This is a genomic window from Sphingomonas sp. PP-CC-3A-396 (genome assembly GCF_004343105.1).
In the GTDB taxonomy this organism is placed as follows: Bacteria; Pseudomonadota; Alphaproteobacteria; order Sphingomonadales; family Sphingomonadaceae; genus Sphingomonas.
In genome coordinates this window covers 284,939-338,846 of record NZ_SLYF01000006.1, presented here as the reverse complement: position 1 = coordinate 338,846, position 53,908 = coordinate 284,939, and the positions used below count along the sequence as shown (strand labels likewise).

Annotated in this window: 62 protein-coding genes (2 of these 62 cut by a window edge); 39 read left to right on the top strand and 23 right to left on the bottom strand. The window is 66.5% G+C overall.

The genetic code is table 11. The annotated features are described in order from the left end of the window. The 8 genes from gyrB to C8J40_RS14025 all read right to left on the bottom strand — a co-directional run. Positions 1-315, bottom strand: the beginning of a protein-coding gene (gene gyrB, locus C8J40_RS14060; protein ID WP_132897522.1) for a DNA topoisomerase (ATP-hydrolyzing) subunit B. It extends 2,217 nt beyond the left edge of the window; the window shows 315 of its 2,532 coding nt (coding positions 1-315); its start codon is at positions 313-315; the stop codon falls past the left edge of the window. A 516-nt stretch (positions 316-831) separates the two neighbouring features. Beyond that, positions 832-1,650: an OmpA family protein gene (locus C8J40_RS14055; RefSeq protein ID WP_243693390.1), complete on the bottom strand. Its 819-nt coding sequence runs from the start codon at positions 1,648-1,650 to the stop codon at positions 832-834. Between the two features lie 84 nt (positions 1,651-1,734). Beyond that, positions 1,735-2,904, bottom strand: coding sequence for a DNA replication/repair protein RecF (locus C8J40_RS14050; protein WP_132897521.1), 1,170 nt, complete (start codon positions 2,902-2,904; stop codon positions 1,735-1,737). 176 nt (positions 2,905-3,080) lie between these two features. Continuing rightward, positions 3,081-3,890 carry a Coq4 family protein gene (locus tag C8J40_RS14045; RefSeq protein WP_132897520.1) on the bottom strand — a complete coding sequence of 270 codons (810 nt, stop codon included), beginning with the start codon at positions 3,888-3,890 and terminating at the stop codon, positions 3,081-3,083. A gap of 52 nt (positions 3,891-3,942) precedes the next feature. Next, a complete protein-coding gene (locus C8J40_RS14040; RefSeq protein WP_165911459.1) occupies positions 3,943-4,371 on the bottom strand; it encodes a type II toxin-antitoxin system VapC family toxin in 429 nt (142 codons plus the stop codon). Next, a complete protein-coding gene (locus tag C8J40_RS14035) occupies positions 4,371-4,604 on the bottom strand; it encodes a type II toxin-antitoxin system prevent-host-death family antitoxin (RefSeq protein WP_132897518.1) in 234 nt (77 codons plus the stop codon). The genes C8J40_RS14040 and C8J40_RS14035 overlap by 1 nt, the downstream gene beginning before the upstream one ends. 61 nt (positions 4,605-4,665) lie before the next feature. Further along, complete coding sequence (gene dnaN, locus C8J40_RS14030) at positions 4,666-5,784, bottom strand: DNA polymerase III subunit beta (protein WP_056017955.1); 1,119 nt, start codon at positions 5,782-5,784, stop codon at positions 4,666-4,668. A gap of 144 nt (positions 5,785-5,928) precedes the next feature. Continuing rightward, positions 5,929-6,582, bottom strand: coding sequence for an outer membrane beta-barrel protein (locus C8J40_RS14025; RefSeq protein WP_132897517.1), 654 nt, complete (start codon positions 6,580-6,582; stop codon positions 5,929-5,931). A gap of 140 nt (positions 6,583-6,722) precedes the next feature. Between C8J40_RS14025 and C8J40_RS14020 the strand changes: the two genes are divergently transcribed. From C8J40_RS14020 to C8J40_RS14005, 4 genes are all read left to right on the top strand, one after another. After that, complete coding sequence (locus C8J40_RS14020) at positions 6,723-7,406, top strand: histidine phosphatase family protein (protein ID WP_132897516.1); 684 nt, start codon at positions 6,723-6,725, stop codon at positions 7,404-7,406. Continuing rightward, positions 7,403-7,876 carry an invasion associated locus B family protein gene (locus tag C8J40_RS14015; protein WP_132897515.1) on the top strand — a complete coding sequence of 158 codons (474 nt, stop codon included), beginning with the start codon at positions 7,403-7,405 and terminating at the stop codon, positions 7,874-7,876. The genes C8J40_RS14020 and C8J40_RS14015 overlap by 4 nt, the downstream gene beginning before the upstream one ends. A gap of 230 nt (positions 7,877-8,106) precedes the next feature. After that, positions 8,107-9,315, top strand: coding sequence for a 23S rRNA (adenine(2503)-C(2))-methyltransferase RlmN (gene rlmN / locus C8J40_RS14010; protein ID WP_165911458.1), 1,209 nt, complete (start codon positions 8,107-8,109; stop codon positions 9,313-9,315). Continuing rightward, entirely contained in the window at positions 9,308-10,066 is a 759-nt protein-coding gene (locus C8J40_RS14005) for a sulfite exporter TauE/SafE family protein (protein WP_333923808.1), read from the top strand. The genes rlmN and C8J40_RS14005 overlap by 8 nt, the downstream gene beginning before the upstream one ends. 206 nt (positions 10,067-10,272) lie before the next feature. On the opposite strand, the gene C8J40_RS14000 is transcribed toward C8J40_RS14005, so the two are convergent. Then, on the bottom strand, positions 10,273-10,890 hold the full coding sequence (locus C8J40_RS14000; protein ID WP_132897513.1) for a flavin reductase family protein: 618 nt from the start codon (positions 10,888-10,890) through the stop codon (positions 10,273-10,275). 51 nt (positions 10,891-10,941) lie between these two features. Between C8J40_RS14000 and C8J40_RS13995 the strand changes: the two genes are divergently transcribed. The 3 genes from C8J40_RS13995 to C8J40_RS13985 are packed head-to-tail and all read left to right on the top strand — an operon-like array spanning position 10,942 to position 13,731. Beyond that, entirely contained in the window at positions 10,942-11,700 is a 759-nt protein-coding gene (locus C8J40_RS13995) for a cytochrome b/b6 domain-containing protein (RefSeq protein WP_132897512.1), read from the top strand. Then, a complete protein-coding gene (locus C8J40_RS13990; protein WP_132897511.1) occupies positions 11,697-12,458 on the top strand; it encodes a molybdopterin-dependent oxidoreductase in 762 nt (253 codons plus the stop codon). Before C8J40_RS13995 ends, C8J40_RS13990 begins: the two co-directional genes overlap by 4 nt. A gap of 49 nt (positions 12,459-12,507) precedes the next feature. Next, a complete protein-coding gene (locus C8J40_RS13985; RefSeq protein WP_132897510.1) occupies positions 12,508-13,731 on the top strand; it encodes a cyclopropane-fatty-acyl-phospholipid synthase family protein in 1,224 nt (407 codons plus the stop codon). 144 nt (positions 13,732-13,875) lie between these two features. Here C8J40_RS13985 and C8J40_RS13980 read toward each other — a convergent pair whose 3' ends face one another. After that, positions 13,876-14,355, bottom strand: coding sequence for an EF-hand domain-containing protein (locus tag C8J40_RS13980; protein ID WP_165911457.1), 480 nt, complete (start codon positions 14,353-14,355; stop codon positions 13,876-13,878). Positions 14,356-14,412: 57 nt separating this feature from the next. Here C8J40_RS13980 and C8J40_RS13975 point away from each other — a divergent pair, with 57 nt between their 5' ends. Continuing rightward, on the top strand, positions 14,413-15,630 hold the full coding sequence (locus C8J40_RS13975) for an argininosuccinate synthase (protein WP_132897508.1): 1,218 nt from the start codon (positions 14,413-14,415) through the stop codon (positions 15,628-15,630). An 86-nt stretch (positions 15,631-15,716) separates the two neighbouring features. Then, a complete protein-coding gene (locus tag C8J40_RS13970) occupies positions 15,717-16,307 on the top strand; it encodes a class I SAM-dependent methyltransferase (RefSeq protein ID WP_132897507.1) in 591 nt (196 codons plus the stop codon). Between the two features lie 77 nt (positions 16,308-16,384). Here C8J40_RS13970 and C8J40_RS13965 read toward each other — a convergent pair whose 3' ends face one another. Then, on the bottom strand, positions 16,385-17,602 hold the full coding sequence (locus C8J40_RS13965; protein ID WP_132897506.1) for a glycosyltransferase family 2 protein: 1,218 nt from the start codon (positions 17,600-17,602) through the stop codon (positions 16,385-16,387). A gap of 98 nt (positions 17,603-17,700) precedes the next feature. Between C8J40_RS13965 and C8J40_RS13960 the strand changes: the two genes are divergently transcribed. After that, entirely contained in the window at positions 17,701-19,494 is a 1,794-nt protein-coding gene (locus C8J40_RS13960; RefSeq protein WP_132897505.1) for a glycosyltransferase family 39 protein, read from the top strand. Positions 19,495-19,593: 99 nt separating this feature from the next. Next, positions 19,594-21,108, top strand: coding sequence for a hypothetical protein (locus C8J40_RS13955; RefSeq protein WP_132897568.1), 1,515 nt, complete (start codon positions 19,594-19,596; stop codon positions 21,106-21,108). Here the strand turns inward: C8J40_RS13955 and C8J40_RS13950 are convergent. The 4 genes from C8J40_RS13950 to C8J40_RS13935 form a co-directional block, all read right to left on the bottom strand. Beyond that, positions 21,071-22,216 (bottom strand): GNAT family N-acetyltransferase, encoded by a 1,146-nt coding sequence (locus tag C8J40_RS13950; protein ID WP_132897504.1) that lies wholly within the window; start codon positions 22,214-22,216, stop codon positions 21,071-21,073. The two genes, C8J40_RS13955 and C8J40_RS13950, sit on opposite strands and share 38 nt — an antisense overlap. A gap of 42 nt (positions 22,217-22,258) precedes the next feature. Next, a complete protein-coding gene (locus tag C8J40_RS13945) occupies positions 22,259-22,723 on the bottom strand; it encodes a RidA family protein (protein ID WP_132897503.1) in 465 nt (154 codons plus the stop codon). Between the two features lie 192 nt (positions 22,724-22,915). Then, positions 22,916-23,542 (bottom strand): HAD family hydrolase, encoded by a 627-nt coding sequence (locus tag C8J40_RS13940; protein WP_132897502.1) that lies wholly within the window; start codon positions 23,540-23,542, stop codon positions 22,916-22,918. Further along, a complete protein-coding gene (locus tag C8J40_RS13935; protein WP_132897501.1) occupies positions 23,539-23,823 on the bottom strand; it encodes a DUF3572 domain-containing protein in 285 nt (94 codons plus the stop codon). The genes C8J40_RS13940 and C8J40_RS13935 overlap by 4 nt, the downstream gene beginning before the upstream one ends. A 36-nt stretch (positions 23,824-23,859) precedes the next feature. Here C8J40_RS13935 and C8J40_RS13930 point away from each other — a divergent pair, with 36 nt between their 5' ends. Further along, positions 23,860-24,222: a response regulator gene (locus C8J40_RS13930; protein ID WP_132897500.1), complete on the top strand. Its 363-nt coding sequence runs from the start codon at positions 23,860-23,862 to the stop codon at positions 24,220-24,222. A 198-nt stretch (positions 24,223-24,420) separates the two neighbouring features. On the opposite strand, the gene rpmG is transcribed toward C8J40_RS13930, so the two are convergent. Next, positions 24,421-24,588, bottom strand: a complete 168-nt coding sequence (gene rpmG / locus C8J40_RS13925; protein WP_055881863.1) for a 50S ribosomal protein L33 — start codon at positions 24,586-24,588, stop codon at positions 24,421-24,423. A 190-nt stretch (positions 24,589-24,778) separates the two neighbouring features. Between rpmG and C8J40_RS13920 the strand changes: the two genes are divergently transcribed. From C8J40_RS13920 to C8J40_RS13900, 5 genes are all read left to right on the top strand, one after another. Next, complete coding sequence (locus tag C8J40_RS13920) at positions 24,779-25,141, top strand: hypothetical protein (protein WP_243693389.1); 363 nt, start codon at positions 24,779-24,781, stop codon at positions 25,139-25,141. A 3-nt stretch (positions 25,142-25,144) separates the two neighbouring features. Then, positions 25,145-25,711, top strand: coding sequence for a TMEM165/GDT1 family protein (locus C8J40_RS13915; RefSeq protein WP_132897499.1), 567 nt, complete (start codon positions 25,145-25,147; stop codon positions 25,709-25,711). A 63-nt stretch (positions 25,712-25,774) separates the two neighbouring features. Then, positions 25,775-26,272: a DNA starvation/stationary phase protection protein gene (locus tag C8J40_RS13910; RefSeq protein ID WP_132742470.1), complete on the top strand. Its 498-nt coding sequence runs from the start codon at positions 25,775-25,777 to the stop codon at positions 26,270-26,272. Positions 26,273-26,543: 271 nt separating this feature from the next. After that, positions 26,544-28,136 carry a cisplatin damage response ATP-dependent DNA ligase gene (locus tag C8J40_RS13905; protein ID WP_132897498.1) on the top strand — a complete coding sequence of 531 codons (1,593 nt, stop codon included), beginning with the start codon at positions 26,544-26,546 and terminating at the stop codon, positions 28,134-28,136. Positions 28,137-28,214: 78 nt separating this feature from the next. Then, complete coding sequence (locus C8J40_RS13900) at positions 28,215-28,964, top strand: AcvB/VirJ family lysyl-phosphatidylglycerol hydrolase (RefSeq protein ID WP_132897497.1); 750 nt, start codon at positions 28,215-28,217, stop codon at positions 28,962-28,964. 24 nt (positions 28,965-28,988) lie between these two features. On the opposite strand, the gene C8J40_RS13895 is transcribed toward C8J40_RS13900, so the two are convergent. Together C8J40_RS13895 and C8J40_RS13890 are read right to left on the bottom strand one after the other, a co-directional pair. Beyond that, positions 28,989-29,780, bottom strand: coding sequence for a DUF72 domain-containing protein (locus C8J40_RS13895; protein ID WP_132897496.1), 792 nt, complete (start codon positions 29,778-29,780; stop codon positions 28,989-28,991). Between the two features lie 178 nt (positions 29,781-29,958). After that, positions 29,959-30,780, bottom strand: a complete 822-nt coding sequence (locus C8J40_RS13890) for a flagellin (protein ID WP_056054167.1) — start codon at positions 30,778-30,780, stop codon at positions 29,959-29,961. Positions 30,781-31,078: 298 nt separating this feature from the next. Between C8J40_RS13890 and C8J40_RS13885 the strand changes: the two genes are divergently transcribed. The 18 genes from C8J40_RS13885 (at position 31,079) to C8J40_RS13800 (ending at position 47,077) form a co-directional block, all read left to right on the top strand. Beyond that, positions 31,079-32,407, top strand: coding sequence for a sigma 54-interacting transcriptional regulator (locus C8J40_RS13885; RefSeq protein ID WP_132897495.1), 1,329 nt, complete (start codon positions 31,079-31,081; stop codon positions 32,405-32,407). Next, a complete protein-coding gene (fliE, locus tag C8J40_RS13880; RefSeq protein ID WP_132897494.1) occupies positions 32,404-32,766 on the top strand; it encodes a flagellar hook-basal body complex protein FliE in 363 nt (120 codons plus the stop codon). Before C8J40_RS13885 ends, fliE begins: the two co-directional genes overlap by 4 nt. 1 nt (position 32,767) lies before the next feature. After that, positions 32,768-34,453 carry a flagellar basal-body MS-ring/collar protein FliF gene (gene fliF, locus C8J40_RS13875; protein WP_132897493.1) on the top strand — a complete coding sequence of 562 codons (1,686 nt, stop codon included), beginning with the start codon at positions 32,768-32,770 and terminating at the stop codon, positions 34,451-34,453. Beyond that, complete coding sequence (fliG, locus tag C8J40_RS13870; RefSeq protein ID WP_132897492.1) at positions 34,450-35,460, top strand: flagellar motor switch protein FliG; 1,011 nt, start codon at positions 34,450-34,452, stop codon at positions 35,458-35,460. The genes fliF and fliG overlap by 4 nt, the downstream gene beginning before the upstream one ends. Further along, positions 35,453-36,190, top strand: a complete 738-nt coding sequence (locus tag C8J40_RS13865) for a FliH/SctL family protein (protein WP_132897491.1) — start codon at positions 35,453-35,455, stop codon at positions 36,188-36,190. Before fliG ends, C8J40_RS13865 begins: the two co-directional genes overlap by 8 nt. Beyond that, the gene (locus C8J40_RS13860) at positions 36,184-37,509 is read left to right on the top strand and encodes a FliI/YscN family ATPase (RefSeq protein WP_132897490.1); all 1,326 of its coding nucleotides are present in this window, start codon (positions 36,184-36,186) and stop codon (positions 37,507-37,509) included. Before C8J40_RS13865 ends, C8J40_RS13860 begins: the two co-directional genes overlap by 7 nt. Position 37,510: 1 nt before the next feature. Beyond that, entirely contained in the window at positions 37,511-37,933 is a 423-nt protein-coding gene (locus C8J40_RS13855) for a hypothetical protein (protein WP_132897489.1), read from the top strand. A gap of 46 nt (positions 37,934-37,979) precedes the next feature. Then, positions 37,980-39,785, top strand: a complete 1,806-nt coding sequence (locus C8J40_RS13850) for a flagellar hook-length control protein FliK (protein ID WP_132897488.1) — start codon at positions 37,980-37,982, stop codon at positions 39,783-39,785. A gap of 16 nt (positions 39,786-39,801) precedes the next feature. After that, positions 39,802-40,431, top strand: coding sequence for a flagellar basal body-associated FliL family protein (locus tag C8J40_RS13845; RefSeq protein WP_132897487.1), 630 nt, complete (start codon positions 39,802-39,804; stop codon positions 40,429-40,431). A 3-nt stretch (positions 40,432-40,434) separates the two neighbouring features. After that, complete coding sequence (locus tag C8J40_RS13840; protein WP_132897486.1) at positions 40,435-41,397, top strand: flagellar motor switch protein FliM; 963 nt, start codon at positions 40,435-40,437, stop codon at positions 41,395-41,397. Next, positions 41,394-41,684: a flagellar motor switch protein FliN gene (gene fliN, locus C8J40_RS13835; RefSeq protein WP_056054132.1), complete on the top strand. Its 291-nt coding sequence runs from the start codon at positions 41,394-41,396 to the stop codon at positions 41,682-41,684. The genes C8J40_RS13840 and fliN overlap by 4 nt, the downstream gene beginning before the upstream one ends. Before the next feature lie 6 nt (positions 41,685-41,690). Beyond that, positions 41,691-41,945 (top strand): flagellar biosynthetic protein FliO, encoded by a 255-nt coding sequence (locus tag C8J40_RS13830; RefSeq protein ID WP_056054129.1) that lies wholly within the window; start codon positions 41,691-41,693, stop codon positions 41,943-41,945. Next, complete coding sequence (fliP, locus tag C8J40_RS13825) at positions 41,942-42,856, top strand: flagellar type III secretion system pore protein FliP (RefSeq protein ID WP_132897485.1); 915 nt, start codon at positions 41,942-41,944, stop codon at positions 42,854-42,856. Before C8J40_RS13830 ends, fliP begins: the two co-directional genes overlap by 4 nt. Positions 42,857-42,860: 4 nt before the next feature. After that, on the top strand, positions 42,861-43,130 hold the full coding sequence (fliQ, locus tag C8J40_RS13820) for a flagellar biosynthesis protein FliQ (protein ID WP_055874447.1): 270 nt from the start codon (positions 42,861-42,863) through the stop codon (positions 43,128-43,130). Between the two features lie 127 nt (positions 43,131-43,257). Further along, entirely contained in the window at positions 43,258-44,031 is a 774-nt protein-coding gene (gene fliR / locus C8J40_RS13815) for a flagellar biosynthetic protein FliR (RefSeq protein WP_132897484.1), read from the top strand. Beyond that, complete coding sequence (locus C8J40_RS13810; protein WP_132897483.1) at positions 44,031-45,173, top strand: flagellar type III secretion system protein FlhB; 1,143 nt, start codon at positions 44,031-44,033, stop codon at positions 45,171-45,173. Before fliR ends, C8J40_RS13810 begins: the two co-directional genes overlap by 1 nt. 57 nt (positions 45,174-45,230) lie before the next feature. After that, a complete protein-coding gene (gene fliD / locus C8J40_RS13805; protein ID WP_132897482.1) occupies positions 45,231-46,682 on the top strand; it encodes a flagellar filament capping protein FliD in 1,452 nt (483 codons plus the stop codon). Continuing rightward, the gene (locus C8J40_RS13800) at positions 46,679-47,077 is read left to right on the top strand and encodes a flagellar protein FliS (RefSeq protein WP_132742489.1); all 399 of its coding nucleotides are present in this window, start codon (positions 46,679-46,681) and stop codon (positions 47,075-47,077) included. Before fliD ends, C8J40_RS13800 begins: the two co-directional genes overlap by 4 nt. 145 nt (positions 47,078-47,222) lie before the next feature. Here the strand turns inward: C8J40_RS13800 and C8J40_RS13795 are convergent, their stop codons facing one another. From C8J40_RS13795 to argH, 5 genes are read right to left on the bottom strand one after another with little or no spacing between them, the layout of a single operon-like run. Then, a complete protein-coding gene (locus C8J40_RS13795; RefSeq protein ID WP_132742490.1) occupies positions 47,223-48,176 on the bottom strand; it encodes a CorA family divalent cation transporter in 954 nt (317 codons plus the stop codon). Beyond that, positions 48,173-48,970 carry a bifunctional precorrin-2 dehydrogenase/sirohydrochlorin ferrochelatase gene (locus tag C8J40_RS13790; RefSeq protein WP_243693388.1) on the bottom strand — a complete coding sequence of 266 codons (798 nt, stop codon included), beginning with the start codon at positions 48,968-48,970 and terminating at the stop codon, positions 48,173-48,175. Before C8J40_RS13790 ends, C8J40_RS13795 begins: the two co-directional genes overlap by 4 nt. Continuing rightward, positions 48,967-50,229 carry a diaminopimelate decarboxylase gene (gene lysA, locus C8J40_RS13785; protein ID WP_132897480.1) on the bottom strand — a complete coding sequence of 421 codons (1,263 nt, stop codon included), beginning with the start codon at positions 50,227-50,229 and terminating at the stop codon, positions 48,967-48,969. Before lysA ends, C8J40_RS13790 begins: the two co-directional genes overlap by 4 nt. Positions 50,230-50,240: 11 nt before the next feature. Then, positions 50,241-50,483 carry a hypothetical protein gene (locus C8J40_RS13780; protein WP_132897479.1) on the bottom strand — a complete coding sequence of 81 codons (243 nt, stop codon included), beginning with the start codon at positions 50,481-50,483 and terminating at the stop codon, positions 50,241-50,243. Next, positions 50,480-51,865 (bottom strand): argininosuccinate lyase, encoded by a 1,386-nt coding sequence (gene argH, locus C8J40_RS13775; protein WP_243693387.1) that lies wholly within the window; start codon positions 51,863-51,865, stop codon positions 50,480-50,482. The genes C8J40_RS13780 and argH overlap by 4 nt, the downstream gene beginning before the upstream one ends. Positions 51,866-51,929: 64 nt before the next feature. Here argH and C8J40_RS13770 point away from each other — a divergent pair, with 64 nt between their 5' ends. The 4 genes from C8J40_RS13770 to C8J40_RS13755 all read left to right on the top strand — a co-directional run. Next, on the top strand, positions 51,930-52,508 hold the full coding sequence (locus C8J40_RS13770; protein WP_243693386.1) for a TlpA disulfide reductase family protein: 579 nt from the start codon (positions 51,930-51,932) through the stop codon (positions 52,506-52,508). A gap of 273 nt (positions 52,509-52,781) precedes the next feature. After that, positions 52,782-53,348 (top strand): helix-turn-helix transcriptional regulator, encoded by a 567-nt coding sequence (locus tag C8J40_RS13765; RefSeq protein WP_132897477.1) that lies wholly within the window; start codon positions 52,782-52,784, stop codon positions 53,346-53,348. Between the two features lie 34 nt (positions 53,349-53,382). Beyond that, the gene (locus C8J40_RS13760; protein WP_132897476.1) at positions 53,383-53,730 is read left to right on the top strand and encodes a hypothetical protein; all 348 of its coding nucleotides are present in this window, start codon (positions 53,383-53,385) and stop codon (positions 53,728-53,730) included. Positions 53,731-53,751: 21 nt separating this feature from the next. Continuing rightward, positions 53,752-53,908, top strand: the start of a protein-coding gene (locus C8J40_RS13755; RefSeq protein ID WP_132897475.1) for a hypothetical protein. It continues 299 nt past the right edge of the window; only the first 157 of its 456 coding nucleotides appear in the window; it begins with the start codon at positions 53,752-53,754; its stop codon lies off the right edge, out of view.

The window sequence follows — 53,908 nt, the reverse complement described above, 5'->3', positions numbered from 1 at the left end:
CTCGGCTGCGGACACGCCTTCCTCGGTGTGGATGCCGGTCGGGATACCGCGGCCATTGTCGGTGACGCTGACCGATCCGTCGGCGTTGAGGACGATGTCGATCCGGTCGCAATGCCCGGCGAGCGCCTCGTCGATCGCGTTGTCGCTGACCTCGAACACCATGTGGTGGAGGCCCGAGCCGTCGTCGGTGTCGCCGATGTACATGCCGGGGCGTTTCCGCACCGCGTCGAGGCCCTTGAGGACCTTGATCGAGTCGGCGCCGTAGTCGCCCATGTTCGGGAGGTTGGGATTATTGGATTCAGGGTTGGATGCCATGACAAGTATATAGGCATCCGAGGGCCGAAACGGAAGCGAAATGGCCTGAAGGGCTGAGGCGTCGGCGAGTGAAGTATAGGAAGTGCAGACGCTGGAAGCGTTTTGGCGCGGGTGTGCACTTCGGATGTCGGGCGTGCCGGTTTCGCGGAGGTTGGGAGCGCCATGCGGGGATGGTGACAGCGTCTGGCTGTGTAGGACAGCGCGCTCGCCCTAGCACCGCCCAGGCGAAGGTAGCACCGCCCCGGCGAAGGCCGGGGTCCAATTGGAAAGGTCGCAGTAACGACGAACTGCGCTTCGTCAGCAATGTCCCCCAATTGGGCCCCGGCCTTCGCCGGGGTGGTACAGGTTGGGTCGGGCGTGTCCCTCTCCCCTTGGGGAGAGGGAGGGAGGAGCCGTAGGCGACGGGAGGGTGAGGGGGAGTTGGGATCAGCGTCGCGAGCCTCACTCCCCTCTCCCTTCCCACGGCAAGGGCCGCGGGCCCCTTCCCTCTCCCCGGAGGGGCGAGGGAGACGGTCCTCAGAAGCGGTCGGCGCGCTGGCCTAGCAGGGTCACTTCGACGCGGCGGTTGAGGCGCATGCCGGCCGGCGTTGCATTCGTGGCGACAGGGTCGCGCTCGCCGTGGCCGACGACGCTGAACCGCGCGCGGACGACGTCCATGTCGTCGAACGCCTGGCGGACGCTCGCCGCGCGGCGCTCGGACAGGCCCTGGTTATGCGCATCCGTCCCGCGTGAGTCCGTGAACCCGTCGATCGCGACGCGGACGCCGGGGTTGCCGCGCAAATAGCGCGCGAGCGGCCGCAGCTTCTCGATCGCGCCGGGACGCAGCACGGCGCTGTCGGTGCGGAACAGCACGTCTTCCTGCAGCGTCAGCGTCGCGCCGCGCGGGGTCTGACGGAAGCCGTAGTTGCGCATAGCGCCACGATCCCACGTCGTGGTGGTCTCGACCACCGTGGTGCCGCCGCCGCGGTCGCCGCGATAGCCGCGCGGGTCACGGCCGTATGCATCCCAGTCGAAGCGGTCGCGGCGGGGGCCTGCAATGCGTGCGAATTCGCGGTTGGCGTCGTCGGCTTCGCGCGGGCTGATCCGGCCATCGCCGTTCGCGTCGAAGTTCGGCATCACGAATGCGATGCCGCGCCGCGTATTGCGCAGTTCGGGGAAGAGCACCGGCACGCCTGCGCCTTCCAGACGATAGCCGGGACGCGACCAGGGGGCGCGGCTCATGTCGTAGCGACCTTCTGGGCGTCCGCCGTCGCGGACCTGCGCGAAAACTGGGGCGGTGGTGGCTGCGACCATCAGGACGCCAAGGGCTGCGCGCGTGAAATTCCGGGTCATCATGATCTCTCCGTGTCTTCGATGGACGGAGCTTTGCCCGCGCCCGCTTGAACGCGCGGTGAGCCTGCTCGACAGCGCGCGTTCAGCCTAACGCCCGACCGCGATCCGCGTTGCCTGGGCGCCGATCGCGTCGAACAGCGCGTCTTCGGTGCCCGTCATCCACACCTGTCCGCGACCTGCGAGACGGGCGAACAGCGCCGCGCGGCGGGATGGGTCGAGATGTGCGGCGACCTCGTCGAGGAGCAGGACGGGCGGTTGGCCGGTGCGTTCGGCGACGAGGTCGGCGTGGGCGAGGACGATGCCGAGCAGGAGCGCCTTTTGTTCGCCGGTGGATGCGAGGGAAGCGGCTCGCTCTTTGTCGAGATGCGTGACGATCAGGTCGACACGGTGCGGACCGGCGAGCGTGCGGCCGGCGGTGGCGTCGCGCGGGCGGCCCTGGGCGAGGTCGGCCTGGAGGCGGGTGGTATCGCCGTTCCAGCCTTCGAGCATGAGACCGGCCCGGGGGAACGGGCCATCGTCTTGTTCCGCCAACCGCGTTCCGAGCAGCATCACAGTCTCGCGCCGGGCGGCATCGACTGCAGCGCCGTGCTCGGCCATCTGCGCTTCGAGCGCGGAGAGCCAGTCGCCGTCGGGGCGCCCCTCGTCGGCGAGCAGGCGGTTTCGCGCGCGCATCGCGGCGTCGTAGCGCGCGGCGTGGTGGGCGTGGGTGGGGGCGAGGGCTAGCGTGAGGCGGTCGAGAAAGCCCCGGCGTTCGCCCGCGGGGGCGACGAAAAGGCGGTCCATCGCGGGGGTCAGCCAGAGGATGGTGAGCCATTCGGCGAGCGCGTTCGCGGTGGTGGTGGCGCCCTGGATGCGGACGATGCGGCGTTCCGGGGCGGAGGCTAGCGTACCGGTGGCGACGTCGACTTCGGCTCGCGCATCTAACTCCCCTCCCGCTTGCGGAAGGGGTCGGGGGAGGGGTGCGCTTTCCTCGACGCCGGACGCCAGTACGTACGTCGCGCCCTCCCCTGACCCCTCCCGCGAGCGGGAGGGGAATAAGGTGGCCGCGACGCCGAAACCCCCTGCCCCACCTTGTCGCGCCATCTCGCCGAGTGCGGCTCTCCGCAGCCCACGGCCGGGCGCTAGCAGCGACACCGCCTCCAGGATATTCGTCTTGCCCGCGCCGTTCTCGCCGGTCAGCACGACGAACCCTGGTCCCGGCGTCAGCGTCAGGTCGGCATGATTGCGGAAATCGGTAAGGACAAGGCGCGAAAGCATTGCCTTGGCCTTAGAGGAGTTTCGCAGCCGGTTGCATCGCCCATTTCGGTTCGGCCCGAGCGAAGTCGAACGGCGCGGCTCAAGCTACGGTGCTTCGACTTCGCTCAGCACGAACGATGGAAGTGGATCATCCAAATCCGAACCGCGCACGCGACAGTTTGCCCGGCAACCCCCGGTCAGGCGGCGATCCGCTCGGGCGCGACTGCCGGCGCGGCGGCCGCGATCGCAGCCTTCTGCGTGCTGAGATACGATGCCAGCGCCGGCCCAAGCTCGCTCTGCGCCCGCAGATACGCGACCGGGGTCACGATCCCGAGCCGTTCGCGCGCGGCGTCCAGCGGTTCGTGGAGCAGTTCGAGATAATCTTCACCCGACACCCACTTCGCCTTCCGCCCGTTGCGATAGCCTTCCCAGACCGCCTTGGCGAACAACTTGCTGCCGGTAACACGCATGCTCTTCAGCGCCGCCGCGGAGCCGATCAGCGCCCAGCCGAGCCCGCCGACCTGCGCGTAGCTGAACGCGACGAGCGCAGCTTCGCCCATGCTTTCGTCCGCCTTGTAACCGGTCAGCACGTGCCAGATGTCGTGCGTGTCGCGCACCCGCCGGCCGAACCACGCATAGGGATGTGCCAGATCGTCCTCGGACGGCTCGAGCCGCGACACCTCGACCAGCCCGTCCGCGGAATAGCCCGTCGTCTCGAGGAAATTGCGATAGGCCGCCCCGACCGTGCCGAGCGCGAAGCTTGCGACGAACGCGGGGTCGGAGAAACGTTGCGCCAGTTCGACGCGGTCATAGGCGATCCGCCCGCCCTGTTCGGTGGCGATCAGCCGCGCGTAATTCATCGGCGCATTGCCGACGTTCAGCGCGCGCATGATCCGGAACACCTGCGTCGTGTCGTCGCCGTTCGCGAGCAGTTTCCTGATCGCATCAAACGCGGTGCGCCAATCGCGACGACCGGTCGTACCGGGAAACGGAGGAAGCTTCGCCATCGAGTCGACTCCTTACTGACATTGCTGTTAGTATGGCAGCACGTGCGGGGCGTCAAGTATCGCCGATAGCGGCGACCATGACGTCGACGGCGCGAGCACCCTCGACCATACCCTTGTCGAGCGTGGCGAGCGCGAAGCCTCTACGTTGCGCGATCGCCACATGCAGTGCGTCACTGGCGCGCAAGCCCCGCGGTCCGGCATCAACCAACGTCCCGGCACGATCGAAATCGGCGGCTTCGACTTCGACGATCGCCATGCCCAGCGCGGTCCTGCGCCACGCCTCGGCCGCAAGGTCATGTCGATCGCGCGAGAGCACACCCATTCGGTGTTTCATGGCAAAGGCGCTGGCGACCTCGGTAGTAACCCAGCGGCTGATAACGAGGTCGTTCTGCCGTTGGCGTTCGATCCAGGCTGCGGCAACACCGCTGCGTGTTTCTTCGACGAGTAGCGCGACGATCAACGATGCGTCGCAATAGATCATCAAAGGAGGTTCTGTCGGCGCAATTCCTCGACCGTGGTCGTATCATCGGCGGCGGCCCCAGCGCGAACCTGACGGAGGACCTCCCAATCGATCACTGGCCGTGGGCACTCCACTGGCACGAGTCGCGCGACGGGTCGACCGCGTCGTGTGATCTCCAGCGTCTCGCCAGCCTCGGCGCGGCTGACGAGTTCGCTCAGATGCGCCTTGGCATCCGCAAGCTTGAAAGCCTCCACGACTCGCTCCTGACCAGTTGGATGACCAACTTAGTCATGAGCGAGACGATCGGCAATCAGCTCACACCCGCATCGGCATCAGCACGTAGAGCGCAGGCGACTTGTCGTTCTCGCGGATCAGCGTCGGGGCGGCGGCATCCGCCAGATGCACCTCGACCATGTCGCCGTCGATCTGCGCGAGGATGTCCATCAGATAGCGGCTGTTGAAGCCGATCTCGAACGGCAGCGCGACGTAATCGCCGGGGACTTCCTCCGCGGCAGTGCCGTTTTCGGGCGAGGTCACCGACAGCGTAATCTTGTCGCGGTCGAGCGCCATCTTCACCGCACGCGTTTTCTCCGTCGCGATCGTGGAGACGCGGTCGACGCCTTCCATGAAGCTCTTCGGATCGATCTTGAGGATCTTGTCGTTGCCAGTCGGGATCACGCGGCTGTAGTCGGGGAAGGTGCCGTCGATCAGCTTCGAGGTCAGGATCGCCTGGCCGAGGTCGAAGCGGATCTTGGTCGGCGACAGCGAGACGCCAACCGAACCGTCGACCTCGTCGAGCAACTTGCGCAGCTCGCCGATGCATTTGCGCGGCACGATCACGTCGGGCATCGATTCGGCACCCTCCGGACGCGGCAGCGTGACGCGCGCGAGGCGGTGGCCGTCGGTCGCGGCGGCCTTCAGCACCGGGTTCGAGCTGTCGCCGTCCGCCACATGCAGGAAGATGCCGTTGAGGTAATAGCGAGTCTCTTCGGTCGAGATCGCGAAGCGAGTCTTGTCGATGATCTGCTTGAGCGTCTCGGCGGGCAGCTCGAACTGGGTCGGCAGTTCGCCCTCGGCGATCACCGGGAAATCGTCGCGCGGCAGCGTGCCGAGCGAGAAGCGCGCGCGGCCTGCGACGATGCTCATCCGGCCTTCCGACGCAGCGAGCTGCACCTGAGACCCCTCGGGGAGCTTGCGCGCGATGTCGAACAGCGTGTGCGCGGATACGGTGGTCGCGCCGGGCTGGTCGACCGCTGCTGCGATCGATTCGTTGATCTGGAGATCAAGGTCGGTCGCCATCAGCTTGAGCGTGCCCTCGGCAGTCGCCTCGATCAGCACGTTCGACAGGATGGGGATGGTGTTGCGCCGCTCCACCACGGACTGGACATGGCTCAGCCCCTTGAGGAGCGTTGCGCGTTCGATCGTCGCCTTCATCAAAATTCCCCCGGCCTCCACAGCCGGACTCGGGGCTGGGGGCAATCCGCAAATGGCTTACCCAACAACAAAGGGTCGGAGCAAGCGCCCCGACCCTTCTTTGATCACGGTAAACGTCGCGTTAAAACCCGCGTGCCGTTCCGATCAGAAACGGAAGCCGTAGCTGGCGACCACCTGATGACGATCCGTGTCGACGTCGAAGCGGCTGCTGGTGCCGCCGGTTGCATAGTCGATGTTGCCGCGCTCATAGTTCGAATAGCGGTATTCGAGCTTGGCGTAGCTGTTCGGGCCCATCGCGTGCTCGGCGCCTGCACCGACCCGCCAGCCGTCGAGCTTGAAATTGTTATCGGTGGTCTGGCTGGTGCTTCCGGCAAGCACTTCGAGCTTCGAGTTGGTGTAGCCGCCCTTGACGTACAGCATCGTCGTCGGTGCGATGACATAGCCTGCACGCGCGCCGACATAGATGTCGCGGCCCTGCTTGACGCGGCCATAGCCGAAGTCGCTGGTGTAATCGTTGCGGTCGCTCTTTGCGGTCGAGCCGGTCAGTTCGGCTTCGGCGCCGAGCACGATGTTTTCCGAGGTCGCGATGTCGTAGCCGATGCCGCCGCCGTACAGCAGGCCATCGATCTTCTGGTCGTCACGCCCGTTGTTGTTGGACACGCTGCTGCCGGCGCCAGTGTGGTCGTAGCCGAGCGTGGCCTCGACGCGGGGGCCGGTGAAGGTCGGGTTGGTCTGCGCGAGGGCGGGTGCCGCGACGGCTGTCGTTGCGAGCAGCGAGACGGCGATAAGCGTACGCATTGGGGTTACTCCTTACTGAACTGGCACCCCATTAGGCGGGGCGGACCGCTCCAATGGACCAGTCAGCGAGGCGTTGCATGAACCCCAGATAAACACGGAAATCCGTTGCTTTTACGCCACAGGGGGTTGAAACGCGGGCCATGATTCCAAGCCAACGGCAGGGTGAAGCGGACGCCCGTTCAAGCGATACTCCGGCCCTTCGCAAGGGGCGCGATTTCGTCGCGCGGCACGGCGAAACCGTGTTCAATGCGGCGCATCGGTTGCAGGGGGATGCGGCGCATACGCCCCTCACGCGCGCTGGGTTCGCGCAGGCGGACGAGCTTGGGCGGGCTTTGCGTGGGGTGCTGGGGGTGAAGCCGAAGTTGTCTTTGTGGGCGTCGCCGACCGGGCGGGCCTTGCAGACGCTGGCGGTGATCTGCGAGCATCTGGAGCTTGATTGGCATGAGGCGCGGACCGATGCTCGGTTGGTCGAGATCGGCATGGGATCGTGGGGCGGGCGTTATTATGCGGACGTGATCGACGAGGTCGGGCCGGTGATGTTGCCGGGTGGTACGTTGAAGCCTGCGCCTGACGGCGAGACGTATTCGCAAATCGCGGCGCGCGTTGGTGGCTGGCTGGCCGATACCGCGGAGGATCCGGGCGATCGGCTGGTGATCATGCACGGGATCTCGAGTCGGGTGATGCTCGGCATGATGACCGGTGTGGCGGTCGATCCGTTGCTCGGCGCGCCGGTTGCGAAGGGGTTGCCGCAAGGGTCGGTCACGCTGGTAGAGAACGGACACGCGATGGTGCCGCATCTTGGTACGGGATTCGCTCCGGCGTGAAATTCGCAGTCCTGCTGGCGTTGGCGATCGCTGCTCCGGCGGCGGCGCGCGACACGATCGGCATCTACAAGGGCTGGGGCAGTTTTCGCGATGCTAGCCCGGCGCGATGTTACGCGATCGCGCGGCCGGTGATGGCGGGGGGGCGTTCGTCCGGGTTCGCCAGCGTCGCGACGTGGCCGAGGCGGGGTTTGCGCGCGTCCTTGTATGTGCGGCTCAGTCGAGAGCGGGATCGGTCGGCGGGGGTGACACTGACGGTTGGCGAGCGGCGATTCGCGTTGGTGGCGAATGGGCTGGATGCGTGGGCGAGCGATGCGCCGAGCGATCGCGCGATCGTTGCGGCGATGCGGTCGGGACGGAGCATGAGTGTCGAGGCGGTCGGCGCCGGCGGGCGGCCGTTTGCGGATGTGTATGCGCTGTCGGGCGCGGCGACGGCGATCGATGCGGCTGTGCTGGCATGTAGCGGGGGGTGAACTGTAGGCGTTCGCCCTCACTCAGTACCACCACCCCGGCGAAGGCCGGGGCCCAATTGGGGGACGGGTGTAACGACGCTCAGTCCTCCGTTGCGACGACCTTTCCTATTGGGCCCCGGCCTTCGCCGGGGTGGTGGTTATTTTGGGTGACGTTCGGCCTGACTGCGCCGACTCCGCTCCCATCCAGCAGCCAGTAGAAAAATCACGAAAATTCCGCTACGGGCCGCGTCATGCAGACCGCCGCGAACCTCATGCCTATTCCGGGGCACATCGATCCCGTGCCCGTTCCCCGCAGCTTCGTGCCGCGCAGCGATGGGCGGATCGACCTGCTTGGGCTGTCGCTCGCCGATCTGCGGATGGCGCTGGAGACGTCGCAGTTGGAGGAGAAGCAGGCCAAGCTGCGCGCCAAGCAGCTGTGGCACTGGATCTACAATCGCGGCGCGACCGAGTTCTCGGCGATGACCGATATCTCGAAGACGATGCACCCGTGGCTCGAGCAGCGCTTCGTCATCAGCCGCCCCAACGTGGTCGAGGCGCAGGTGTCGACCGACGGCACGCGGAAATGGCTGCTGCGCTCGGACGACGCGCAGGATTACGAGATGGTGTTCATCCCCGACGCGGACCGCGGCACCTTGTGCGTGTCGAGCCAGGTCGGTTGCACGCTCAACTGCACCTTCTGCCACACCGGCACGATGCGGCTGGTGCGCAACCTGACGCCCGCCGAAATCGTCGGGCAGGTGATGCTAGCGCGCGACTCGTTGGGCGAATGGCCGAGCCAGCCGGAAGGCCGCATGCTCACCAACATCGTGATGATGGGGATGGGCGAGCCGCTCTATAATTTCGAGAATGTCCGCGATGCGTTGAAGCTGGTGATGGACGGCGCGGGCCTCGCGCTCAGCCGCCGCCGGATCACGTTGTCGACCAGCGGCGTAGTGCCGATGATGGCACGTGCGGGGGCCGAGATCGGCGTGAATTTGGCCGTGTCGCTGCACGCCGTGACCAAGGAAGTGCGCGACGAGATCGTGCCGCTCAACCGGAAATACGGCATCGAGGAATTGCTGCAGGCGTGCGCGGACTATCCGGGCACGAACAACGCGCGCCGGATCACGTTCGAGTACGTGATGCTCAAGGACAAGAACGACTCCGACGACGATGCGCGCGAGCTGGTGCGGTTGCTGCGGAAGTACGAGCTGCCGGCGAAGGTGAACCTGATTCCGTTCAACCCTTGGCCGGGCGCGCAATACGAGTGTTCGACGCCCGAGCGGATCAAGTCGTTCTCCAGCATCGTCTTTGGCGCCGGGATTTCGGCGCCGGTGCGGACGCCGCGCGGACGCGACATCGATGCGGCGTGCGGACAGCTGAAGACCGCGTCGGAGAAGAAGAGCCGCGCGCAGATCGATCGCGAGGCCGCCGCCGAGTCTGATGCCGCCTTTGTCTGATCTGGCTTCGCTGGGATTGGCGGCGGGTGCGGGGATGCTGGGCGGCGCGATGAACGCGCTGGCGGGCGGCGGCAGCTTCGCGACGATGCCGTCGCTGATCGCGCTCGGCCTGCCCTCGCCGATCGCCAACGCGACCAGCAACGTCGCGGTCCAGCCGGCGGCGATGGCCAGCGCGTGGGCCTATCGGGCGGATCTCGGGCCGGTCGGTGGCGTCGGTATCCGCACGTTGGCGGGGATAACGTTCGTCGGCGGGCTGGTCGGCAGCCTGCTGTTGTTCTTCACCCCGGCGACCGCGTTCGACGTGATCGTGCCGTGGCTGCTGCTGATGGCGACGCTCGCGATCGCGTTCGGCAAGCCCGCCTCGACCTGGCTGCATGCACGCGTCGCGATCGGGTCGCGCTCGCTGATCGCCGCGCAGACGTTGCTGGGGATCTATGGCGGCTATTTCGGGGGCGGCGTCGGGATGATGCTGACCGCCGCCTGGGGATTGTTGTCCGGCGCATCGCCCGCCAAGCTCGCTGCGCCGCGCACGCTGATGCTGGCGACCGCGAACGCCGCCGCGACGATCGTGTTCGCGGCGACCGGCATGGTGGCGTGGACATTGTGCCTGCCGATGATGGCGGGCGGCGTGGTCGGCGGGTATTTCGGCGCACGGTTCGGGCGGAAGCTGCCGGATGGGGTGATCCGCGGGTGGACGCTGCTGGTGACGGCGACGACGACGGTGGTGTTTTTTTACAGAGCATACGCCTGAACCACGATGTTTCCCGCGAAGGCGGGGACCCAGTCTGGGCTCCCGCCTTCGCGCGTGAACACGCTTGGTTGGCCGTTACACATTTCCTAAAGAAGCCGTCACTCCAGCGAAAGCTGGGGTCTTGTGCGGCAAGGGCGCGCTCCGTTACCGGGATATCCCAGCTTTCGCCGGGATGACGGACTTTGGGGTGATGACGGACTTGGGGTTCAGCCCGGCCGGCGCATCTGGAACAGTGCGTCCTCGGTGATCTCGAAATAATCCGCGGGGCCGCCGCCGCGCAGGATCGGTTGCGCGCGCGCCGTCTGGTAGACACCGTCCTCCAGCATGGCCGAGTCGATGTGGATCGCGACCGCCTCGCCGAGCACCAGCCACTGGTCGAGCTCGCGGCCTTCCTTCGTTTCCAGCCGGATAAGCTGCGTCAGCTTGCACTCGAATTGCGCGCGGCTGGCGGCGACCCGTGCCGGCTTTACCTTGGTCGAGGCGGCCATATCGAGCTTGGCCAGCGCGAACTCGTCGACGTCGGCGGCGACGTTCGCGGCGGTGGTGTTCATCGCCTCGCTCAGGTCGCGGGATACCAGGTTCCAGACGAACTCGCCGGTCGCCTCGATATTGGCGACGCTGTCCTTCCAGCCCATCGACGAGAAGCCGATGATCGGCGGCGCGTAGTTGAACAGGTTGAAGAACGAATAGGGCGCGAGGTTCGCCACACCATCTGCGGACATCGTGCTGACCCAGCCGATCGGCCGCGGCGCGACGATCGCGTTCAAGGGATCGTGCGGCAGGCGATGGCCGTCCGCGGGCTCGTAAGAATGCCATTCGGTCATACACTTATTCCTGCTATGTCACGGTCCGACTGCCTATAGCGAAGGTCGAGCATGAACGATCCCACTGCCCCGACTATCAGCACCCCGATCATCAAGCGCCATCGGCTCGCGACGCGCATATGGCACTGGGTGACGGTGGTGACGATGTTCATCATGATCGGCAGCGGGATCGGCATCCTCAAGGCGCATCCGCGGCTGTACTGGGGCCGGTACGGCGCGAATTTCGACACCGCGTGGACGACGCTCGACCAGTGGCCGAGCTGGCTGGTGTCGCTGCTCAACCTGCTGACGATCCCGACGAGCTATAACCTGGCGCTGTCGCGGCGCTGGCATCTGTTGTTCGCGCTGGTGCTCGCCTTCGCGCTGCTCGGGTTCATGATCGTCAGCCTGATCAACAAGCATTTCCAGCGAGATCTCCGCGTCCGCGCCGCCGAGCTGTCGCCGCGCGAGGTCGGGCATGACGTGAAGGAACATCTCGCCTTCCGCTTCCACGATCCGAAGCGGCCGGGTGCGTACAATATCCTCCAGAAGCTGTCCTACGTCGCGACGATCTTCGTGCTGATCCCGGTGATGATCCTGACCGGGTTGACGATGTCGCCGGGAATGGATGCGGCGTGGCCTTGGCTGCTGGAGATATTCGGCGGGCGGCAGTCGGCGCGCTCGATCCACTTCATCGCCGCCACGGGCCTGGTGCTGTTCATCATCGCGCATCTCGCGCTGGTGATCTTGGCGGGGACTTGGAACGAAGTGCGGTCGATGATCACCGGGCGCTGGCATGTTCCCCAGCCCCCCTCGGAGGACGTCGCATGAGCTCGCTGATTACCCGTCGCTCGCTGGTTGTAGGCGCGACCATCGGTGCGGGCGCGCTGCTGACCGGCTGCGACAAGATCGCCGCGAACCCCGAGGCGCGGAAAATCCTGTTCATGGGCGAGGACATGAACCGCGGGCTGCAACGTGCGCTGACCAACCGCAACGCGCTAGCGCCCGAGTTCAGCCCGGCGCAGATGTCGCCGATCTTCCGCTCGAACGGCACGAGCAATCCGGGGACGGCGGACTATACCGCGATGGTCGCCAACAACTTCGCGGATTATCGGCTCAAGGTCGGTGGGCTGGTCGATCGGCCGCTGTCGGTCAGCTTGCCGCAGCTTCGCCAGATGCCCGCGCGCGCGCAGATCACGCGGCACGACTGCGTCGAGGGTTGGAGCGCGATCGGCAAATGGCAGGGACCGAAGCTTGGCGCGCTGCTCGACGCCGCCGGCCTGAAGCGCACCGCGCGCTACATCGTCTTCACCTGCGCCGACCTGTACCGCGGCGCGAATTATTACGAGTCGGTCGATCTGGTCGACGCGTTCCACCCGCAGACCATCCTCGCCTGGGCGCTCAACGATCAGGTGCTCGACGTCGCCCACGGCGCGCCCGTCCGGCTGCGCGTCGAACGGCAACTAGGCTACAAGCACGCGAAATACGTCACGGCGATCGACGCGGTCGCCAGCCTCGAAGGCATTGGCAAGGGCAAGGGGGGCTATTGGGAAGATAACGTCGATTACGACTGGTATGCGGGAATCTGATCGGCCGCGGGGGTGGCGCAATTCCGTACCAATCATTAGCTAACGCCTCATGGCACTTTTCGATCGTTTCCTGGCCCGGCAGGTAAAAACCGGCGAACTCACGCTCATCCACGCGGACGGCACCACCAAGCATTTTGGCAAGCCCGACCCCGCCTATAACCCGGTCACGATCCGGCTGACCCAGCCGGGAGTCGCAGGGGCGATCGTCCGCCACCCCGCACTCGGCGCGGCGGAGGCGTTCATGGACGGCCGCCTCGTGATCGAGCGCGGCGATATTCGCGATCTGGTCAATCTGCTCAAGGGCAACAGCCCGTGGGAGCGTGGTGGCGGGCTCAATCCCTCGCTGCCGATCAAGCTGCTCGACAAGGTCGTGCACCGCGTCGACCGCGTGAACATGGCGCGCCGGTCGAAGAAGAACGTCGCGCATCACTACGACCTCTCGGACCGGTTGTACGACCTGTTCCTCGATGCGGACCGGCAATATTCGTGCGCGTATTTCACTGATCCGGGCAATAGCCTGGAGCAGGCACAAGGCGACAAGAAGGCGCACATCGCCGCCAAGCTGGCGATCCAGCCGGGCATGCGCGTGCTCGATATCGGTTGCGGCTGGGGTGGTATGGCGCTGTACCTGCACGCGAAGACCGGCGCCGAGGTGCTCGGCGTAACGCTGAGCGAGGAGCAGTTGAAAGTCGCGCGGCGGCGAGCCGAAGAGGCTGGGGTCGCCGACAAGGTGAAGTTCGAGCTGATCGATTATCGTGCGCTGACCGGAACGTTCGACCGGATCGTTTCGGTCGGGATGTTCGAGCATGTCGGTCCGGCGCATTACAAGGCGTTCTTCCGCAAGTGCCGCGACCTGCTGACCGACGACGGCGTGATGCTGCTCCACACGATCGGCCGGATGGGTGGGCCGGGCGTCACCGACACCTTCACGACCAAGTACATTTTCCCGGGCGGGTATAACCCGGCGCTGTCGGAAATCGTGAAGGGGTATGAGGGGCTGCGGATGTTCCCGACCGATATCGAGGTGCTGCGCGTCCATTACGCGCTGACGATCGACCAATGGTACGATCGGACGGTGGCCGCGAAGGACTCGATCGTCGCGCTGTACGACGAGCGTTTCTATCGGATGTGGACGTTCTACCTGGCGGGCGCTGCGGCGGCGTTTCGGACCGGGGGGATGGTCAATTACCAGATCCAGCTGTCGAAGAGCCGGATGACGCTGCCGCTCACGCGCGATTATATGATCGAGGGCGAGCGGGCGTTGCGGGAGTAAGTCCGTTCGTCCTGAGTAGCTGCTGAGCTTGTCGAAGCGGCGTATCGAAGGATCCGCCCGGGGCAATGTCCTTCGATACGGGTCTTCGGCTTCGCTCAGCCCTTACTCAGGACGAACGGACTTTTGGCAATCATCGGGTGAGGTTCAGCGCGGTCCCTGCACGTCGGCCTTCGCCGCGGCACGCTCGTCGCCGCCGATCTTGCCGTCCTTGTTCGCGTCATATTTGGCGAACGTCGCCGCCAGCAGCGCCTGTGCTTCGGCCTGCGTGACCTTGCCGTCCTTGTTCTTGTCCGCGCTCGTGAACCACAGGTCCGCGAGGCGCTTGGCGTGGACCGGATCCGGGCGGCCCGGCCCGACCTTCATGTTGCTGATCCGGCCCTGCACTTCGGCGCGCGTGAGGACACCGTCCTTGTTCGTGTCCGACGCAGCGAACTCGGTCTTGAACTTGGCCGAGGCGGACGCGCGAGTTTCCTGCGCGAGCGCTGGCGTCGCAAGGCCGGCGAGGGCGAAGAGGGTGAGGCTTTGGCGTAGCACGATGCGGTAACTCCAGAGGATTTGCGGCGCGAATAGACCGGTTCGGTTGTACGCGCCATTAACGCGCGCGGTTGCATGCGCAGGTTGCATGAGGGGCCCCCAGCGCATAGGGGCGCGGGCATTGGATATTGCCCGAAGGATTCTGCCGTGACCGATCAGATCAACCGCGTCGTATTGGCCTATTCCGGTGGCCTGGACACGAGCGTGATCCTGAAATGGCTCCAGCAGACCTATAATTGCGAAGTCGTGACCTTCACCGCGGATCTCGGCCAGGGCGAGGAACTCGAGCCGGCGCGCGCCAAGGCCGAGATGATGGGCGTCAAGCCCGAGCATATCTTCGTCGACGACCTGCGCGAGGAGTTCGTCCGCGATTACGTCTTCCCGATGATGCGCTCGAACGCGCTGTACGAGGGGCTGTACCTGCTCGGCACGTCGATCGCGCGGCCGCTGATCGCCAAGCGCCAGATCGAGATCGCCAAGATGGTCGGCGCGGACGCGGTCAGCCACGGCGCGACCGGCAAGGGCAACGACCAGGTCCGCTTCGAGCTCGGCTATTACGCGCTGTCGCCCGACATCAAGGTCATTGCACCGTGGCGCGAATGGGATTTGACCAGCCGCACCAAGCTGATCGAGTTCGCCGAGCAGCACCAGATCCCGGTCAGCAAGGACAAGCGCGGCGAGTCGCCCTTCTCGACCGACGCGAACATGCTGCACACCTCGTCCGAGGGTAAGGTGCTCGAAGATCCGTGGGACGAGGTGCCGGACTATGTCTATTCGCGCACGGTGAACCCCGAGGACGCGCCAGACGCCCCTGAATACATCACGATCGATTTCGAACGCGGCGACGGCGTCGCGATCAACGGCGAGGGCATGAGCCCGGCCACCCTGCTGTCGACGCTCAACGAATACGGCCGCCGCCACGGCATCGGCCGTCTCGACCTCGTCGAGAACCGCTTCGTCGGCATGAAGAGTCGCGGCATGTACGAGACGCCGGGTGGCACGATCTATCACCTCGCGCACCGCGGTATCGAGCAGCTGACGCTCGACCGCGGCGCCGCGCACCTGAAGGACGAGCTGGCACCGCGTTATGCCGAGCTGCTCTACAACGGCTTCTGGTTCAGCCCCGAGCGCGAGATGCTGCAGGCGGCGATCGATCACAGCCAGGAGAAGGTATCGGGCACCGTTCGCCTGAAGCTCTACAAGGGCGGCGTGTACGTGGTCGGCCGCAAATCGCCGAACTCGCTCTATTCGGAGAAGGTCGTGACGTTCGAGGACGATCAGGGCGCGTACGACCAGCGCGACGCGGCCGGATTCATCAAGCTGAACGCGCTGCGGCTGCGGTTGCTGGGGCGCCGCGACCGGTAAGACGGCGAAAGTCGCCACATACCGCGCGTTAACCAAATATCATCGACTCAACGGCAAGGTCGCATCTCTGATTCGGGAGATGCGACGTGCTGGGTGCGGTTCATGACAAATTGGTGTTCGGCCGTCGAATTCGGCGTCTGGCCGCGGTGATCGCCGAGCGATTGCCCGCCGATGCGCGGGTGCTCGATGTCGGCTGCGGCAGCGGCGATCTGGCCGTGCTGATCATGCAGACGCGGCCAGACGTGACGATCGAAGGCATCGACGTGCTGGTGCGCCCGGACACGGCGATCCCGGTCCATGCGTTCGATGGGGCACATATCCCGTTTGCAGACAACGCCTTCGACGCGGCGATCGTCGTTGACGTGCTGCATCATACCGACGACCCCGAAGCCGTGCTCGCCGAGATTGCGCGGATCGCACCGATGGTCATCGTCAAGGATCATCTGCGCAACGGCATCGCCGCAAACACCACGCTGCGCTTCATGGATTGGGTCGGCAACGCCGCGCACGGCGTCAGGCTGCCGTATAACTATCTGTCGCGCAAGGAATGGACCAGCATCTGGCGGACGCTCGATCTGGGCGTCAGCAGGTTCGCGACGCGGCTGTCGCTGTACCCGCGCCCGTTCTCGTGGGTATTCGATCGCGGGCTGCACTTCGTGACGGTGCTGTCACACTGAACCGAAGCGCGTGATCAGCATGAAAAAGGGGAGGATACGGCGATCGTATCCTCCCCTTTTTCATGCCCATCGCAACCTCAGCGATCGGGTCGGGTGTCGATCAGTCCGATCAGGAAACTGGTAAACATCGTCTGCAACCCGATGACGCACGCCACCATCGTCGGGATCGCCAGACGCATGAGATGGACCGGCTCCATCGGCCCGAATCCCGCCCGCCCCCATTGCGCGAGCAGCGCTGCACTACCGGCCATGCCAAGCAGCAGGAGAAGACCACCGAGGATGCAACCGCGCTCGACGCTGAAGTGGCGGCGGAATTGATCGACCCGCATGCTGGTCGGCCACAAGGCGCTGGCGACGCCGTAGAGTCTTGCGAGGATTCCGAAGCCGATCAACTGGCTACCCAGCAGCATCGCCATCGCCGCAAACAGCATCGTCGTCGCGCTGAGTTCGATACCGCCGAGTTCGACCCCGCCGGTCGCGAGTACCGCGACTCCCGCCGCGCCGCCAGCCGCGGCGATCAGGCCGGGATAGACGAACAGGAATCGCGGAGCATAGGTCAGCAGGAAGCGCAGATGCCGCCAGCCGTCGCGCCACGTCCGCAAATGCGGCGGACGGCTGCGACCGTCGGGCGACAGCGTGGTCGACACCTGGCGGACATCGAGCCGGTGCATGACCGCCTTGACGACCATCTCGCTGGCGAACTCCATGCCCGACGATCGCAAGCCAAGACCAAGGACCGAATCGCGGCGGAACCCGCGCAGACCGCAATGGAAGTCGCCGATGCGCGCGTTGAACAGGCGACGCCCGAGGAAGCTGAGGACGGGGTTGCCAAGATATCGATGCAGCGGCGGCATCGCACCGGGAGCGATCCCCCCCTGGAACCGGTTGCCCATCACCAGTTCGCCGCCATCTCGGAGCGCGGTGACGAACGGCATCAACGCGAGAAAGTCGTAGCTGTCGTCGGCATCGCCCATGATCACGAAGCGTCCGCGGGCCGCCGCGATCCCGCCCAGCAGCGCCGCACCATAGCCCTTCGTCTCGACGCCGACGAGGCGCGCGCCCATCGCATTCGCGATCTGGCGCGACCCATCGGTCGAACCGTTGTCGGCGATCACGACCTCGCCGGCAACCCCGCTCGACCGCAGGAATTCCTGCGCCTTGCGAATGCAGAGGGCGAGCGTCTCGGCTTCGTTGAGGCAGGGCATGACGATCGACAGTTCGACCGCATCCTCCGCTTCCACCGCTGACGTTCCGCGTTCGACGATCGGCGATTGATAGGCCAGCACTGTCGGCATGGATGATCCTCCCTTGCCCGAAGGCATACGGACCGAACGCTAAAAAGAGGGTTAACTATTCGCCGCTAAGCCGGCGACGTTCACCGCAGGATGACCGCATGCCAAACCCGCCGCCAATCGACGACGCACCCGCTTATGTCGCACGCCGCGACCGTGCGATCCGCTTCGACGTGATCGTCGCGGTGGTGCTGGCGACATTGCTGTCGACCTGCTGGGCGATCACCGACTGGCACCGCGTCGGGCAACTGATCCTGCCCGATGCGGACGACATGATGCGGCTGGCGCAGGTCCGCGACTGGCTCAATGGCCAGGGCTTCAACGACTGGACGCAATACCGCATGGCGCCCCCGCTCGGCGCACCGATGCACTGGTCGCGGCTGAACGATTTCGGGATCGCCGGGATCATCCTTGCGGCGACGCCGCTGGTCGGCCGTCACGGTGCCGAACTGACTGCGGTGCTGCTGTACCCGGCGCTACTTTTTGCCTGCAACATATTCCTGTCGGCGCGGATCGCGCGCCGGCTATGGGGTAACGAGGCGGCGGTCGTGGCGGCCATTCTGGCAGACCTCGCCTATCCCGGCATCACGCTGTTCATCCCGGGACGGATCGACCACCACGCGCTGCAGATCGTCATCATCGAAATCATCATCCTCGTGATGATGCGCCGACCGTCGATCGGCAGCGGCGTCGTCGCGGGGCTCGCCGTTGCCGCCAGCCTGGTGATCGGGCTGGAAACTGCGCCGCAGGTTGCTATCCTCGTCGCCACGCTGGCGTTGTTCTGGGTCGTATCCGGCGAGCGCGAACGACGGCGGCTTGCCGGGTTTGCGGCGGCGCTTGCAGCGACGACCGGCGTCTTTCTGGTGGCGATGCGTCCCGGTTATTGGTCGCCTGCGCTGTGCGACGCCTTCACGCCGGCGTCGGCGACAGGCACGCTCGCCGTCGCCGCGGCGCTTGGCGCACTGGCAGCGGCGACACCGTGGCTGCGGACATGGCCATCGCGCATCGTCGTGGGCGGCGTGCTCGGAACGCTTGCACTGGGCGGGACGCTGGCCGCCTATCCGGGATGCCTGACCGGGCCGTACGGGATGGTCGACCCCTTCCTTCGTGCCGCCTTCCTCCCGCACATCGACGAAGCGAACAGCATTTTTGCGCAGGCGACGTTCGCCCGCACGCTGTCGATCGGCGGACTGCTGCTCGCGGGGTGCATCGCGTCGGCCTGGATGGTTGCACGCACGCCGAAGCGCTGGGCGGTTATGATGCCGCTCGTCGGCGTGATCGGCGTCTCGGCGCTCGTCTCGCTGTCACAGGCGCGGGGGACCTATATCGGCGCACCGACCGTCATACCGGTGCTCGCCGGCCTGATCCTGGCGGCGCGGCGTCGAACGACTTGGTCGACGCCCGCGCTGATCGGCGCCTGGCTGGTCTCGGCGGGTATCACCTATGCCGAGGCGCCCGTCATCGCGGTCCGTGTCCTCAATCCCGGCGTGCGGATCCCGCCTGCGACGACGCCGCAGATCCTCTGCAACACCGGCGACGCCTGGGCGCAGGTCGATCGGTATCCGCCGGGCGTGGTGATGGCCCCGACGAACATGGCGTCCTATCTGATCGGCGCGACGCATCTGTCGACCGTCGGCGCCGGCTATCACCGCAATAACCGCGGCAACATGGCGATGTATCGCTATTTTCTGAGCCGCCCCGACCGCAGCGCGACGATCGCGCGCGCGTGGAACGTGACCTATGTCGCTTTCTGTCCAGGAGATTTTTCCGAGATCGACGTGACGCACAGCTATCCGAACAGTCTTGCGACGATGCTGCAAACCGGCCGGGCCCCGCCGGGCTTCGTACGTCTCCCCTTGCATGGGGCAAGACTCCGCCTCTATCGCATCCGATGACGACGTTGCGGTAGCGGGGAATGAGTGGACGACGGTAAGACGGGGCGGCTGAACTGGTGGCAGACGCGCGGCTTCGTCGTCGCGGTGGCGCTGGCGTCGATGATACCGTTGCTGTGGCCGGAGATTCCGCCGCTGGTCGATCTGCCCGGCCATATGGGGCGCTACCGCGTCCAGCTGGCGATCGGCGACAATCCCTGGCTTTCTCAGTGGTATAACTTCCATTGGCAGATGATCGGCAACCTCGGGATCGACCTGCTGATCGAACCGCTGGCGCCGATCTTCGGGTTGCAGCTGGCGGTGAAGCTGATCGTGATGACGATCCCGGCGCTGACCGTGACCGGGCTGCTGTGGATCGCGCGCGAGGTGCATGGGCGAATCCCGGCGACCGCGTTGTTCGCGTTGCCGCTCGCCTATAGTTACCCGTTCCAGTTCGGATTCGTGAATTTCGCGCTGGCGATGGCGCTTGCGCTCAACCTGTTCGCGCTGTGGCTGCGGATGGGGCGGCTTGGCCGGACAAAGCTGCGCACCGCGATCTTCATCCCCGTCTCGTGCCTGTTGTGGCTATGCCATACGTTCGGCTGGGGCGTGCTGGGCGTGCTCGCCTTCTCCGCCGAGCTGATCCGCCAGCATGACATCCGCCGCGACAGCGATCCCAAGAGCTGGGCGCATGGCTGGTTCAGGGCGTTCGTCCAGGCGGGACTGAACTGCCTGCCGCTCGCATTGCCGATGGTGATGATGGTGGTGTGGCGATCGGGCGACCATGTCGGCGGCAAGACGCAGGACTGGTTCAATTGGCGCTGGAAGATGAACTGGATCACGATGGTCCTGCGCGATCGGTGGATGGCGTTCGACATCGCCTCGGTGACCGTGCTGTTCGTGATCCTGTTCCGCGGCGTGCGCGACCAGACGATCGAATATTCGCGCAATCTGGGGCTGTCGGCGCTGTTCCTGGCGGCGGTGTACGTGCTGTTGCCGCGGATCGTGTTCGGGTCGGCCTATGCGGACATGCGGCTGGCGCCGTTCGTGCTGGCGATCGCGGTGATCGCGCTGCGGCCACGGCATGGGCTGTCGTTGCGTGGGGCGGCGGTGCTCGCGGTGCTGGGGTTTGCGTTCTTCGGGGTGCGGCTGGCGGGGACGACGGTCAGCTATCTGATGTACGATCGCAGCTACGACCAGGCGATCGCGGCGATCGATACGGTGCCCGAGCGCTCTCGCGTGGTGTCGTTCGTCGGGCGGCGGTGTCGCGACGACTGGGCGTATTCGCGGCTCGAGCATGTGCCCGCGTTGCTGCTGGAGCGGCGTCTCGCCTTTACCAACGATCAGTGGTCGATGGCGGGGGCGCAGTTGCTGACGACCAACTATGCGGCGGCGAAGGGCTTTGCGCACGATCCGTCGGAGGTCGTGAGCGACGTCAAATGCCGCGGCCAGTTCTGGCGGCCGATCTCGATGGCGCTCGCGAAATTCCCGCGCGATGCGTTCGATTATATGTGGCTGATCCACCCGCAAAAGTTCGACCCGGCGCTGGTCCAAGACCTGACGCTGATCCGCCGCGATGGGACCAGCCTGTTGTACCGCGTCAACAAGCCTGCGGTTCGCCCCGCCGGAACGGAGTAAGCTCGCCGAGATACTCCTGTTGCTCGGCGACCGCCTCGCGCTCGCGAACAAGATAGTCGGCGATCGCGCGGCGGAAGCTCGGGTCGGGGATGTAGTGCGCGGAATAGGTCGCGACCGGCGCATAGCCGCGCGCGAGCTTGTGTTCACCTTGCGCGCCGGCCTCGACAGTCTTCAGGCCGCGCGCGATGGCGGCGTCGATCGCCTGATAGTAGCAGAGCTCGAAATGGAGGAACGGCACCTCCTCGGTCGCGCCCCAATAGCGGCCGTAGAGCGTGTCCGCGCCGATCAGGTTGAGTGCGCCAGCAATGGGGAGGCCGTCGCGCTCGGCAAGGATCAGCAGGATCTGGTCGCCCATCGTCTTGCCGATCTGGTCGAAGAACGCGCGCGTCAGATAGGGCTGACCCCATTTTCGCGCGCCCGTGTCCTGATAGAAGACCCAGAACGCGTCCCAGTGCGCGGGGGTGATCTCGGCGCCGGTGAGTTGACGGATCGTCAGGCCCTCTACCGCGGCGGCGCGCTCCTTGCGGATCGCCTTGCGCTTGCGGCTGGCGAGGACGGCGAGGAAGTCGTCGAAGCCCGCGTACCCGTCGTTCTTCCAGTGGAACTGCGTGCCTTGCCGGATTAGCCAGCCGGCAGACTCGAACAGCGCCACTTCGTCGGGGTCGATGAAGGTCGCATGCGCGGAGGATAGCCCGCTCTGATCGGTCACCGCTTCCAGTGCGGCGATCAGCGCGGGGGCGTGGTCGCGGTCCTTCAGTAGCAGACGCGGGCCCGGCACCGGGCTGAACGGCGCGGCGATCTGGAGCTTGGGGTAATATTGCCCCCCTGCCCGCTCCCATGCATCCGCCCAGCCCTGGTCGAAGACGTATTCGCCCTGGCTGTGACTCTTGGCGTAGGCGGGCGCGATTCCCGCGGGCTTGCCGTCGGGGCCGTCGACCACGACCGGCAGCGCCTGCCAGCCGGAGCGGCCACCGACGCTTCGCGACGTTTCGAGTGCGGAGAGGAAGGCGTGGCCGACGAACGGGTTGGCGGTGCCGGAGCACGCGTCCCAGTCCTCGGCCGCGATCGAGGTGACGCCTTGGGCGATGCGGGCTGTGACGGCGTTCATTGCCGCCTTAGGTAGAGACGCGAGGGCGCGCCTCCAAGACGGTCAGGCGGAAACCTGCACGATCGCGTCGATCTCGACAGCAGCACCGAGCGGGAGGACGGCAACGCCAACGGCCGAGCGCGCGTGCTTGCCGCTATCGCCGAAAAGCGCGACCATCAGCTCGGAGGCGCCGTTGGCGACCTTGGCCTGGTCGGTGAAGTCGCCGGTCGAGTTGACGAATACACCGAGCTTCACGATCCGCTCGACGCGGCCAAGCGTGCCGAGCGCCGCCTTCATCTGCGCGACCAGCATGAGCCCGCACAGCTTGGCGGCGTCCTGCGCGTCTTCGATCGAGACGTCGTCTCCTACGCGGCCCTTGACGAGCTGGCCGTCCTTGAACGGCAACTGGCCCGAGATGTGGAGCATGCCGTTCGCCAGCACGGTCGGGACATAGGCGGCGACGGGCGCGGCGGCCTGCGGAAGGGTGAGGCCCAGCTCTTCGAGCTTGCGGTCGATACGATCGGTCATGGGGGAAGGTATCACCACAGCGGTGGGGGACGGGTCAAGTGCGTGGGCTTACCTATCATTTCGAACGCCGTTCCTCCCCTGCAAGGGGAGGTGGCAGCGCAACGCGCTGACGGAGGGGTGACCCGCTCTCGATGGGGCGTCACCCCTCCGTCGCTTCGCGCCACCTCCCCTTCCAGGGGAGGATCGAGGGAATCAGGCGTCCGCCGGCAACCCAGCCTCGAACCGCGTAGAAATCCAGTCCGCCGCCTCGCGCCAGTCGTCGATCCGCGCGTGCGCCTCGGGCGCCTTCGGCACATTCACCGCCAGCGTCGGCTCGGAGACCATGTGCAACCGGTGCACCCCCGGCGCGTGCTTCGCGACCGACTCGTGATGCACCGCCAGATCGTCGACGAACACCGTCACCGGCGACCCGTATTCCTCGACCAGTCGCGACACCGGCGTACCCTTGCCGCCCTGGTTGCACTCCACCCGATGTTCGATGCCGAACTTCGCCAACTGTTCGATCCGCGGCTGGCGGCACTCGTCCTGAAGGTTGGTGAGGATCACGATGTCCGCCACCCGCGCCAATCGCTCCAGCGCCTCGACCGCATGCGGCACCAGCGTCTGGCGGTGCATCTCGGCGGGGAAGAACTCGCCGAGCATCGCCCACATGTCCTCGCGCGACGGCGGCGGACCGCCATCGCGGCGAGTCATCGCGGTCGAGAAATCGCCGTGCTGGATCGCAAAGTCGATGTCGTGGCGCTCGTCGAGCCACACGCCGAAATGCTTGACCATGTGCAGCAGCACTTCGTCGCAATCGCTGATCAGCAACGGCCTCATGCTTCGAAATCTCCTTGGTCCAGTCTGGCATGCGCGCGGACCAGCGCCTCGGGCTTCACACCGAGCGATTCGGCGCACGCAATCAGATCCGGCTCGTGGTTTTCGAGAAAGCCGAGCGCCGCCGACAGCACGGTCGGGTCACTCGCCCTTGCGCGGAGATCGTGCGGCTCGAGGCCGGTGACCGACAACAGCCGCATCGCGCGGTCGGGCTCGACCAGCGTCCATACCAGCGCGCGCAGGGCGAGCGCTTCGGCGTCTTCGTTTGAATCGCGGTCGCGCATTGCCTATCGTGCCCTCTTTCCGGATAAGGTGCGGCGGTGACAAAGAAGGTGCTCGTTGTCGAGGACAACGAACTGAACCTCAAACTATTCTGCGATTTGCTGCGCGCGCACCAGTTCGCCGTCGAACCCGTGCGCGACGGCCGCGAAGCCGTTGCGCGGGCACGGGATTTCGTACCCGACCTGATCATCATGGACATCCAGATGCCGCACGTCACCGGCTACGAGATCATCCTCGAGCTGAAGGCGGACGAGGAGCTGCGCGCGATCCCGGTGATGGCGGTGACGGCGTATGCCGGGCGGGAGGATCAGGAACGGATACGGGCGGCTGGCGCGGATTCGTATGTGTCGAAGCCGATCAGTTTGGCGCGGTTTATGGATGCGGTCGGGGCTTTGGTCTAAGGCGGGAGGGGGACCCCGCCCCACACCGTCACCCCAGCGAAAGCTGGGGTCTCCCCGATACGGGCGCACCCTCGCGGCGGGAGATCCCAGCTTCCGCTGGGATGACGGACGTTCCGATCACAAACGCCAAAAGCCGCGGAGTTACCCGCGGCTTTCCGGATCTTCGCAATCAGTCGGCAGCCTGAGCTGCCAACCCGATTACTTGATCTTGGCTTCCTTGAACTCGACATGCTTGCGCACGACGGGATCGTACTTCGAGAAGGAGAGCTTCTCCGTCTTGGTACGGGGATTCTTCTTGGTGACGTAGAAGAAGCCGGTGTCAGCGGTGCTGAGCAGCTTGATCTTTACGGTGGTCGGCTTGGCCATGAGCCCAATTCCTATGGCTTGAAAATGCGAAAGCGGCGAACTCGCGCCGCCGCTCCATCAGGGGCGGCGCATGGCGGACGTGAGCAGCGAAGTCAAGCTTTACGGCCCCCGCATCCGCCACGACGCCGCATTTAACCCGCTATTCACCACCGCAAGCGCATCATATCCTCAGATAAAAAGGAGCGGGATGATGGGGCAGGCGCTACGACTCACCGAGATGGTACCCGCGGACATAGGACGAATCGACGCCATGATCGCGGTGAAGGCCGATCTCGCCGCACGAATCGCCGCGATCGATGTCCGAGCGCCCTATTCCCGCCCGTGCGACATCGCCACCGAGATCGACGCGATCCGCGTGATCGCGCATAGCAACGGCCTCAACCCCGCGGTCACCGTCGCGCACTTCGTCGATTCGGCGCTGTCACGCGGCGAGCATGGCGCGCTGGTGCATGGCTGGCTGGCGATCCTGCGCGATGCGGTCGGCTGCGAGCGGCAGGACGTTCAGGCATGCCATGCCTTCGCCGCCGCCTGTTCGGTGCGTCTTGCGGGATAGTCCATGGACGCCTTGATGGCGGCCCTCGTCGCGGCCGCGCTCGCGCAGGTCGGCGACCGCACCGCGTGGCTCGCCGCGATCCTGTCGGACCGGTACGCGAAGCCGGGACTGGTGATCCTGATGGCCGCGGTAGCATTGCTCGCGGCGAGCGGCCTCGCGGCGACGCTCGGCGCGGTCATCGGGCCGAAGCTCGCGCCCAACGCACAACAACTCATGCTCGCGCTCGCGCTGCTGTTGCAGGGCGGCGGGTCGTTCTTTCCCGCCAAGGCGCCCGAGCGTCTGACCGGCTGGAAGATCGGCGCGCTCGCCACCACCGCACTCGGCCTCTTCATCCTCGCGTTCGGCGACGGCGTGCAGTTCATCGTCCTGACGCTCGCCGCGCGCACCCCCGTCCCTCCGCTGGCCGCGATCGGCGCGACGATCGGCTCGCTGGTCGTGATCGTCCCCGCAGCCTTGATGGGCGAGACCGCATGGCTGAAACTTCCGCTCAAGCCGGTCCGTATCGCCATCGGCATCGTGTTCGTGATCTTCGGCCTCGTCCTCGCGCTCGGCGCGCTCCGGCTCGTTTGACGGGAGGAGCATTTTCGCGTTCGGATCGTTTACGCAACGATTTTTCAAGAACCGGAGCTAGCCATGGCCGATATCAACCCCGCCCTCGACACGCCGACCGACCTGCCGAGCAACAGCACCAAGTCGGTCGCCGACGCGCTGAACGCTGCGCTCGCGGATTGCTACGCGCTGTATCTCAAGACCAAGAACTTCCACTGGCACATGTCGGGGCCCCATTTCCGCGATTACCACCTGCTGCTCGACGACCAGTCCGCGCAGATCATCGGCGTGACCGACGCGATCGCCGAGCGCGTGCGCAAGACGGGCAACACCACGCTGCGCTCGATCGGCGACATCTCGCGACATCAGACGATCGCGGACAACGACATGGCGTTCGTCGGTCCGACCGAGATGCTCGCCGAACTGCGCGAGGACAATCTGAAGCTCGTCGAGCAGTTCCGCATCGTCAAGGACGCCGCCGATGCGGCCAAGGACAACGCCACCAGCGGCATCGTCGACGAATGGACCGACCACGCCGAAGAGCGCGCATGGTTCCTGTTCGAGGCCAGCCGCAAGGGCTAAATCACGCGGACCTCACGATCCTCCCCCGCAAGGGGGCGGTGGCGCGAAGCGACGGAGGGGGAGGACACGGAGCAGCGGTAATCGCCAACCTCCCCCTCCGTCAGGCTGACGCCTGCCACCCCCCCTGGCGGGGGAGGATCGTGAGGCCATCCACCGCCGACGGTCGGCTGACCGGTAAGCATCAAAGCGCGATAACGACCGTCGCGGGGACCAACCGGCGGCAGTCGTTTCGCATGTGCATCCCTTCGCGCGGCAGGTGCGTTGAACGACGATGCATGCTTTCGCCGCCCTGCTCGACTCGCTCACCTACACCCGGTCGCGCAATGCGAAGTTGAAGCTGATCGCGGATTATCTGCGCGCGACGCCTGATCCGGATCGCGGCTGGGCGATGGCGGCGCTGACCGGGGATCTCGATCTCAAGGGCGTGAAGTCGGCGGTGATCCGCGGGCTGATCGAGGAACGCGTCGATCCGGTGCTGTTCCGGATGAGCCGCGATTATGTCGGCGATACCGCGGAGACGGTGGCGCTGCTCTGGCCCGAGCCGACGGTGCCGGTCGATCCGACCCCGCTGTCGATCACCGACGTTGTCGAGCGCTTGGCGGCGTTGTCGCGTGCGGATGCTCCAGCGGCGTTGGCGGACATGCTCGACCGGTCGGATGCGGAGGAGCGGTTCGCGTTGCTCAAGATGGCGACCGGCGCGCTCCGGATTGGCGTATCGGCGCGGCTGGCCAAGACCGCGCTCGCCGACGCGTTCGGGCTCGATGTCGATGCGGTCGAGGAGGTCTGGCACGGGCTCGATGCGCCGTATCCGAGCCTGTTTGCCTGGGCGGAGGGAACGGGCGAACAGCCGACACCGGCCGACGTGCCCGTGTTCCGGCCGTTCATGCTGGCGCACGGACTGGAGGATCTGCGTGTCGATCTCGCCGACTATGCGGCCGAGTGGAAATGGGACGGCATCCGTGTGCAGATCGTCCATGTCGCGGGCGAAACACGACTCTATAGCCGCACAGGCGACGACGTGACGGGCAGCTTTCCGGAAATCGCCACCGCATTCCGGACGCCGGGGACGGTCGATGGCGAACTGCTGGTGAAGGGCGAGCATCAGGGCGGCACGCTGGAGGATGGCGGCGGCGCGGCGAGCTTCAACGCGCTCCAGCAAAGGCTTGGCCGCAAGACCGTGTCGGCGAAGATGCTGGCCGAGTACCCCGCGTTCGTCCGGCTCTATGATCTGTTGATCGATGGCGAGGAGGATCTCCGCGCGCTGCCGTGGACCGAACGCCGCGCGAGGCTGGAGGCATTCATGCCGCACCTCGATCCCGAGCGGTTCGACCTGAGTGCGGTCATAGTAGCGCAGGACTTCACCGCGCTGGAAGCAATCCGCGCAACCTCGCGCGATGCCGCAATCGAGGGCGTCATGCTCAAGCGCCGCGACTCGCCCTATGTCGGCGGGCGCCGTGCGGGTCTCTGGTACAAATGGAAGCGCGATCCGCTGACCGCCGACTGCGTCATGATGTACGCGCAGCGAGGCTCGGGGCGCCGCTCGTCCTATTATTCGGACTATACCTTCGGCTGCTGGACCGAGGACGGCGAACTGCTGCCCGTCGGCAAGGCCTATTCCGGGATTACGGATGAAGAGCTCAAGATGCTCGACAGCTTCGTCCGCAATCACACGCAGAACCGTTTCGGCCCGGTGCGTGAGGTCGAGAAGACGCTGGTGCTGGAGATCGCGTTCGATTCGCTTCACGATTCGAAGCGGCATAAATCGGGCGTGGCGATGCGTTTCCCGCGGATCGCGCGGATCAGGACGGACAAGCCCGCGGCGGAGGCGGACCGGATCGAGACGCTGAAGCGGATGATTACGTAATCCGCGCGTCATCGAAGCGCATGGCGGGGCGGCCTATCGCCGCCCGATCTTGGTACGCGTAAGGACGGTCCGGTGAACATGACGAAGCATCCCCGCACGGTCGTGGCACGGCGCGTCCGCCGCGGCGCCTGGGTCACCGGGATCATCTCGGCGATCGTCGTGCTGTTCGTCTACCTCGCCGGCTATTTCGACCGCGATCCGGTGCATGTGTATCCGGCGCTCGGCGTGCACGCGTCCGGACCGCCGCCGATCGCGGTGGTGAACTTCTCGGGCGACATGGGGCTGCGATTCCTGCTTGGCGCGTCGACCTCGCGGGGGCTGACCGAGCACGGCATTCCGGTCGTCGGGATCACCACGCCGGCGCTGTTCGCACATCATGTCACGCGCGCCGAGCTCGATGCGATCATCGCGGAGGGCATCCGGACCGCACTGAAGCGCACCGGAGCGAAGCGGATCGTCGTGATGGGACAGTCGTACGGCGCGGACATCGTCCAGACCGGTCTCGCCAACCTGCCGGCGGCCTTGCGCCCCCGCGTTGCCGCGATCGTGCTGATCCTGCCGGGGGACACGGTGTTCTATCGCGCCGATCCGTCCAGCCTGCTCTATGATCATGGCACGCCCGACAGCATGGGGGTGACGACGGGGAACCGGCTGACCTGGGCGCCGGTCACGTGCATCTATGGGGTGGAGGAAACCGACAGCCTGTGCCCGTTGCTGACGACGCCGAACGCGCGGAAGGTCGGGATGCCGGGGGGGCATAATATCCGTCACGATGCCGATGGCCTGCTCGCGCATGTGCTGACCGCGATCCGGTCGGTTTCACCCTAGGCCGGCGAAGCGTTCGACTGATGGTCAGGTCGTGATGCGCGCGATCAACGCCATTGCGGCCTGGGGAGCACGCACCTTCGCACCGTTGATGAAGAACATAAACGTCTCACGGGGCTGGTTCGGCGGCGTGGTATCCTCGACATAGGGTAGCCCCTGCGGTCTGCCACCAGCAGCCCAGATCTCCGCTTTGCCCGCCCAGTCGTCGAGCGCGGTCGGGGCGTAGCCGGCGACGAAGCGCTCCTCCGCATCCTCTAGTCGCGCATAGACGAAATCGCCGGTGATGTCCGCGATCGCCGGGTATTCGGCGGATTGCGCGAACACGATCGCGACCCCCGCATCGCGGCACATCGCGACGAATTCGGGCACCGCGAAACTCTCATGCCGGACCTGGACCGCATGACGCAGCGCGACGCCGCCCTGCCGATCGGGCAACAGTTTCAGGAACGCGGCGAAATCGTCCGCATCGAAAGTCTTGGTCGCCATGAACTGCCACAGGATCGGCCCGAGCCGGTCGCCGAGTTCGACGATCCCCTGCCCGGTGAACTTGGCAATCGACTCCCCCGCCTCCGCGAGCACCTTGCGATTGGTGCAATAGCGCGAGGCCTTGAGCGAGAAGACGAACCCGTCGGGCACCGCCTTGGCCCAGGCGGCGAACGTCGCGGGCTTCTGGCTGCCATAATAGGTGCCGTTGATCTCGATCGCGGTGACGTGACCGGCCGCATAGTCGAGTTCGCGCTTCTGCAGCCATTTCTCGGGATAGAAGGTCCCGCGCCACGGCTCGTAAGTCCAGCCGCCAATACCGATTCTGATGGTCATGCCGCATGTGTAGCGCGTCGGCGGCCGCCCTGGCGACATCGCTTCGGCGTTTTGGCGCAAAACCCCAAAAACCCCGACGGCCTGCGCCATCGGGGTTTCGTACCGCCTGAACGACGGGGCGGCGGATCCGATCGGCATCGTCATCCTTTGGGGGGCGATGCCGATGCCGGGGCTCGGATTACTGAAGCAGCTTCAGGACGCTCTGCTGGCTCTGGTTCGCCTGGCTAAGCATCGCCGTCGACGCCTGGCTCAGGATCTGTGCCTTGGCGAGCGCAGTCGTTTCCGACGAGAAGTCGGTGTCTTCGATCCGGCTCTTGGCGTCCGACAGGTTGGTCGAGTTGGAGGTCAGGTTGTTGACTGCCGACTGGAGCTGGTTCTGCGCCGCACCGAGGTTCGCACGACGGTTCGAGACGTTCGAGATCGCCGTGTCATAGTCGGAGAGCGTGCCGGCCGAACCGGTTGCCGTGACGACCGTGCCGAGGCCCGTGCCCGCAGCCTTGAGGTCGCCGCCGAGTGCGAGATCGATCGCGTCGGTCGAATTCGCACCGGCCTGGATCTTCACCGTGCCGCCGGTACCTGCCGAACCGTCGAACAGCGCCACGCCGTTGAACTTGGTGTTCGTCAGGACGTTGGTGATCTGGGTCGACAGAGCGTCCTGCTCGGCCTTGATGTTCAGGATGTCGCTGGCGGAATACGTGCCGTTGCCCTTCTGGACTTCGAGTTCGCGCATACGCTGCAGGTTGTTGGTGACCTCGTCGAGCGCGCCTTCAGCGGTCTGCGCCATCGAGATGCCGTCATTGGCGTTGCGGATGCCCTGGTTCATGCCCTTGATCTGCGACGTCATCGACGTCTTGATCGCCATGCCGGCTGCGTTGTCCTTGGCCGAGTTGATGCTCTTGCCGGTCGACAGGCGCTCCATCGAGGTCGACAGCGCCATGCTGGCTGCGTTCGAAGCGTTCGCGGCGCGCATGGCCGAGATGTTGGTACCGATGACAGTCATTGCGAAATCTCCGTGAATGTTCAGACGATCCGCGCCGCCCCCATGGCGAAGTCCCGTGCCGTCAGAGTGAGTAACGGCCGGGTCGAAGCGGGCTTTAGAAAAAAAATTGCAGGCCCCGACCGCGTTCGGATCGCCTCGCACGTAGGCGGGACGCGTGCTCGCAGGCAGGACGCGCGCGGGCAGGTGAGCCCGTGTGTCCGCGCGAACGCGCCCGGATAAAATTTGCCGGCAGACGGCAGCGTTTAACCACAAGTTTACCACCAATGCCCCAATCGACGAATCGTCCAGGGGGAACACCATGCGTTCGATTTTTCCATCAGCCGCAGTCACTTCGCGGAAATACGCGCTCGTCTCGTCGCTGCGCGCGCAGGGTTTCGGCGTGGGCTCGTTCGCCACCACCCAACCCGGCCCGAACGATCTGTTCCTCGTCGCGGATGGCGAGGGTATCACCGCCCCTGCCCGCACCGTGGTGATCGGCTGCGAAGGCCGCGAGGTCACCCCGTCGCGTGCTGGCGCACCGGCGCGGATCAGCTTTGCCGCCGAGGATACCGCGGTCGGCAACGGCTTCGCCCGTGCCCTGATCGGTGGCCCGGAAATGCCGACTGCCGCAGACCCTGAGTCGCTCGCGCTGCTCGCTCTCGCGGAACGCGTCGCCACCGCCGACATCACCGTGCTGATCAACGGACCGACCGGCACCGGCAAGGAAGTGCTCGCCCGCGCCATCCACAATGGCTCCGCGCGGAAGGACAAGCCGTTCATCGCGATCAACTGTGCTGCGCTCCCCGAATCGATGCTCGAGGCGCTGCTGTTCGGCCACCAAAAGGGTGCGTTCACCGGTGCGTCGTCGGGCGGCGACGGATTCTTCCGCGCAGCCAATGGCGGCACGATTTTGCTCGACGAGATCGCCGAGATGCCGCTGCAGTTGCAGGCCAAGTTGCTCCGCGTGTTGCAGGAGCGCGAGGTCGTGCCGCTCGGCGCCTCGGTGCCGCAGCCGATCGACGTGCGCGTCATCGCCTGCGCCAACCGCGATCTCCACGCCGAAGTCGCTGCCGGTCGGTTCCGCGCCGATCTCTATTACCGCCTTGCCGTGTTCCCGCTCGCGACCAAGTCGCTGGCCGAGCGCCCGCAGGACATTCCCGCGCTCGCCGCGACGCTGATCCTGCGTCACGCCGGCAGCCGCAATGTCATTCCCTGGCCGAGCCATGCGGCGATCGAGCTGCTGATGCTGCACGACTGGCCGGGCAACGTCCGCGAGCTGGAGAACGTGATCCAGCGCGCGCTGCTGTTCTGCGGCGGCGACACGATCGAGGCGAACCACATCGTGTTCGACCGGCCGGTAACGATGACGTTCCAGCGCACCGTGGCCGTGACACCGCTCGCGCCTGTCACGGCACCGTCGGAACCCGAAACGCCCCCCGGGACTCTGGGCAACATCGTCCAGATGAGCGAATTCGCCGCGATCCGCGAGACGCTGAGGGCGTGCAACGGCAGCCGGATCGAGACCGCCAAGCGTCTCGGCATCTCCGAACGCACGCTGCGCTATCGCCTCGCCAAGGCGCGCGAGCAGGGTGACGATATCGGCAACGCCCAAAACTGGAACAACGCTAACTGGGCAGCCTCGGCATGAGCGGCGTCTCGGGCATTGGCGGCGGCGCGATGAGCGTCGATCGCGTGATGGCGCTGCGCTCGCAGATCCTCGAACGCAACCAGGCGCTCTCGCGTGCTGGTGCAACCGGGAACGTCGCGCCGACCGAGACGGTCAAGCCGACCAGCTTTGCCGATTCGATGGAAACCGCGCTGAAGAGCGTCAACGACGGCCAGACCCAGGCCGCCAAGCTCAGCGAAAGCTATGAGCGCGGCGAGACGGTCGACATCGCGAAAGTGATGCTCGCCCGCCAGCAGGCGTCGGTCGGGTTCGAGGCGACGTTGCAGGTCCGCAACAAGCTGCTGTCCGCCTACAAGGATATCATGAGCATGCCGGTCTGACATGAGCACCGCACTCATCCCCACTTCGCCCGGCGGCGCCGAACGGTTCGCCAATCCCCTCCAGCAGATCAAGGGCGCGTTTGCGCAGCCTGCGGTCCGTCGTTCGCTGCCGATGGCGCTGATGGTCGGCTTGATCGCCGCCGCCGCGCTTGCGTGGATGAGCCTGTCGACGCCGACGCAGAAGACGCTATTCAGCGGCCTGCCCGATTCGGACAAGGCGGCGGTCACGTCCGCGCTGACGACCGCCAACATCAAGAGCCATATCGACGAAGGCACAGGCGCGCTGACCGTCGGCGAGGAAGACTATAGCCGTGCGAAGATGTTGCTCGCGGGCCAGGGCCTGCCGAAAGCAGCACCGGGCGGCTATGCGATCCTCGACCAGTTGCCGATGGGCGTTTCGCGCGCGGTCGAAGGCGAACGCCTCCGCCAGGCGCGCGAATCCGAGATGGCGAAGTCGATCGAGGAGATCGACGCGGTCGCCGAGGCGCGCGTGCATCTCGCGATGCCCGAAGCCTCCGTGTTCGTCCGCGACAACGCCTCGCCGTCCGCGTCGGTCATCCTGAAACTGCAGGGCGGGCGTTCGCTGAGCGATGCGCAGGTCAGCTCGATCATCAACCTCGTCGCCTCGTCGGTGCCCGGCATGAAGCCCGAGGCGGTGACGATCGTCGACCAGATGGGCGCTTTGCTCACCAAGGCTGGCGGCAACGACGGCGCAGGGGCGGCGAGCGACGCGCGGATCGATATCCAGCGCCGCGTCGAGGACAAGTATCGCACCCAGCTGATCGCGCTGCTCACGCCGCTGGTCGGCGCGGGCAATTTCACCGCCGAGGTGCAGGCCGACGTCAATCTCGACGAGAGCCAGGCGACGCGCGAAAGCTATGAGAAGCAGGGCGTGCTGCGTGCCGAGACGGGCAACTGGACCGGCAACCAGAAGGACGGCGCAGGCGCTGCCCCCGGCGGTATCCCCGGCGCGCTGAGCAACACGCCGCCCGCCGCCAGCACCTTGTCGACGCCGCAAGCTGCCACCGGCAATCCCGGTACGCCCGCCGCACAGCCGGTTGCCGGTGGCCCCGCTCCCGATGCGATGAAGCAGTCGGACCAGTATCAGCGCGCGTATGATCTCGGCCGCGAAGTCTCGGTCACGCGCGCCACGCCCGGCGGCGTGAAGCGCCTGTCGGTCGCCGTCCTCCTCCGCGATCCCGACAAGACCCGCCGCACCGCGATGGAGATCAACCAGATCACCGATCTCGTGAAGAGCGCGGTCGGCTTCGACCAGGCACGCAACGACAACGTCACGGTCATCAGCCGCAAGTTCGCCGGCGCGACCGATGCCGCCGCTGGTCCCGCCTGGTACGACAATGCCTGGCTGCCGGTGCTCGCGCGCAACGGCACCGCGATCTTGATCGCGCTGCTGGTCTTGCTGCTCGGCGTCCGCCCGATCGCCAAGGCGCTCATGAAAAAGCGGGACGAAGCCACGTCGCGCCCCGCGCTCGGCCAGCCGATCGGCGGCGTCGATGGCGAGGGTGGCGTGACCGGGATCGGTGTCGCCGCCCCAGTCAGCCTCGACCAGCTCGAGAACACGCGCGGCTATGACGACCGGATCGGTGCGGTCCGCGGCTTCACGCGCGACAACCCGACGCGCGCCGCGCTCGCCGTGCGCGACATGATCAAGGCGGACGCGAAGTGAGCGAAGTCGCCCTCCGAACCTACACCGGCGTCGAGCGCGCCGCGGTGCTGATGATGCTGGTCGGCGAGGAGGAGGCCGCCGCCATCCTCCAGAAGCTCGACCCCGAGGAAGTGCGTCAGCTGGGCGCGGCGATGTTCAAGGTCGCCGACGTGTCCGAGCAGGAAGTCGAGGACGTGCTCGACGATTTCGTCGGCCACGCACGCGAGCGCACCGCGATCGGCTTCGACCCGCGCCCGCAGATCGAGGCGGTGATGAACCGCGCGCTTGGGCCGGAGAAGGCGGAAAGCGTGCTCGCGCGCATCACCCCGCCCGAAGCCGCGTGCGAACTCGAACTGCTCGACTGGCTCGACGCACCCGAGATCGCGGCGATGATCGAGAAGGAGCATCCGCAGATCGCGGCCGTGCTGATCGCCAATCTCGACGCGTCGATCGGCGGCCAGGTGCTCGAACTGCTGCCCGACGCGGTGCAGCCCGACATTCTCCACCGCATCGCGCGGCTGGGACCGATCACGCCCGAAGCAGTCGAGACGCTGAAGATCGTACTCGCCAACCGCACCACTGCGGCGCCGGGCTCGGCAGGGGTCACGCTTGGCGGCACGCGCGAGGCAGCCAAGATCCTGTCCGGCGCGCGCAAAGCGACCGAACAGCGCGTGATGCCGAAACTGTTCAAGATCGACCGCGAAGTGGCGAAGGCGATCGAGGAGGCGATGTTCGTCTTCGACAACCTGCTCGAACTCGATGACAAGAATCTCGGCACGCTGATCCGCAACGTCGACAGCGAGATCCTGACCAAGTCGCTGAAGGGCGTCGACGAGACGATCCGCAACCGTTTCCTCGGCTGCATGTCGGCGCGCGCCGCCGATGGCATCCGCGACGAGATGGAGGCGCGTGGGCCGATGAAGCTCGCCGAAGTGCTCGAAGCGCAGAAGGCGATGATCGCGATCGCGCGCGGGCTCGCGAAGGACGGCACGATCCAGATGGGCGGGGGGGAAGACGATTATGTCTAACGGCTTCACCGCAGGCTTCGCGTCGCGCCACACGACGACCGCGCACATCCTGGCAAGCGCGTTCGCGCCGCCGTCGGGCTTCGCCGCCGCGGACATTCGCGAGCGTGTGGCAGCGCGGCCGACCGATGTCGCGTCCCCGAACTTTACTTCGGAGCCGAGTGCCCCGAAGCATTTCAGCCCCGCGGACAAGGACGTGAACCCGACCGCTGGCTGGGATCCGCTCGACCCGGTGAGCGAATCGTCGTTCATCGATCCGCTCGCCGACTCGCATGCCGCGGGGTACGCGGAGGGTCTCGCCGCTGCGGCCGCCGCCGCGCAGGAGACGGCGATACGCGACGGCGCGCTGCTCGGCGACCTCGCCACGGCGCTCGGCAACGACCGGATCGACCGCGACCGCGTCGCCGCCCAGCTCCGCCAGACGGTGCTCTTCCTCGTCTCAAAACTCGTCGGCGAAGTCGGCATCGCGCCGGACGTCTTGGCGGGCCGGATCGAGACCGCCGCCGAACTCCTGTCCGACTCCGCCGAATCCGCGCTGCTCCGCGTCCACCCGGACGACGTCGCGCTGCTCGACGGCCGCCTGCCGAAGACGATCTTCGCAGCGGGCGATCCGGGCGTCGCGCGTGGCAGCTTCGTGCTCGAAAGCGCTTCGACGATCGTCGAGGACGGCCCCGAACTCTGGCTCGATCAACTCGCGCAGGCGATCGATCGCGTGCCGGTGCCCAAATGCTGAACCGCTTTACCGCCGACTATCTCGAAACCCTCTCCAACGCCGATTTCGTCGCCAAGCCAAAGGTCTCCGGCCGCCTCGCCTCGTTCGACGGGCTCCTCATGGAAGCAGTCGGCCTGACCCTCCCGGTCGGTACCGTCTGCCAGGTCGGCGAAGGCGCGGCGAGCGTCGAGGCGGAAGTCATCGGCTTCCGCAACGGCCGCACATTGATGATGAACCTCGGCGGCGCCGCGGCCCTTCTTCCGCGCGCACCGGTCAAGCCGATCGGCGCGCCGGGGGAAGCCGAAGTCGGGGCTGCCATGCTCGGCCGCGTCGTCGACGGCGCCGGCAAGCCGATCGACGGCCTTGGCCCGATCCGCGGCGCCGGCCGCTGGCCGCTCGCGGGGAAGCTCCAGTCGCCGCTCGATCGTGGCCGCGTGCTCGAACCGCTCGACGTCGGCGTGCGCGCGATCAACGGCCTGCTGACGATCGGCCAGGGCCAGCGCGTCGGCATCATGGCCGGCTCGGGCGTCGGCAAGTCGGTGCTGCTCGGTATGATCGTGCGCGCCGCGCAGGCCGACGTGATCGTGATCGGCCTGATCGGCGAGCGCAGCCGCGAAGTCGCCGACTTCCTCGAAACCAAGGTCGCCGGCGACGCGCGCAAGCGCTCGGTGGTCGTCGCCGTCCCCGCCAACCAATCGCCGGTGCTCCGCATCCGCGGCGCGCTGCGGGCGCACGCGATCGCCGAATCCTTCCGCGACGAGGGCAAGAAGGTCCTACTCATCATGGATTCGCTGACCCGAGTCGCGCATGCCGGTCGCGAGATCGGCCTCGCGCTCGGCGAACCCGCGTCCGCGCGCGGCTATCCCCCGAGTGCCATCGCGATGCTGCCGAACCTGATCGAGCGCGCAGGCGTCGACGTCCACACCGGCGGATCGATCACCGCGATCTACACGGTGCTGGCGGACGGCGATGACGGCAACGACCCGGTGGTCGATTCGGCCCGTTCGATCCTCGACGGCCATATCGTCCTCAATCGCCAGCTCGCCGAGCGCGGCGTATACCCCGCGATCGACATCGGCCCCTCGGTCAGCCGCGTGATGACCGACATCGTCGACGCCCCCCATGCCGCGGCCGCGCGGACGCTCCGCCGCCACCTCGCCACCTACGAGGAGAACCGCGATCTCGTGCTGATGGGCGCGTATCGCCACGGCGCCGATCCCGCGATCGACGCGGCTATCGCGTGCCACCCGGCGGTCATGGAATATATCCGCCAGGATGCCGACGAAACCGTATCGCTGAACGACGCCGTCGCCGAGCTGACCGGCGTGTTCGGCGGCTGAGATGGACAAGCGCGGCAAGACCCTCGCGCGCATCCACCGCGTCCGCACGCTCCAGCTCGGGCTGACCCGCGCCGACGAAGCCCGCGCACACGACAAGTTCGCCAGCGAACAACTCTTGTCCGGGCGTATCGCGCTGCTCGTCGAAGCGGTCGCGCCGGTCCACGAGACGCAGGTCGCGGTGTCACTGGGCGCCGCCGCGCATTACCGCGAACGCCTGCAGAAATCCGCCGACGCCGCAGTCGAGCGCATGCAGGCGGCCGAACACCATGTCGACCGCGCCGCGGAAGCGACGCGCGCCGCCAAGCGCGATCAGACCGCGGTCGAGAAGCTGCTCGCACGCGCCGACGCCGATGCTGTGCTGAAGGCGATCCGCGCGATGGAGGAATCGCCCGCCTTCCGAAGGGTTCGGCACGATCCTTGCTGAGCGGGAGCCGAGCGGTGCCGTGCCGCCACCCGAACGAGTATCCTGCATGATCCAGACCGCGACTCTTTCTCCCATGCTGCCGGCCCAGGCGCGGTCGACGACCGTGCCAAATGGTCCGACGCCGGGCGATTTCGCGGGTTCCTTCGCGCAGGCGAACGACGACGCTGCCGCGGAGGGTGCGCCGACGACGCCGGCTCCGATCATCGCGATCCCGGCGCTGTCGGCCGGCACGATCGTCCGGCAGGACGCCGCCGCGACCGGCAACACCTTGCCGACCCCGATCGTGACGGAGGCCGCACAGCCGATCGTCCCGGCGATCGTCACCCTCCTCGCCGAACCGCTTGCGGCAGGTCTGCGCCCGACATCGCCAACGCTCGTACAGCCAATAATCCCGGTAACTCCGGAGCCCGCGACGCCTGACATCGTCAAACGCACCATCGCTCCGCGTCCGAGCCCCAATGCGGCGCGTCCCGCGGCGTTCGCGATCGCGCCCCGCGGCGGCAAGGCCAAGAACGACACCCCGACGACCCCGTCGGACGACACCGCCGACGCGACACTCGCCGATCAACCGGCCCTGCCCGATCAGCCCATGATCGCGCAGCCCACGCTCGCTCCTCCCCTTGCGCAGGCAAACCCGGACATCCCGCTCGTCGCGTCCCCCGCACCTTCGCCGCCCCCCGAAGCCGCCAAGATGATCGTGGCCGAGAACGCCGTCGCCCCCGCCGGATCGGCGATTATTGGCGCGAAACCCAGCGCTACCGGTGCGGCAGACGCAAAGCCTCTCGTGGCGGCGGAACCGGACCTCACGACCTCGATCACCCCGGCCCCCCGGCAATCCCGCAGCGCGACGAAGCTCGCACAGGCCGAACGGGCTGTGCCAACAGCGATCCCCGTCGCGCCACCCGCAATTCTGAAAATCCCGATCGCGCTACGCCCAGTCGCGCAGCCCAGCGCCCTACCCGTCGCTACAGTGTTGCCGCGACCTGCGGTGGAGATGGTCGACCGTAGCCAGATCTCACCGCGGGAGGTCACGCCGGTCGCCTTGACGCCTGCCATCCCGGTCACCGCCGCGGCTCCGCCGTTGCAGATCGTGGCGCTAGCGGCGACCGTGCCCGTCGCACCACAAATCTCGAGCGTGAGTCCCCCACTTGGTCTTGCGAGCGAACCCGGTTCGACCGCGCAATCGTCGGTGCCAGCGCCGGCCACCAACGCCGCGCCCGCCACGCCGCGCTGGGTCGCGACCGACGCGACGACCCCGGTGGCGCTCGCGCTCGCGCAGCCTGCCGCGATCCAGCCGCAACCGGGCACCGTCGCGTCCGCCAGCCAGGTATTCGGCGCCGCGATCCAGGCCGCCACCAAGGCGCGCGACGAGCGCGACACGACCGATCCGACCGCGCCATCGATTGCCGCTGGCACGTCGGTATCGCCGCTGACGATCAAGACCCCCGAGGCGCAACAGGCCCCGCTCGACATGCGACAGGAGCGCTGGCCGCACGCGATGATCGAGCGCATCGAGATCCTGCGCGACGCCGCCGATGCGACCGATACGCGGATCCGCCTGGTCCCCGACGCGCTCGGCGCGATCAACGTCTCGATGCGCAAGGATGGCGACACCGTCCACGTCCATTTCAACGCCGAGCAGGCCGCGACCCGGACGCTGCTGGCCGACGCGCAGCCGCGCCTAGCCGAGCTGGCCGAAGCACGCGGACTTAAGCTTGGCCAAGACGCGCTCGGTGACGGCAATGCCGGCTCCAGCCGGCAGCGTGCACCTACCCCATCACAGATTCCGAATCGCACGACGACGACGGCCGCGATGATCGCGGACGCTGCCGAAGACACCCGAATCGCTTGACCCGAAGGACCCTGACATGAGCGACAAAAAAGAAACTTCAGACGCCGCCCCGAAGAAGAAGGGCAAGATGAAGACGATCCTGATCGGCGGCGTTGCGCTGTTGGTACTGGTCGGCGGCGGCGTCGGCGCGGGTGTCTATGCGTCGAACGCCGGGTTGCTTGGCGGTGGCCATGCCGAAGTCGACGACGGCAAGCCCAAGCTGGTTCCCAAGAGCGAGCAGAAGCATGCCGGTGAGGGTGGCGAAGAGGGCGGTGGCCATGGCGGTGGCGAGGAGGCTGCGCCTGAAAACCACGGGATGAAGCCGCCCGCGGGCGAGGGCGGCGACAAATACGCGTCGACCTATTACCCGATGGAGAAGGAATTCACCTCGAATCTCCAGGACTCGGTGCACTTCGTCCAGGTCGGCATCGCGGTCGCCACGCCGTACGACGATACCGTCATCTCCAATCTCAAGACCAACGATATCGCGGTCCGTTCGGCGATCCTGATGGCGCTCGGCGACACCACCGAGGAGCAGGTCATGAGCAGCGACGGCAAGCGCCAGCTGCAGGTCCGATTGGCCAAAGCGATCAACGATACGCTCAAGCAGAAGGAAGGCTTCGGCGGCATCGGTAACGTTTACTTTACCAGTTTCGTTGTTCAGTGAGGCATGGTTAACGAGGCCTCAGCAAAGACACGCGAGCGACGCGACCGGGATCGCTCCACCGCCCCCCAGGGCGGCGCGATGCATCAAGGTATGCTCGGCGGGGCCAAGCTCAATCCGTTCGGCGACCTCCATTCGCTGCAGCATCTGTCGGCACGGTTCGCACGCGGTTTGCGCGGCGTGTTCGAGCCGCTGCTGCGCCAGGAAGTCCGCTGCTGGGCCGAGCCTCTCGTGGTCCAGCGCTTCACCGATTACCGGGCCGAGCGCAGCGATGCGCTGACCGCGTGGCTGCCGCTGATCATGACGCCGGGGATGGCGCAGGCGCTGTGCATCATGGACGGCAAGTTCGTGCTCGAGATGCTCGACATGTTCTTCGGCGGCACCGGCGCCGCGCCGCACACGCTGCCGACCGAGTTCTCGCCCGCCGCCGAGGCGATGGTCGCGCGGATCGGCCAGATGATCGCCGCGCCGCTGAAGACCGCGTGGGAGCCGATGGCGCGGTTCGATTTCCTGCCGACCCGCGTCGAGGTGAACCCGGCGATGATCGCCGATCTCGACGGTGAGGACGCGATGATCGTCACGCGCTTCGGCATCGCGGCAGGGGCCGCAAAGCCGGTGTTCCTCGACCTCGTCTACCCCGTCTCCGCGCTGAAGCCGCATGCGCCGTCGCTGACCGCGAAGGTCGTCGGCAAGTCTGCCGAGCCCGATCCGGCTTGGCGCACCGAGCTGACGCGGGCCGCGATGAACGTGCGCTTCCCGATCCGCTCGGTACTCGCCGAGCCGGTCGTCAAGCTGACGATGCTGATGGACCTGAAGCCCGGCGACGTGATCCCGATCACCATCTCGGGCGACGTGCCGGTGATGGTCGGCAACAACCGGCTCGGCTGCGGCACGGTCGGCACGTCTAACGGCTTCGCCGCCATCCAGCTCACCTCGATTACAAGTTTCGACGAAGGATTTGCAGCATGAACGACATGACCGGAGGCTTCCCCGTAGATGCTGCCGTCGCCGCCAATTTCCGGCTGCTCCAGGACGTCGACGTCAAGCTGACCGTCGAGATCGGCTCGACCAGCCTGACGCTGCGCGAACTGCTCGCGCTCGGCGAATCCAGCGTGATCGAACTTGATCGCCAGGCCAACGAGCTGCTCGACGTCTTCGTCAACGGCACGCTGATCGGGCGCGGCGAAGTCGTCACGGTCGGCGAGCGCTTCGGCGTGCGGATGACCGAGCTTGTCAGCCCCGACAAGCGCGGCTGAACCACGATGCTCTGGACCTATATCCTCAAGCTCGTGATCCTGCTGCCACTGGTGTGCGGCCTGATGTTCGGCTGCCTGTATCTGTGGCGCAAGTTTGAGAGCCGGATCCCGGGCAAGCCTTCGACGCGGCTGATCGGCGTCAAGGAAACGATGATGATCTCGCCGGGGCTGCGTCTCGCGGTGATCGATTTCGAGGGCCGCCGGCTGCTCGTCTCGGTCGGCCGCGGCGGCGTGCACCTGATCGACAAGGTCGACGCATGAGCGCGGTCGCTCGTCCGACGGTGACGCGGAAAGGCTCGGGCCCTGCCCTGTTCGCCGCGTCCTCCGCCAAACCGTTTTCCCGCGTACGCGGGAATCCAGGAGCCAAGCGCGCGAACGCGTGGCTGTGGATAGGCCTCGCGGTTCTCTTGGCCCTGTTCCTCGCAATGCCCGCCTTCGCGCAGGGCGTCCCCGCCCCAACCAACCCCGCCGTCGGCGACGCGGTCGATCGCGCGCTCGGCCAGCTCGGCGGCCAGGCTGCGGGCAACACCGGCCAGAGCGGCTCACTCTCGCTCAGCCTGCAAGTCCTCATCATCATGGGGCTGCTCACGGTACTGCCGGGCATCCTGCTGATGATGACCAGCTTCACGCGGATCATCATCGTGCTCGCGATCCTGCGCCAGGCGCTCGGCCTCCAGCAGACGCCGCCGAACCAGGTGCTGCTCGGACTGTCGCTATTCCTGAGCTTTTTCATCATGGCGCCGACGATCAGCCAGATCAACACGACCGCGATTCAGCCCTATGCCGCCGGACAGCTCGCCGGCACGCAGATGATCACGACGGCGGGCGTTCCACTGCACGCGTTCATGGTCAAGCAGACGCGGATCAAGGACGTCACGATGTTCGCGCAGATCGCCAAGTCCGGGCCGTACGCGACGCCGACCGACATCCCCTTCTCGGTGCTGCTCCCCGCGTTCGTCACGTCCGAGCTGAAGACCGCGTTCCAGATCGGCTTCCTGATCTTCCTGCCGTTCATCGTCATCGATCTGGTCGTCGCGACCGTGCTGATGTCGCTCGGCATGGCGATGCTGAGCCCGACGATCATCTCGATGCCGTTCAAGCTGCTGCTGTTCGTGCTGGTCGACGGGTGGGCACTGACGATGGGCAGCCTCGCCAACTCGTTCGCGACCTGAGAGCATGGACGCGCAGTATTTCCTGACCGTCGCGAACCAGACGATGTGGGTGCTGGCGCTCGCCAGTGCGCCGATCCTGATCCCGGCGCTGCTGGCGGGGCTGATCCTCGGGATGATCCAGGCGGCGACGTCGATCAACGAGCAGACGCTGTCGTTCGTACCGAAGCTGGTCGTGGTCGCGGTGTCGATCCTGATCTTCGGGAGCCTGATCCTCGGGCTGCTGAGCGATTTCACGATCGGGATCTTCGAGCGCATTCCGGACCTCGTAAAATGAGCGCACTTACTTCTCCCCTTCCGCTTGCGGGAGGGGTCGGGGGAGGGGCGTGCCTCACCAGCCGGTCGCCAGTACGTACGTCGCGCCCTCCCCTGACCCCTCCCGCAAGCGGGAGGGGAATCTAGTCATGTTGGGCTTCGGCCTCTCGATCGAGCCGCAGCTTTGGGCACTCGTGTTCGTGATGATCCGCATTGGCGCGACGTTCATCGCCGCACCCGTGTTCGGCTCCGTGTCGGTCCCGCTCACCGTGCGCGTCACCTTGTCGGGCGCGATCGGGTTCCTCGTCCTCGCGGCCCACCCGATCGTCCCGCCACAGAACATCTTCGCGGTCACCACGATCCTTTCCGCCGCCGCCGAAGCGTTGGTCGGCCTCGCACTCGGCTTCGTCCTCCAGATCGCGTTCGCCGCGCCGATGATCGCGGCCGAAGTGATCGGCGGCGCGATGGGGCTCGGCTTCGCGTCCTCGATCGACCCGCAGAACGGCAAGTCGTCCCCTGCCCTCGGCCAGTTCTTCTCGATCATGCTGACGCTGCTGTTCCTGTCGGTCGACGGCCACCTGATCCTGATCGACCTGATCGTCCGAAGCTACGACGTGCTCCCGCCCGGTGCCGCGTGGATCGGCGTCGAGCGGCTGAAGGCGATCGCGTTCTTCGGCGGCTATGCGTTTCTCGCCGGGCTGTTGCTCGCACTACCGGTCGGCTTCCTGCTGCTCTGCCTCAACATCGTCGTCGGCATGCTGAGCCGCGCCGCGCCCGCGCTCAACCTGTTCGCGGTCGGCCTCCCCGCCAGCCTCGCGGTCGGCGTCGTCACGCTGGCGATCGCGTTCCCGACGATGGGCGACTACATGCTCGTGATCGTCCGCGAAGGCCTCGCCGCCACCGAAAACCTGGTGCTCGGCTGATGTCTGAAGACTCGGGCGAAAAAACTGAAGCACCAACCGCAAAGCGCAAGAAGGATGCGGTCGAGAAAGGCGACATCCTCAAATCGCGCGATTTCGCCACCGCGCTGAGCATGCTCGCCGGAGTCGCCTGGCTGATCTACGCCGGCCCGACGCTGATCACCGCGTGCAAGGCGATCATGAGCTCCAGCTTCCAGTTCACGCATGCCGACGTCGAGGACTTCTCGCCGTGGCGGCCGCTGATGGAAGCCGGCGGCAAGCTCGCGCCCTCGCTCATCACGCTGTTCATCGTCAGCATCGGCGCCGCGATCTTGAGCCAGGCGGGGCTCGGGTCGCTTGGGTTCAACGGCGGCCTGCTCGCACCCAAATACAGCCGTGTCGATCCAGCGGCTGGAATCAAGCGCATCTTCGGCGCGAACGGCTGGATCGAGCTCGGCAAGTCGCTGCTGAAGGTCATCCTGCTCGGCACGATCGGCGGCTGGATGCTGTGGAACGCGGCACATTCGACGATGGGCCTCGCCTCGTCCGCCGATCTCAACCAGGCGCTGTCGACGCTCGGCGGGATCTTCAAGGGGATCCTGATCGCGATGGCGTTCGGGCTGTGCGCGATCGCCGGGATCGACCTGCCGATCCAGATCATCCGCCGGCTGGGCAAGATGCGGATGTCGAAACAGGAGATCAAGGACGAACACAAGTCGACCGAGGGCAATGGCGAGGCGAAGGGCCAGATGCGGGCGAAGATGCGCGCGATGGCGAGCGGGGGCCTGCGCAAATCGGTCGCGGAGGCGCATGTCGTGCTGACCAACCCGACGCATTTCGCCGTCGCGCTGCGCTACGATCGCGGCAAAGATCAGGTGCCGGTGGTGGTCGCCAAGGGGCGCGGCGCCACCGCGCTCGCGATCCGCGAACTTGCCGCAGAAGGCCGGGTACCCGTCCTCGAATATCCGATGCTGGCACGTGCGATCTATTACACCAGCAAGGAGAATCAGGAGGTCCGCGACGACCTGTACATGGCGATCGCGACGGTGCTCGCTTTCGTATTCGGGCTAAACGCGGCGGCGGGCGGTACGGCCGGCGGGGTCCAGCCGTTCGTCACCGTACCGAAGGACGCCCGCTTCGACGAAAACGGCATGAAACAGGCCTAAACATCGCCGCCAAACGGTCGTTCTTACAGACGAGCGCGCACGTGCAGGAATTTCGCCATGGTAACATCGACCACCAGCACGACGGGGACACCCACCCCAACGTCCACCGCGTCCGCGGCACAGACCGCGATCAACACCGCGACGCAGGCGCTGCTGACAGGGCTCAGCGCAGGGTCGGGCGTCGACACCGGGACGCTGGTCACATCGCTGGTCGAAGCGCAGTTTGCCGCCCGCTCGGCAACGCTGAAATCCAAATCCGACACGCTTACCGCGCAGATCTCGGGCGTCGCGTCGCTCAAGAGCACGATGACGGGCTTCTCCACCGCACTCGCCAATCTGGTGAAGGGCGGCAGCTTGCAGACCCAACCAACCAGCTCGAACGCCGCAATCCTGTCCGCCACCGCGCAGTCGGGCGCGAAACTGTCGGGGCTGTCGGCCAGCGTCACCGTCACGCGCCTCGCCACCGGCCAGGTCGCGCGGACGACGAACCCCGTCGCCGCCGCCAATCGCACCGCATCGCTCGGCACCGGCGCGCTGACGCTCAACGTCGGCGGGGGCGCAAACGTCGCGATCAATATCGGCGACGGCAGCATCGACGCGATCGCGGCGGGGATCAACGCGTCGAAGAGCGGCGTCACCGCCTCGGTCGTCACCGATGCGCAAGGCGGCGCGTATCTGTCGGTCAAGGGCGCAACCGGCAGCGCCAACGCGTTCACGCTGAAGGGCGCCACCGGCAATGCGCTCGACATCGGTGGCAGCACTGCGACCAAGACCAGTCTGGTATCGACCGCACAGAACGCCAAGCTCACCGTCGACGGGATCGACGTCGAACGGCCGAGCAACACCGTCAGCGATCTGGTTTCCGGCGTAACATTGCAGTTGAGCGGCGTGTCGACCGTCCCCGTCTCGCTGACCAGCACGGCGCCGACCGATGCGCTGACGCAGGCGGTCAACGACGTCGTCACGACCTATAACGAGGTCCTGAAGACGATCACCGAGCAGACCGATCCGATCACCGGCAATCTCCGTGCCGACCCTGCCGCCAAGTCGTTGTTGAGCTCGCTGAAGGCGTTGACCTCGAAGCCACTGGTTGGCGGCGCGACCGCCGGTCTCCCGCGGACGTTGGCGGAACTCGGCGTCGCGACCAATACGGACGGCACACTGCGCGTCGATTCCACGCTGCTCGCGAAGCAGCTCGCGGCCTATCCCGACACCATCGAATCGATGTTCGCACCGTCGGGCACCAATGCGCTCGGCCTCTCGGCGACGCTGACCGCGCTGACGACCAGCGCGACCAGCACGCTGACCGGGCTCGGCGCCTCGACCGTGCGCTACACCGCGGCGCAGTCCGATGTGACCAAACAGCAGGACAAGGTGACCGACCAGTCGGCGCAGCTGACGACCCGGCTGACGCAGCAATATGCCAGCATGAACTCGCGCGTGTCGGCGTATAAGTCGACGCAGACGTTTCTTACCGGTCAGATCGCCCAGTGGAACAAGAGCTCGTGACCTACGCCTCCACCCTCACGCGCGACCCGTTCGCGACCTATCGGCAGATCGACGCGGTCGGCCACACTGCGACGGCGGACGGCCCGGCGCTGGTGCAGCTGCTGTACAAGGAGCTCGTCGCAGCACTCCGCGCCGCCGCCTGGGCCTGCGAAAAGCGCAAGTTCGCGGTCAAGAGCGAGCGCATCACGCGTGCCACCGCGATTCTGTTCGCGCTGGAGGCCGGCCTCGATTTCGAAAAAGGCGGCCAGATTTCTGAGACGCTGGCGCGGCTGTATGGCGGCGCGCGGAAGACCGTCATCAACGCCTCGCTCGGCCATGACCCCAAGCCGTTCCGCGATTCTGCGGACATGCTCGACGAGATCGCCCAAGCCTGGCGGACTGCCAGCGCCGCCTGAGCTTCCAATGCTCCCCCGCCAGGGGGAGGTGGCTGGCGCTTGCCAGTCGGAGGGGGCGGACACGGAACAGCAGTTGTCGCCCCCTCCCCCTCCGTCGCCGTTGGCGCCACCTCCCCCTGGCGGGGGAGGATCGAGGTTAGAAGTCCTACCTCTTGAACCAGTGGCGGGCGGAGAAATACCCGATGACGCCCACCGCGATCACGAGGCAGGCCGCGGCGATCGCATCGAACGCCCATGGCTCTTCGGCATAGGGCAGCCCCTTCACGTTCATGCCGTACAGGCCTGTGAGGAACGTCAGCGGCAGGAACACCATCGCCGCGATAGAAATGATCAACGAGCGGTTGTCGATCTGCTCCGCGCGCAGATCGGTCAGCGTCTCGTGGACCAGTGCGGCACGCTCACGGATCGATTCAAGCTCCTCTGCCATCCGCGCCGCGCGGTCCGCCGCCGCCGCGAGATGCAGACGGTCGTCGTCGGCGAGCCAGTCGCCAGGCAACGCCGCCAGTTTTTCCAGCGCCGCACGCTGCGGGCTGAGGAAGCGTTTATAGCCGATCGCCGCCACGCGGACCTTGCTGACGGTGCGGCGCAGTTCGAACACGCGGTTGGCGTCGAGCTGTTCCTCGCAATCGTCGAGCTCGTCGCCGAGCGTCGCGACGTCGGGATCGAGGTCGGCGGTGATCGCGGTCGCAAACGCTGCGATCAGATCGCCCGGATCGCGGATTTCGCCGCGCTCGACCATCTTTTCGACCTCGCCGACCGCGATCAGCGGTTTGCGCGTGACCGAGAAGACCCGCCCCTTCACCGCCCAGATCCGTACCGAGGCGAGCATGTCAGAGGTGTCGAGCTCCTCGTGCGAGCGCCCGCGCAAATTGAGGAACGCGCCCTCGCCGACCGCCTCGCACCGCGGCCGCGTCTCGGTCGCGGTCAGTGCGTCGACGACGTAATCGAGCAGCTTGGCCTCGTCGCGCAACCATGTCTGCGCATGCTCGGCGGTGGTCGACAGATGCACCCAGACGAGGTCGGCGGTACAGTCGAGCGCCTCCTTCACGCCAACGCGCGTCGCTTCGCCGTTGGTGATGCGGAAGCCGAAACCGCTCATCGCGCCATCTCGACCGCGACGGTGAGGCCCGTGCCCGGATCCGCCGGCATCGCAGCGCAATACCGCGCGGCGTCGGCACGCGCACGGTCGAGGATCGCCGCGGGCACGTCGGGGCCGTGGTAGACCCGGTCGGCGCTGGCGAGCGCACGCGCCTGGCGCAACGTCAAATCCTCGGGATCGTCAGACAGCAGGACGAGGGTAATCGCCACGTCACGCACCGCAGCGGCCGCGTCCGTCGGCGCCAGCCATGCAGCGACGTCGTGCGTCGGTGACAGCGGATCGAGCATCCCGCCCGCCGCCATCGCGGTCGCTAATGCCCGGCGGCGCTCGCCCATGTCAGGCCAGCGCTTCCGCAACGCGCCCCGCGCCGCCTGCAACGCGAGCGCAAGTTTGCCGAGATCGGCGGGCACGATCGCCTCCAGCCGCTGACGCAACGCCGCCGCCAGCCCGGCCGATACGCCGCTAGTGCCGATCGCGATCAGCACCGGTGCGCGGTCGACGATCGCCGGCAACGTGAAATCGCACAGCGCCGACCGGTCGACCGCATTGACCAGGATCCCGCGCGCCTTCAGCCGCGCGACTGCCGCCAGCGCCTCGTCCTCGTCGTCGATCGCGACGATCGCTAGAGACGCCGCCGCATCCTCGCCGACCACATCGGCCCCAGCCCTATCGAGCAACCGCCGCTTCGCATCCGCCGCCTCGCCCTCGCCCAGCAGGATCACCGGGCGCCCCGCTAGCCTTACGAACAGCGGCAGGCTTTGTAGCGGGGGGGGCAGCGGAGCGGGCGATGTCACCGCTTGAGCCATTCCGGCACGCGCTCGGCGGCCAGGATCGTCTCCGGATGAATGCGATCCGCAACCACTGCGAACCGGTCGCCGTCGACCAGCACCTCAGGCACCAGCGCGCGGCTGTTATAGGTCGACGCCATCGTCGCGCCGTATGCGCCCGCGGTCCGGAAAATCCCGAGATCGCCCGACTTCACCGCGTCGATATCGCGCCCCATTGCGAAGGTGTCGCCGGTCTCGCACACCGGCCCGGCGATGTTCGCCATCATCCGCTCGCCGCTCGGCTCGACCGCGACGAAATCGTGATACGCATCGTACATTGCGACGCGCGCGAGGTCGTTCATCGCCGCGTCGACGATGACGTACGGGTTCACGACGCCCGGCTTCACCCAGATGACCTCGGTCAGCAGCACGCCGGCATTGCCCGCAATCACGCGCCCCGGCTCGAACATCAGTTCGACATCCCAATCGGCGGTCGCGCGCGCAACCATCGCGCCATAGTCCGCCGGCGACGGCAGTACGTCGTCGGGCTTGTAAGGCACGCCGAGCCCGCCACCGAGATCGACGCGGCTGATCGTGTGACCCGCAGCGCGCAGTTCCGCGACCAGCTCGCCGATGCGCGCATAGGCGGCTTCAAGCGGTGCGAGATCGGTCAGCTGGCTGCCGATGTGGATAGCGACGCCGCGCAGATCGAGCCCGTCATGCTGCGACAGCCGATTGAACATCGCCACCGCCTGATCGATCGCGACGCCGAACTTGTTCTCCTTGCGCCCGGTCGAGATCTTTGCGTGCGTCCCGGCGTCCACGTCGGGGTTCACCCGCAGCACCGCCGGCGCGCGTTCGCCGCGAGCATACGCCAGCGCGGCAAGGACTTCGCCCTCCTCCTCCAGCTCGAGATTGAACTGGCCGATCCCGGCGTCGAGCGCCTGCGCCAGTTCGCGCCGCGTCTTCCCGACGCCCGAGAACACGATGTCCGACGCCGGAATGCCCGCCGCCAGCGCGCGCTGCATCTCGCCCGCGGAAACGACATCGGCACCATAGCCTTCGTCGGCCAGCACCCGGAGCACCGCGACGTTGGGGTTCGCCTTGATCGCATAGGCCAGATGCACGCGCCCAGCGCCCTTCAGCGCATCGCGGAACACCTGCGCATGGCGGCGGAAGGTGGCGGTCGAATAGACGTAGACGGGCGTGCCGACGGCCTCGGCGATCGCCGGCAGGGCGACGTCTTCGGCGTGCATCACACCGTCACGATAAGCGAAATGGTCCATGGATCAGGTCTTCAATTTGGCGGCGGCAGGTCGAACTCGTCGCTGCGGCGCTCGTCGGATTGGGTGAGCAGCTCGTCGCTGCGCTGCGGGCGTTGCTGCGTGGTCGGCGCGAGCAGCTGCGCGGCGGTCGGCGGGGTCTTCGCACCGTAAGGCGCGACCGGGAGCGTCTTGCCCTCCGCCGGCACCAGGCCGTCCGCCGCACCGCAGCCCGTAAGGGCCAGCACCAGTCCCGCCAATCCCAGAAGCCGTTTCATGCAATATCTCCCCGCGCAGCCCGGATCGCCGCGCGCACATTGTCCGGCGCGGTGCCCCCGAAGCTGGTCCGGCTGGCGACCGACGCATCGACCGAGAGCACGCCGTACACGCGTTCGTCGATCCGCGCATCGATTGCCTTCAGGTCCTCGATCGGCAGCGCATCGAGCGCGACCTTGCGCTCCTCCGCCAGCTTCACCGCGCGCCCCGTCACATGATGCGCCTCGCGGAACGGCAGCCCCGCCTCACGCACCAGCCAGTCGGCGAGATCGGTCGCGGTCGCGAAGCCGCTCTCCGCCAGCCCGCGCATCCGGTCGGTGCGGAACGTCGCGCTCTCGACCATGCCCGTCATCGCCGCGATCGACAGCGCAAGCAGGTCGTGCGCCTCGAACACCGGTGGCTTGTCGTCCTGCATGTCCTTGGAATAGGCGAGCGGCAGGCCCTTCATCGTCACCATCAGTGCGGTCATGCAACCGAGGATGCGCCCGGCATGCCCGCGCACCAGCTCAGCCGCATCGGGATTGCGCTTCTGCGGCATGATCGAGCTGCCGGTCGACCATTGGTCGCTGAGCGCGACGAACCCGAACGGCTGCGACGCCCACAGCACGAACTCCTCGGCGAGCCGCGACAGATGCAGCGAGGTCTGCGTCGCCGCGGTCAGATACTCGATCGCGAAATCGCGGTCGCTGACGCCGTCGAGCGAGTTGGTCATCGGGCCGTCGAAGCCGAGGGCGGCGGCGGTCATCGCGCGGTCGATCGGAAAGCCCGTCCCCGCCAGCGCGGCCGAGCCGAGCGGCGACCGGTTCATTCTTGCGCGGGCATCGGCAAACCGGCCGACGTCGCGCGAGATCATCGCATGATACGCCATCAGGTGATGGCCGAGCGTCACCGGCTGCGCGGACTGGAGATGCGTGAAGCCCGGCATCACGCTCGCCGCATGCTCTTCCGCGCGGGTCAGCAACGCGGCCTGGAACCCGGCGAGCGCCGCCAGCGCCTGGTCGATTGCATCGCGCACCCAGAGCCGGAAGTCGGTCGCGACCTGATCGTTGCGCGAGCGTGCGGTATGCAGCCGCCCGGCAACTGGCCCGATCGCATCGGCCAATCGCGCCTCGGTTTGCATATGAATGTCTTCGAGGACGAGATCCTCCTCGACGCCGTGCTCGGCATAATGCGCCGCTACCGTATCGAGCCCGGCCGCGATCGTCGCGGCGTCCTCGGCCGAGACGATGCCCTGCTTGCCGAGCATCGCGACATGCGCCTTGGAGCCGGCAATATCCTGCTGCCAGAGCCGCTTGTCGAAGGGAATGGAGGCGTTTATCTCGCGCATGACCGCTGCCGGCCCCTCGGCGAACCGCCCACCCCACATCGAATTGGAACCGTCCATGGTCTTGCGTCCTGTGTTCACTTCGCGCCCAATCGCCCGTCTTCCGACTATCGGTCTGGTGGGAATGGGCCTGCTGGTCGCCGGCTGCGATAGGAAATCGCCCGCGCCGGAGCAAGCAAACGTCGTTGCGGCAAACACGGCCTCCGCTGACGAGGTTACGTCCGCCCCCGCGCCCGACGAAGCCACCGGTCCTGCCACCAGCACCGAAAAGCTCGACCGCAGCCACAAGGGCGAGACCGGACCGACGGTTGCCTTCACCGCGCCCGACGGCAAATCGGTCACGCTCGCCGCGTTCAAGGGCAAGCCGCTGCTGCTCAACATGTGGGCGACCTGGTGTGCGCCGTGCGTCGCCGAGATGCCGACGCTCGACGCCGCGGCGAAGTCGCTCGCGGGCAAGGTCCAGGTGATCGCAGTCAGCCAGGACTTGCAGGGCGCGGAGAAGGTGACGCCGTTCTTCGCCGCGAAGAAGTTTTCGACGCTGAAGCCCTATCTCGACCCGAAGCTCGGTCTCAGCCTCGCCTATCAGGCGAACCTGCCGACCACGATCCTCTACGATTCGGCAGGCAAGGAAGTCTGGCGGATGACCGGCGGCTATGAATGGAACACGCCCGAGGCAGCCAAGCTGATCGCCGAGGCGTCGTAGCATTTGAAAGAGTTGGGATTTGTGCCGACCCGCCTTGGTGACGAGCCAAAGGTTGATGGCGAGCCGGCACGTGCATCCTAACGCATGATTGAGGGAAAAACGTGCAAGTCGGATAGAGAATGGTTCAAATGCGATGAGCCGAGCCTTGTCGCGGGTGTTCTTTCGAAGTGCCGCCATCGGCCGCGAATGCGCAGGTGGTTGCTTGCCCGACCGTTAACCCTTTAGGGGCATGCTCGGTCTGTTATGCCGCCAGCCCGGTGAAGGGGGGATGAGATGGAAGAACCCCGCATCGATCGTCTGTCGAACCGGCACCGCGACGTGCTGCGCGGCGTGGCTGCGTTGCGCAAGACCAAGCAGATCGCCGCGGAACTCGGTATCGCGCCAGGCACCGTAGACGGCTACATCGCCGACGCGGTCCGGATTCTCGGCGCGACCGATCGCGGCGATGCGGCCCGCATGCTGGCTCGGCACGAACGTATTGATCCGCTGTCGGACCCAAGGCCGCCAGCCCCCGGGCAATCCGGGGGGCAATCTTCATGGGTGGCAGCTCCCGCGGCATCGATGCCACAGATCGCTCAGCCGGTCGTCGAACCGGAAGCTTTCCAAGATGCCGGTGCGGACCGGGTGGGCCAAGATGCCGGTGCACCCCAAAGGCCATCGTTCGCGGGACTGCTTCCGATCAGGCGTACAGGACAACGCAGCAACGACCTACCGGTCGCGGCCCGCTTGCTCTGGATACCGGCTATCGCAGTGATCCTCGCGGTGGGCTTCGGCATGCTCGCGAGCGGTCTCAACGTGCTCGCCGAGCTGATCGAACGGCTAGGGCACGTGTCCGGCTAATCGATCGAGAAGGCCGCCATCGGCGGATACTTGCATGGACACTCAGCTGACGCAGACCGCCACCGATATCGGCACCCTGCTGAACCGGCTCGAAGCCCAATTGACCGAGGCCTTTGCGATCTGCTCGCACCTCGCGGTTGCCACGACGACGTTCGGCGGCAGCGCCGGCGTCACGCCGCGGATCGCCCAACCCGTCGTCCAGGAACTTGGCGGCGCCATGGCGGCGATCGCTCAGGCACAGGGTCATGTGATCGCCGCGCATCGCAGCGCCGAACGGATCGGCAAGTTCGTCGGTTTCGGCGATGGCCTGCCCAAACCGGATCAGGCATTCTTCACCGGTGCGGACATCAGCCATCTCTCGATCGTCGCCGCGGCGGCCTGACCTCGAACTCGGTCGCGCCCCGTGATCCACGTCCTGGTCTATTACGCGGTTGCGCTGGCGACATGCTGGTTCGCGTTTCGCCATGGTGGGCTCCCCGAACGGATCGTTGCGGCGGCGTTCCTGCTCGCCGCGATCCTGTCGAGTCTGCTGGCGTTCACCGCGCGGCCCGCGTTCCGGT

What these genes read in the sequence shown, in the direction of transcription:
- C8J40_RS14020 (WP_132897516.1), top strand. Translation starts at nt 6,723, where the DNA reads ATGATTCCAAGCCAACGGCAGGGTGAAGCGGACGCCCGTTCAAGCGAT.
- C8J40_RS13960 (WP_132897505.1), top strand. Translation starts at nt 17,701, where the DNA reads ATGCCAAACCCGCCGCCAATCGACGACGCACCCGCTTATGTCGCACGC.
- C8J40_RS13865 (WP_132897491.1), top strand. Translation starts at nt 35,453, where the DNA reads ATGTCTAACGGCTTCACCGCAGGCTTCGCGTCGCGCCACACGACGACC.
- C8J40_RS13945 (WP_132897503.1), bottom strand. Translation starts at nt 22,723, where the DNA reads ATGACCGATCGTATCGACCGCAAGCTCGAAGAGCTGGGCCTCACCCTT.
- C8J40_RS14050 (WP_132897521.1), bottom strand. Translation starts at nt 2,904, where the DNA reads ATGCTTTCGCGCCTTGTCCTTACCGATTTCCGCAATCATGCCGACCTG.
- C8J40_RS13795 (WP_132742490.1), bottom strand. Translation starts at nt 48,176, where the DNA reads ATGAGCGGTTTCGGCTTCCGCATCACCAACGGCGAAGCGACGCGCGTT.
- dnaN (WP_056017955.1), bottom strand. Translation starts at nt 5,784, where the DNA reads ATGAAGGCGACGATCGAACGCGCAACGCTCCTCAAGGGGCTGAGCCAT.
- lysA (WP_132897480.1), bottom strand. Translation starts at nt 50,229, where the DNA reads ATGGACCATTTCGCTTATCGTGACGGTGTGATGCACGCCGAAGACGTC.
- fliE (WP_132897494.1), top strand. Translation starts at nt 32,404, where the DNA reads ATGAGCGGCGTCTCGGGCATTGGCGGCGGCGCGATGAGCGTCGATCGC.
- C8J40_RS13840 (WP_132897486.1), top strand. Translation starts at nt 40,435, where the DNA reads ATGGTTAACGAGGCCTCAGCAAAGACACGCGAGCGACGCGACCGGGAT.
- C8J40_RS13890 (WP_056054167.1), bottom strand. Translation starts at nt 30,780, where the DNA reads ATGACTGTCATCGGTACCAACATCTCGGCCATGCGCGCCGCGAACGCT.
- rpmG (WP_055881863.1), bottom strand. Translation starts at nt 24,588, where the DNA reads ATGGCCAAGCCGACCACCGTAAAGATCAAGCTGCTCAGCACCGCTGAC.
- fliQ (WP_055874447.1), top strand. Translation starts at nt 42,861, where the DNA reads ATGGACGCGCAGTATTTCCTGACCGTCGCGAACCAGACGATGTGGGTG.
- C8J40_RS13940 (WP_132897502.1), bottom strand. Translation starts at nt 23,542, where the DNA reads ATGAGGCCGTTGCTGATCAGCGATTGCGACGAAGTGCTGCTGCACATG.
- C8J40_RS13905 (WP_132897498.1), top strand. Translation starts at nt 26,544, where the DNA reads ATGCATGCTTTCGCCGCCCTGCTCGACTCGCTCACCTACACCCGGTCG.
- C8J40_RS13765 (WP_132897477.1), top strand. Translation starts at nt 52,782, where the DNA reads ATGGAAGAACCCCGCATCGATCGTCTGTCGAACCGGCACCGCGACGTG.
- C8J40_RS13900 (WP_132897497.1), top strand. Translation starts at nt 28,215, where the DNA reads ATGACGAAGCATCCCCGCACGGTCGTGGCACGGCGCGTCCGCCGCGGC.
- C8J40_RS13995 (WP_132897512.1), top strand. Translation starts at nt 10,942, where the DNA reads ATGAACGATCCCACTGCCCCGACTATCAGCACCCCGATCATCAAGCGC.
- C8J40_RS13850 (WP_132897488.1), top strand. Translation starts at nt 37,980, where the DNA reads ATGATCCAGACCGCGACTCTTTCTCCCATGCTGCCGGCCCAGGCGCGG.
- C8J40_RS13990 (WP_132897511.1), top strand. Translation starts at nt 11,697, where the DNA reads ATGAGCTCGCTGATTACCCGTCGCTCGCTGGTTGTAGGCGCGACCATC.
- fliF (WP_132897493.1), top strand. Translation starts at nt 32,768, where the DNA reads ATGAGCACCGCACTCATCCCCACTTCGCCCGGCGGCGCCGAACGGTTC.
- C8J40_RS13915 (WP_132897499.1), top strand. Translation starts at nt 25,145, where the DNA reads ATGGACGCCTTGATGGCGGCCCTCGTCGCGGCCGCGCTCGCGCAGGTC.
- argH (WP_243693387.1), bottom strand. Translation starts at nt 51,865, where the DNA reads ATGGACGGTTCCAATTCGATGTGGGGTGGGCGGTTCGCCGAGGGGCCG.
- C8J40_RS13770 (WP_243693386.1), top strand. Translation starts at nt 51,930, where the DNA reads ATGGGCCTGCTGGTCGCCGGCTGCGATAGGAAATCGCCCGCGCCGGAG.
- fliR (WP_132897484.1), top strand. Translation starts at nt 43,258, where the DNA reads ATGTTGGGCTTCGGCCTCTCGATCGAGCCGCAGCTTTGGGCACTCGTG.
- C8J40_RS13955 (WP_132897568.1), top strand. Translation starts at nt 19,594, where the DNA reads ATGATACCGTTGCTGTGGCCGGAGATTCCGCCGCTGGTCGATCTGCCC.
- fliP (WP_132897485.1), top strand. Translation starts at nt 41,942, where the DNA reads ATGAGCGCGGTCGCTCGTCCGACGGTGACGCGGAAAGGCTCGGGCCCT.
- C8J40_RS13910 (WP_132742470.1), top strand. Translation starts at nt 25,775, where the DNA reads ATGGCCGATATCAACCCCGCCCTCGACACGCCGACCGACCTGCCGAGC.
- C8J40_RS13860 (WP_132897490.1), top strand. Translation starts at nt 36,184, where the DNA reads ATGCTGAACCGCTTTACCGCCGACTATCTCGAAACCCTCTCCAACGCC.
- C8J40_RS14025 (WP_132897517.1), bottom strand. Translation starts at nt 6,582, where the DNA reads ATGCGTACGCTTATCGCCGTCTCGCTGCTCGCAACGACAGCCGTCGCG.
- C8J40_RS13885 (WP_132897495.1), top strand. Translation starts at nt 31,079, where the DNA reads ATGCGTTCGATTTTTCCATCAGCCGCAGTCACTTCGCGGAAATACGCG.
- rlmN (WP_165911458.1), top strand. Translation starts at nt 8,107, where the DNA reads ATGCAGACCGCCGCGAACCTCATGCCTATTCCGGGGCACATCGATCCC.
- C8J40_RS14055 (WP_243693390.1), bottom strand. Translation starts at nt 1,650, where the DNA reads ATGATGACCCGGAATTTCACGCGCGCAGCCCTTGGCGTCCTGATGGTC.
- C8J40_RS13830 (WP_056054129.1), top strand. Translation starts at nt 41,691, where the DNA reads ATGCTCTGGACCTATATCCTCAAGCTCGTGATCCTGCTGCCACTGGTG.
- C8J40_RS13985 (WP_132897510.1), top strand. Translation starts at nt 12,508, where the DNA reads ATGGCACTTTTCGATCGTTTCCTGGCCCGGCAGGTAAAAACCGGCGAA.
- fliD (WP_132897482.1), top strand. Translation starts at nt 45,231, where the DNA reads ATGGTAACATCGACCACCAGCACGACGGGGACACCCACCCCAACGTCC.
- C8J40_RS13935 (WP_132897501.1), bottom strand. Translation starts at nt 23,823, where the DNA reads ATGCGCGACCGCGATTCAAACGAAGACGCCGAAGCGCTCGCCCTGCGC.
- C8J40_RS13950 (WP_132897504.1), bottom strand. Translation starts at nt 22,216, where the DNA reads ATGAACGCCGTCACAGCCCGCATCGCCCAAGGCGTCACCTCGATCGCG.
- C8J40_RS13855 (WP_132897489.1), top strand. Translation starts at nt 37,511, where the DNA reads ATGGACAAGCGCGGCAAGACCCTCGCGCGCATCCACCGCGTCCGCACG.
- C8J40_RS13810 (WP_132897483.1), top strand. Translation starts at nt 44,031, where the DNA reads ATGTCTGAAGACTCGGGCGAAAAAACTGAAGCACCAACCGCAAAGCGC.
- C8J40_RS14045 (WP_132897520.1), bottom strand. Translation starts at nt 3,890, where the DNA reads ATGGCGAAGCTTCCTCCGTTTCCCGGTACGACCGGTCGTCGCGATTGG.
- C8J40_RS13920 (WP_243693389.1), top strand. Translation starts at nt 24,779, where the DNA reads ATGGGGCAGGCGCTACGACTCACCGAGATGGTACCCGCGGACATAGGA.
- C8J40_RS13845 (WP_132897487.1), top strand. Translation starts at nt 39,802, where the DNA reads ATGAGCGACAAAAAAGAAACTTCAGACGCCGCCCCGAAGAAGAAGGGC.
- C8J40_RS13760 (WP_132897476.1), top strand. Translation starts at nt 53,383, where the DNA reads ATGGACACTCAGCTGACGCAGACCGCCACCGATATCGGCACCCTGCTG.
- C8J40_RS13965 (WP_132897506.1), bottom strand. Translation starts at nt 17,602, where the DNA reads ATGCCGACAGTGCTGGCCTATCAATCGCCGATCGTCGAACGCGGAACG.
- C8J40_RS14000 (WP_132897513.1), bottom strand. Translation starts at nt 10,890, where the DNA reads ATGACCGAATGGCATTCTTACGAGCCCGCGGACGGCCATCGCCTGCCG.
- C8J40_RS13780 (WP_132897479.1), bottom strand. Translation starts at nt 50,483, where the DNA reads ATGAAACGGCTTCTGGGATTGGCGGGACTGGTGCTGGCCCTTACGGGC.
- C8J40_RS14040 (WP_165911459.1), bottom strand. Translation starts at nt 4,371, where the DNA reads ATGATCTATTGCGACGCATCGTTGATCGTCGCGCTACTCGTCGAAGAA.
- C8J40_RS13895 (WP_132897496.1), bottom strand. Translation starts at nt 29,780, where the DNA reads ATGACCATCAGAATCGGTATTGGCGGCTGGACTTACGAGCCGTGGCGC.
- C8J40_RS13980 (WP_165911457.1), bottom strand. Translation starts at nt 14,355, where the DNA reads ATGCAACCTGCGCATGCAACCGCGCGCGTTAATGGCGCGTACAACCGA.
- fliN (WP_056054132.1), top strand. Translation starts at nt 41,394, where the DNA reads ATGAACGACATGACCGGAGGCTTCCCCGTAGATGCTGCCGTCGCCGCC.